The organism is Mycolicibacterium neworleansense (genome assembly GCF_001245615.1).
GTDB lineage: Bacteria > Actinomycetota > Actinomycetes > Mycobacteriales > Mycobacteriaceae > Mycobacterium > Mycobacterium neworleansense.
The window spans coordinates 514,239-571,388 of record NZ_CWKH01000001.1; the positions used below are offsets into that span (position 1 = coordinate 514,239).

The 57,150-nt window shown below is 67.1% G+C and carries 49 protein-coding genes, 1 tRNA gene and 1 pseudogene (2 of these 51 running past the window's edge); 24 read left to right on the plus strand and 27 right to left on the minus strand.

Annotation, left to right across the window (positions count from 1 at the left end):
* Both BN2156_RS02370 and BN2156_RS02375 read left to right on the plus strand, forming a co-directional pair.
* A protein-coding gene (locus BN2156_RS02370) for an ABC transporter ATP-binding protein (protein WP_090515365.1) crosses the window boundary here: on the plus strand, positions 1-1,113 show its 3' portion. Its footprint begins 933 nt before the window's first position; the window shows 1,113 of its 2,046 coding nt (coding positions 934-2,046); its start codon lies off the left edge, out of view; it ends in the stop codon at positions 1,111-1,113.
* Positions 1,110-1,946 carry an energy-coupling factor transporter transmembrane component T family protein gene (locus tag BN2156_RS02375; RefSeq protein ID WP_090509838.1) on the plus strand — a complete coding sequence of 279 codons (837 nt, stop codon included), beginning with the start codon at positions 1,110-1,112 and terminating at the stop codon, positions 1,944-1,946. Before BN2156_RS02370 ends, BN2156_RS02375 begins: the two co-directional genes overlap by 4 nt.
* Here BN2156_RS02375 and BN2156_RS02380 read toward each other — a convergent pair.
* From BN2156_RS02380 to BN2156_RS02395, 4 genes are all read right to left on the minus strand, one after another.
* A complete protein-coding gene (locus BN2156_RS02380; protein WP_090515367.1) occupies positions 1,836-2,822 on the minus strand; it encodes a DUF4349 domain-containing protein in 987 nt (328 codons plus the stop codon). The two genes, BN2156_RS02375 and BN2156_RS02380, sit on opposite strands and share 111 nt — an antisense overlap.
* Before the next feature lie 53 nt (positions 2,823-2,875).
* Entirely contained in the window at positions 2,876-4,207 is a 1,332-nt protein-coding gene (locus BN2156_RS02385) for an ABC transporter substrate-binding protein (RefSeq protein ID WP_090509839.1), read from the minus strand.
* A 79-nt stretch (positions 4,208-4,286) separates the two neighbouring features.
* The gene (locus BN2156_RS02390) at positions 4,287-5,099 is read right to left on the minus strand and encodes a carbohydrate ABC transporter permease (RefSeq protein WP_162490715.1); all 813 of its coding nucleotides are present in this window, start codon (positions 5,097-5,099) and stop codon (positions 4,287-4,289) included.
* Positions 5,086-5,958 carry a carbohydrate ABC transporter permease gene (locus BN2156_RS02395; RefSeq protein ID WP_090509841.1) on the minus strand — a complete coding sequence of 291 codons (873 nt, stop codon included), beginning with the start codon at positions 5,956-5,958 and terminating at the stop codon, positions 5,086-5,088. Before BN2156_RS02395 ends, BN2156_RS02390 begins: the two co-directional genes overlap by 14 nt.
* A 196-nt stretch (positions 5,959-6,154) precedes the next feature.
* Between BN2156_RS02395 and BN2156_RS02400 the strand changes: the two genes are divergently transcribed.
* A complete protein-coding gene (locus tag BN2156_RS02400) occupies positions 6,155-6,937 on the plus strand; it encodes a cutinase family protein (protein ID WP_090509843.1) in 783 nt (260 codons plus the stop codon).
* 48 nt (positions 6,938-6,985) lie between these two features.
* Here BN2156_RS02400 and BN2156_RS02405 read toward each other — a convergent pair whose 3' ends face one another.
* Positions 6,986-7,972, minus strand: a complete 987-nt coding sequence (locus BN2156_RS02405) for an NAD-dependent epimerase/dehydratase family protein (protein ID WP_090509844.1) — start codon at positions 7,970-7,972, stop codon at positions 6,986-6,988.
* An 89-nt stretch (positions 7,973-8,061) separates the two neighbouring features.
* A complete protein-coding gene (locus BN2156_RS02410) occupies positions 8,062-9,729 on the minus strand; it encodes a sulfatase-like hydrolase/transferase (protein WP_090509846.1) in 1,668 nt (555 codons plus the stop codon).
* 50 nt (positions 9,730-9,779) lie between these two features.
* Here BN2156_RS02410 and BN2156_RS02415 point away from each other — a divergent pair, with 50 nt between their 5' ends.
* Genes BN2156_RS02415 through BN2156_RS02425 form a run of 3 tightly spaced genes read left to right on the plus strand, consistent with a single transcriptional unit; the run spans position 9,780 to position 13,355 of the window.
* Complete coding sequence (locus tag BN2156_RS02415; protein WP_090509849.1) at positions 9,780-11,297, plus strand: TldD/PmbA family protein; 1,518 nt, start codon at positions 9,780-9,782, stop codon at positions 11,295-11,297.
* Positions 11,294-12,655 carry a metallopeptidase TldD-related protein gene (locus BN2156_RS02420; protein WP_090509852.1) on the plus strand — a complete coding sequence of 454 codons (1,362 nt, stop codon included), beginning with the start codon at positions 11,294-11,296 and terminating at the stop codon, positions 12,653-12,655. The genes BN2156_RS02415 and BN2156_RS02420 overlap by 4 nt, the downstream gene beginning before the upstream one ends.
* Positions 12,656-12,662: 7 nt before the next feature.
* On the plus strand, positions 12,663-13,355 hold the full coding sequence (locus BN2156_RS02425) for a YwaF family protein (protein ID WP_090509853.1): 693 nt from the start codon (positions 12,663-12,665) through the stop codon (positions 13,353-13,355).
* Here the strand turns inward: BN2156_RS02425 and BN2156_RS02430 are convergent.
* Genes BN2156_RS02430 through speB form a run of 3 tightly spaced genes read right to left on the minus strand, consistent with a single transcriptional unit; the run spans position 13,312 to position 17,354 of the window.
* On the minus strand, positions 13,312-14,793 hold the full coding sequence (locus tag BN2156_RS02430; protein ID WP_090509855.1) for a sodium:solute symporter family protein: 1,482 nt from the start codon (positions 14,791-14,793) through the stop codon (positions 13,312-13,314). The two genes, BN2156_RS02425 and BN2156_RS02430, sit on opposite strands and share 44 nt — an antisense overlap.
* Before the next feature lie 16 nt (positions 14,794-14,809).
* Positions 14,810-16,414 (minus strand): thiamine pyrophosphate-binding protein, encoded by a 1,605-nt coding sequence (locus BN2156_RS02435; RefSeq protein WP_090509858.1) that lies wholly within the window; start codon positions 16,412-16,414, stop codon positions 14,810-14,812.
* A complete protein-coding gene (gene speB, locus BN2156_RS02440; protein WP_090509865.1) occupies positions 16,407-17,354 on the minus strand; it encodes an agmatinase in 948 nt (315 codons plus the stop codon). The genes BN2156_RS02435 and speB overlap by 8 nt, the downstream gene beginning before the upstream one ends.
* A gap of 240 nt (positions 17,355-17,594) precedes the next feature.
* Here speB and BN2156_RS02445 point away from each other — a divergent pair, with 240 nt between their 5' ends.
* Both BN2156_RS02445 and BN2156_RS02450 read left to right on the plus strand, forming a co-directional pair.
* Positions 17,595-18,500 (plus strand): Lrp/AsnC family transcriptional regulator, encoded by a 906-nt coding sequence (locus tag BN2156_RS02445; protein WP_090509866.1) that lies wholly within the window; start codon positions 17,595-17,597, stop codon positions 18,498-18,500.
* A 37-nt stretch (positions 18,501-18,537) separates the two neighbouring features.
* Positions 18,538-19,350, plus strand: coding sequence for a carboxymuconolactone decarboxylase family protein (locus BN2156_RS02450; protein WP_235625187.1), 813 nt, complete (start codon positions 18,538-18,540; stop codon positions 19,348-19,350).
* Between the two features lie 43 nt (positions 19,351-19,393).
* On the opposite strand, the gene BN2156_RS02455 is transcribed toward BN2156_RS02450, so the two are convergent.
* The gene (locus tag BN2156_RS02455) at positions 19,394-20,425 is read right to left on the minus strand and encodes a threonine aldolase family protein (protein WP_210436563.1); all 1,032 of its coding nucleotides are present in this window, start codon (positions 20,423-20,425) and stop codon (positions 19,394-19,396) included.
* 155 nt (positions 20,426-20,580) lie between these two features.
* Here BN2156_RS02455 and BN2156_RS02460 point away from each other — a divergent pair.
* From BN2156_RS02460 to BN2156_RS02475, 3 genes are all read left to right on the plus strand, one after another.
* Positions 20,581-20,654, plus strand: a tRNA-Ile gene (locus BN2156_RS02460).
* Between the two features lie 434 nt (positions 20,655-21,088).
* Positions 21,089-21,919, plus strand: a complete 831-nt coding sequence (locus BN2156_RS31490) for a sensor domain-containing protein (protein WP_407661592.1) — start codon at positions 21,089-21,091, stop codon at positions 21,917-21,919.
* Positions 21,897-23,177 (plus strand): acyl-CoA dehydrogenase family protein, encoded by a 1,281-nt coding sequence (locus BN2156_RS02475; protein WP_090509867.1) that lies wholly within the window; start codon positions 21,897-21,899, stop codon positions 23,175-23,177. Before BN2156_RS31490 ends, BN2156_RS02475 begins: the two co-directional genes overlap by 23 nt.
* A gap of 87 nt (positions 23,178-23,264) precedes the next feature.
* Here the strand turns inward: BN2156_RS02475 and BN2156_RS30845 are convergent, their stop codons facing one another.
* The 3 genes from BN2156_RS30845 to BN2156_RS02490 form a co-directional block, all read right to left on the minus strand.
* The gene (locus BN2156_RS30845; protein WP_090509875.1) at positions 23,265-23,420 is read right to left on the minus strand and encodes a hypothetical protein; all 156 of its coding nucleotides are present in this window, start codon (positions 23,418-23,420) and stop codon (positions 23,265-23,267) included.
* A gap of 249 nt (positions 23,421-23,669) precedes the next feature.
* Entirely contained in the window at positions 23,670-26,138 is a 2,469-nt protein-coding gene (gene ponA2 / locus BN2156_RS02485) for a transglycosylase/D,D-transpeptidase PonA2 (protein WP_159402813.1), read from the minus strand.
* A gap of 174 nt (positions 26,139-26,312) precedes the next feature.
* Positions 26,313-26,792 (minus strand): hypothetical protein, encoded by a 480-nt coding sequence (locus tag BN2156_RS02490; RefSeq protein WP_090509877.1) that lies wholly within the window; start codon positions 26,790-26,792, stop codon positions 26,313-26,315.
* 267 nt (positions 26,793-27,059) lie between these two features.
* On the opposite strand from BN2156_RS02490, the gene BN2156_RS02495 reads away from it, so the two are divergent.
* On the plus strand, positions 27,060-27,383 hold the full coding sequence (locus BN2156_RS02495; RefSeq protein WP_090509879.1) for a hypothetical protein: 324 nt from the start codon (positions 27,060-27,062) through the stop codon (positions 27,381-27,383).
* Between the two features lie 220 nt (positions 27,384-27,603).
* Here BN2156_RS02495 and BN2156_RS02505 read toward each other — a convergent pair whose 3' ends face one another.
* Positions 27,604-30,459 (minus strand): MMPL/RND family transporter, encoded by a 2,856-nt coding sequence (locus BN2156_RS02505; RefSeq protein WP_090509883.1) that lies wholly within the window; start codon positions 30,457-30,459, stop codon positions 27,604-27,606.
* 141 nt (positions 30,460-30,600) lie between these two features.
* Entirely contained in the window at positions 30,601-32,535 is a 1,935-nt protein-coding gene (locus BN2156_RS02510; RefSeq protein ID WP_090509885.1) for an ABC transporter ATP-binding protein/permease, read from the minus strand.
* A 292-nt stretch (positions 32,536-32,827) separates the two neighbouring features.
* On the opposite strand from BN2156_RS02510, the gene BN2156_RS02515 reads away from it, so the two are divergent.
* From BN2156_RS02515 to BN2156_RS02525, 3 genes and pseudogenes are all read left to right on the plus strand, one after another.
* Positions 32,828-33,052, plus strand: coding sequence for a zinc ribbon domain-containing protein (locus BN2156_RS02515; protein ID WP_162490716.1), 225 nt, complete (start codon positions 32,828-32,830; stop codon positions 33,050-33,052).
* A gap of 18 nt (positions 33,053-33,070) precedes the next feature.
* The gene (fmdA, locus tag BN2156_RS02520; RefSeq protein WP_090509888.1) at positions 33,071-34,327 is read left to right on the plus strand and encodes a formamidase; all 1,257 of its coding nucleotides are present in this window, start codon (positions 33,071-33,073) and stop codon (positions 34,325-34,327) included.
* A gap of 126 nt (positions 34,328-34,453) precedes the next feature.
* Positions 34,454-35,777, plus strand: a pseudogene (locus BN2156_RS02525) (serine/threonine-protein kinase).
* Positions 35,778-35,814: 37 nt separating this feature from the next.
* Here BN2156_RS02525 and BN2156_RS02530 read toward each other — a convergent pair.
* Complete coding sequence (locus tag BN2156_RS02530; RefSeq protein WP_090509890.1) at positions 35,815-37,332, minus strand: adenylate/guanylate cyclase domain-containing protein; 1,518 nt, start codon at positions 37,330-37,332, stop codon at positions 35,815-35,817.
* A gap of 142 nt (positions 37,333-37,474) precedes the next feature.
* Between BN2156_RS02530 and BN2156_RS02535 the strand changes: the two genes are divergently transcribed.
* Both BN2156_RS02535 and BN2156_RS02540 read left to right on the plus strand, forming a co-directional pair.
* Positions 37,475-38,302: a universal stress protein gene (locus tag BN2156_RS02535; protein ID WP_090509891.1), complete on the plus strand. Its 828-nt coding sequence runs from the start codon at positions 37,475-37,477 to the stop codon at positions 38,300-38,302.
* A 275-nt stretch (positions 38,303-38,577) separates the two neighbouring features.
* Positions 38,578-39,762, plus strand: a complete 1,185-nt coding sequence (locus tag BN2156_RS02540; RefSeq protein WP_235625188.1) for a glycoside hydrolase family 183 protein — start codon at positions 38,578-38,580, stop codon at positions 39,760-39,762.
* On the opposite strand, the gene BN2156_RS02545 is transcribed toward BN2156_RS02540, so the two are convergent.
* The 6 genes from BN2156_RS02545 to BN2156_RS02570 all read right to left on the minus strand — a co-directional run bounded on the left by BN2156_RS02545 (position 39,759) and on the right by BN2156_RS02570 (position 45,755).
* Positions 39,759-39,998: a DUF1918 domain-containing protein gene (locus tag BN2156_RS02545; protein ID WP_090509894.1), complete on the minus strand. Its 240-nt coding sequence runs from the start codon at positions 39,996-39,998 to the stop codon at positions 39,759-39,761. The two genes, BN2156_RS02540 and BN2156_RS02545, sit on opposite strands and share 4 nt — an antisense overlap.
* Before the next feature lie 87 nt (positions 39,999-40,085).
* The gene (locus BN2156_RS02550) at positions 40,086-40,826 is read right to left on the minus strand and encodes an SDR family NAD(P)-dependent oxidoreductase (RefSeq protein WP_090509896.1); all 741 of its coding nucleotides are present in this window, start codon (positions 40,824-40,826) and stop codon (positions 40,086-40,088) included.
* Between the two features lie 3 nt (positions 40,827-40,829).
* Complete coding sequence (locus tag BN2156_RS02555; RefSeq protein WP_090509897.1) at positions 40,830-42,395, minus strand: ABC transporter ATP-binding protein; 1,566 nt, start codon at positions 42,393-42,395, stop codon at positions 40,830-40,832.
* Positions 42,392-43,273, minus strand: coding sequence for an ABC transporter permease (locus BN2156_RS02560; RefSeq protein WP_090509899.1), 882 nt, complete (start codon positions 43,271-43,273; stop codon positions 42,392-42,394). Before BN2156_RS02560 ends, BN2156_RS02555 begins: the two co-directional genes overlap by 4 nt.
* On the minus strand, positions 43,270-44,247 hold the full coding sequence (locus BN2156_RS02565; RefSeq protein WP_090509900.1) for an ABC transporter permease: 978 nt from the start codon (positions 44,245-44,247) through the stop codon (positions 43,270-43,272). Before BN2156_RS02565 ends, BN2156_RS02560 begins: the two co-directional genes overlap by 4 nt.
* Entirely contained in the window at positions 44,244-45,755 is a 1,512-nt protein-coding gene (locus tag BN2156_RS02570) for an ABC transporter substrate-binding protein (RefSeq protein WP_090509902.1), read from the minus strand. Before BN2156_RS02570 ends, BN2156_RS02565 begins: the two co-directional genes overlap by 4 nt.
* A 161-nt stretch (positions 45,756-45,916) precedes the next feature.
* Between BN2156_RS02570 and BN2156_RS02575 the strand changes: the two genes are divergently transcribed.
* Positions 45,917-46,441, plus strand: coding sequence for a hypothetical protein (locus BN2156_RS02575; RefSeq protein WP_162839203.1), 525 nt, complete (start codon positions 45,917-45,919; stop codon positions 46,439-46,441).
* Positions 46,442-46,448: 7 nt separating this feature from the next.
* Complete coding sequence (locus BN2156_RS02580) at positions 46,449-47,528, plus strand: glycoside hydrolase family 183 protein (protein WP_235625189.1); 1,080 nt, start codon at positions 46,449-46,451, stop codon at positions 47,526-47,528.
* Positions 47,529-47,532: 4 nt separating this feature from the next.
* On the opposite strand, the gene BN2156_RS02585 is transcribed toward BN2156_RS02580, so the two are convergent.
* Complete coding sequence (locus BN2156_RS02585) at positions 47,533-48,288, minus strand: SDR family NAD(P)-dependent oxidoreductase (RefSeq protein WP_090509907.1); 756 nt, start codon at positions 48,286-48,288, stop codon at positions 47,533-47,535.
* A 113-nt stretch (positions 48,289-48,401) separates the two neighbouring features.
* Here BN2156_RS02585 and BN2156_RS02590 point away from each other — a divergent pair, with 113 nt between their 5' ends.
* A complete protein-coding gene (locus tag BN2156_RS02590) occupies positions 48,402-48,950 on the plus strand; it encodes a TetR/AcrR family transcriptional regulator (RefSeq protein ID WP_090509910.1) in 549 nt (182 codons plus the stop codon).
* Here BN2156_RS02590 and BN2156_RS02595 read toward each other — a convergent pair.
* Positions 48,940-49,686 (minus strand): 3-oxoacyl-ACP reductase family protein, encoded by a 747-nt coding sequence (locus tag BN2156_RS02595; protein WP_090509912.1) that lies wholly within the window; start codon positions 49,684-49,686, stop codon positions 48,940-48,942. The two genes, BN2156_RS02590 and BN2156_RS02595, sit on opposite strands and share 11 nt — an antisense overlap.
* Before the next feature lie 68 nt (positions 49,687-49,754).
* Between BN2156_RS02595 and BN2156_RS02600 the strand changes: the two genes are divergently transcribed.
* Both BN2156_RS02600 and BN2156_RS02605 read left to right on the plus strand, forming a co-directional pair.
* On the plus strand, positions 49,755-50,867 hold the full coding sequence (locus tag BN2156_RS02600; protein ID WP_162490807.1) for an NAD(P)H-dependent amine dehydrogenase family protein: 1,113 nt from the start codon (positions 49,755-49,757) through the stop codon (positions 50,865-50,867).
* 63 nt (positions 50,868-50,930) lie between these two features.
* Positions 50,931-52,736 (plus strand): Hsp70 family protein, encoded by a 1,806-nt coding sequence (locus BN2156_RS02605; RefSeq protein ID WP_090515376.1) that lies wholly within the window; start codon positions 50,931-50,933, stop codon positions 52,734-52,736.
* On the opposite strand, the gene BN2156_RS02610 is transcribed toward BN2156_RS02605, so the two are convergent.
* Both BN2156_RS02610 and BN2156_RS02615 read right to left on the minus strand, forming a co-directional pair.
* The gene (locus tag BN2156_RS02610; RefSeq protein ID WP_090509916.1) at positions 52,721-53,041 is read right to left on the minus strand and encodes a hypothetical protein; all 321 of its coding nucleotides are present in this window, start codon (positions 53,039-53,041) and stop codon (positions 52,721-52,723) included. The genes BN2156_RS02605 and BN2156_RS02610 overlap by 16 nt on opposite strands.
* Positions 53,041-53,694 carry a DJ-1/PfpI family protein gene (locus BN2156_RS02615; protein ID WP_090509918.1) on the minus strand — a complete coding sequence of 218 codons (654 nt, stop codon included), beginning with the start codon at positions 53,692-53,694 and terminating at the stop codon, positions 53,041-53,043. The genes BN2156_RS02610 and BN2156_RS02615 overlap by 1 nt, the downstream gene beginning before the upstream one ends.
* Positions 53,695-53,797: 103 nt before the next feature.
* Here BN2156_RS02615 and BN2156_RS02620 point away from each other — a divergent pair, with 103 nt between their 5' ends.
* Together BN2156_RS02620 and BN2156_RS02625 are read left to right on the plus strand one after the other, a co-directional pair.
* Positions 53,798-55,378: an acetolactate synthase large subunit gene (locus BN2156_RS02620; protein ID WP_235625190.1), complete on the plus strand. Its 1,581-nt coding sequence runs from the start codon at positions 53,798-53,800 to the stop codon at positions 55,376-55,378.
* Positions 55,375-56,340, plus strand: coding sequence for a GlxA family transcriptional regulator (locus tag BN2156_RS02625; protein WP_090509923.1), 966 nt, complete (start codon positions 55,375-55,377; stop codon positions 56,338-56,340). The genes BN2156_RS02620 and BN2156_RS02625 overlap by 4 nt, the downstream gene beginning before the upstream one ends.
* A gap of 16 nt (positions 56,341-56,356) precedes the next feature.
* On the opposite strand, the gene BN2156_RS02630 is transcribed toward BN2156_RS02625, so the two are convergent.
* Positions 56,357-57,150 carry the 3' portion of a class I SAM-dependent methyltransferase gene (locus BN2156_RS02630; RefSeq protein WP_090509926.1) on the minus strand. It continues 205 nt past the right edge of the window, so 794 of the gene's 999 nt are visible here — the last part of the coding sequence; its start codon lies beyond the right edge, outside the window; its stop codon occupies positions 56,357-56,359.

The following is a 57,150-nucleotide window of genomic DNA, read 5'->3' on the forward strand; positions in this document are numbered from 1 at the left end:
CCGGAAAGCCAGGTGCTCGGGACCCGGGTGGCCGATGACGTGGTGTGGGGTCTGCCCGCCGGCGCGACGGTTGACGTCGAGCGGCTGCTGGCCGAAGTGGGGCTCGACGGCCTGGCCGAACGAGACACCGGGGGATTGTCCGGCGGGGAACTGCAGCGCCTCGCGGTGGCCGGGGCATTGGCCCGCGAACCCTCGCTGCTGATCGCCGACGAGGTCACCAGCATGGTCGATCAGCGGGGGCGCGACACCTTGATGAACGTGTTGTCCGGCCTGACCGATCATCACCAGATGTCACTGGTGCACATCACGCATTACAACGACGAGGCCGACTCCGCCGACCGGACCGTGACGCTCAGCGGCAACGGCGGCACCGCCGACAACACCGACATGGTGCAGACCTCCGCGGTGCCCGTGGCAGCCACGCATGCCGCTCCCAGTGCCGCGCCGGTGCTGGAGCTGACCGGCGTCGGGCACGAATACGCCAGCGGAACCCCTTGGGCGAAAACGGCTTTGCGTGACATTACGTTCACCGTCAACGAGGGCGACGGCGTCCTGGTGCACGGCCTGAACGGCTCCGGAAAATCGACCCTGGCCTGGATCATGGCCGGGTTGACGGTGCCCACCTACGGTGCCTGCCTGCTCGACGGGGTTCCGGTGGCGCAGCAGGTGGGCTCGGTGGCGATCTCGTTCCAGGCCGCCCGGCTGCAATTGATGCGTAGCACCGTCGGACGTGAAATCGCCTCGGCCGCAGGTTTTTCGCCGCGGGATGACGAGCGTGTGGCGGGCGCACTGGAGATGGTCGGTCTCGATGCGGCGCTGGCACAGCGCCGCATCGACCAACTCTCGGGCGGTCAGATGCGTCGTGTCGTACTGGCCGGGCTGCTGGCGCGCTCGCCGCGCGCGCTGATCCTCGACGAGCCGCTGGCCGGGCTGGACGCCGCCAGCCAACGCGGGCTGCTGCGGTTGCTGGAGGACCTGCGGCACAACAACGGTCTGACCGTCGTGGTCATCTCCCACGATTTCACCGGGCTGGAGGGCCTGTGTCCGCGCACGTTGCACTTGCATCAGGGTGAACTCGCCCTGGCCCCGACCCCGGCCGGAGGTGCCCGATGACCGCTCCGACCCAACGCAAGCCCGTCGTGCTGTTGCGTCCGGTGCCCGGCGACAGCGTCATCCACCGATTGTGGGCCGGCACAAAGCTGCTCGCCGTCGCGGGCATCGGCGTGCTGCTGACCTTCTATCCGGGCTGGGTGCCCATCGCGTTCGTCGCGGTGCTGGTCCTGGTGACCGCGCGGCTGGCGCACATTCCGCGGGGTGTGCTGCCGTCGATCCCGTTCTTCCTGTGGATCCTGCTGCTGATCGGCGGGGCGCTGGCCGCCCTCGCCGGTGGCTCCCCATTCGTGGACATCGGGTCGGTGCAACTCGGCTTGGGCGGGCTGCTCAACTTCCTGCGAGTGACCGCGCTGGCGATCGTGCTGCTGGGGCTCGGTGCGCTGGTGTCCTGGACGACGAACGTCGCCGACATCGCCCCCGCGGTGGCCACACTGGGTCGCCCGCTCCGGCTGCTACGCATCCCGGTGCACGACTGGGCGGTGACGATCGCGTTGGCGCTGAGGGCGTTCCCGATGCTGATCGACGAGTTCCGCACCCTTTACGCCGCGCACCGGCTGCGCCCCGTCGAACCCGCCGAGACATTCCGCGCGCGGCGCAAGCAACGGGTCGCCAACCTGGTCGACCTGCTGGCCGCCGCCGTCACCGTGGCACTGCGCCGAGGGGACGAGATGGGTGATGCCATCACCGCCCGCGGCGGGGCCGGTCAGATCTCGGCGGCTCCGTCACGGCCCCGGCGGCGGGACTGGATCACCTTCGCCATTCTCGTTCTGGTCTGCGGCAGCGCCCTGGCGCTGGAGCTGACCGTCCTGCCCACCAGCCTGCCGCGCCGCTGACGGCTGCCCGCGCCGCGGCCGGGTCAGCCGGATCACGGCCACGATGATCACTGCCGCGATGACGACGGCGGCCAACCACGGCAGGAGCAGGCCGAACAGCATCACGGCCCCCGATGCCACCGACACCAGACCGTGCCAACCGCGCTCGACCTGCCCCCAGAAACCCTGATACTGCGGGGCCGGGCCGCCGATCTGCTCGGCGGTGATGTCGAGATTGACCGTGCTGTAGTCGATTTGATCGCCGAGCTGCGTGCGCTGTGCGCGCAGGCTGTCGAGATCGGCCTGACGTTGCGACAACGCGTCCTCGGCCTTGACCAGCGCCTCGGGATCCTTGGCGTCACGCATGATCCCCAGCAGTCGGTCGACCGAGGTCTGCAGTGCCTTGATGCGGGCGTCGAGATCTACGCGCTGGGAGGTCACGTCCTCGGCGCGAACCTCGACGGTCTGGACGGTGCCGAGCTTCTTGAACTCGTCGAGCGTTCCTTCGAGTTTGGCGGCAGGCACCCGCAGCGCCAGGGCGATGTGGGCCCGGCCGGAACTGGAGCCCGCGTCCTCGGAGCGGCTGTCGACCCGGCCGCCGGCATCGGCCGCCAGCGATACGGCCTTGTCCGCGACTGCCGTCGGATTGCCCGTGGTGATCGACATCGACGCGGTCTTGACGATGTCGCGTTTGACCTCGGTGGGTACCGGCGCTTCCTTGAGCCCGGCGCCGCCCTCGGGTGCCGGGGCGAAACCGGAGTCACTCTGCGGCGCCGCCGGTGACGTGGAGTTGGGCGATTCCCCGGCCGCGCAGGCCGGCGCGGCGGCCAACATGGCCGCGGCGAACAGCGCCACGACCAGGCGGCGGTGGCGGGATGCACTGGTGTGCTGGGACATCAGCCCAATGTAGGCGATATTCAGGGAGGTCAGGGGTTGATCTCGGGGCACCGTCAGCGGGCGGCGGCGGAATTGGCCGCCCACTGCGCATCGGCCAGTGACTTCTCCACATCGCGGCGGCCGAGGAACATCTCGTCGAAATACGGCTTGAGGGCCTGGAATCCGGCCGGGAAACCCGCCGCGCCCGGAGCCGGGATGCGCGGCCCGTGCAGCACCCGGAAGAAGGGGCTGACATCGACTCCGCGGGCTTTCCAGTAGTCGCGGTAGACGGGTTGGGCCCGCAGCACGGCCGGGATGGCGGCGCCCTTGGAGCCGAGGTACTCGTTGCCACGCTTGCTGCCTATCCAGGCCAGCACATCGCGGACCGCATCGGGATGGCGGGTCGCCGAGTTCGCCGCCGCGGCAATGCCATTGGTGACGCTGACCCGGCCCTTGGGCCCGGCCGGCAGCATCGCCACGCCCCACCGGAACCGGACCTGGTTCGCGATGGCGGCCAGGTTGTAGGTGCCGGACTGGAACAGGCCCATCCTGCCCTGCAGGAACATGTTGCGGGAGAAGTCCCCGTTGTTGTTGGTGGCCGAGGCCGGCGGGGCGACGTGATCGTCGTTGATCAGCCGCACCAGATAGGTGAACGCCTCGACGGCCTGCGGGTTGTCGAAAGCGAAGCGGTCGCCGATGTTGAAGATGCCGCCCGCCGAGCCGATGTAGTTGAGGTAGATGCCCTGAAGATCGTTGGCGGCGTTGTAACCCCACTGCCGGATCCGGCCGGCGTCGAATCCCTCGGTCCCGGCGGCACGGCCCTGTTCGTCGACGGTGAGCCTGGCCGCCAGTGACCGAAGGGTGTCGTCGGGCCCGTTCGACCACCGCATCGTGGTCAGGTCGGCGAGGTCCACTCCGGCGGCGTCGAGCAGGTCGGCGTTGAAGTACACCGCGATACCGGCATCGGTCAGCTGCGGAACGGCCCACAGGGCGTCGTTGCGGGTGAACTGGTTGACCACCGAGGGTTCCCAGGCACGGGCGGCGTTGGCGCCCAATGTCTGTCCGATGTCGAGCAGCCGGCCGTTGTCGGCATACCCGGCGAGGTAAGCATTGGACAGCCAGAAGATGTCATCGGCGCTGCCGCCGGCCACATCGGTGCGCAAGCTGTCGAAGTAGGACGAATAGGCGACGGTGTTGACCCGCACCTCGATGTCGGGATGCTCCTTGCTGAACTCGGCGAAGGACTCCCGGTAGGCCGCCGCAACCTGCGGGTCCCACAGGCGCACGGTGACCACGGTGCGGCCCTCGGGTTCGGTCGTGCGGCCCAGCAGCATCGCGGCCACCAGCAGCACGGCCATGGTGAGCGCCAGACCCGCGGCCAGCAGGGTCGAGCGGCGGGGCCTCATGCCTGCCTCCGGTCGCGAGATCGACAATATGGTCGTTGCCGCCTCCTCGATTTCACGACCACTGCGTTGATCTCGGCGCTCATTTGATCCCCGTCACGACGATCGAGCGGACGATGTTGCGCGAGAACGCGATGAACAACACGATCAGCGGGACGATCGCCACCGTGGTCGCCGCCATCACCAGCGTCCACTGCGCGTTGTACTGCGTCTGCAGTCCGGCCGTCGCCACGGTGATCACCTGCCACTTGCTGCCGCTGGTGATCACCAACGGCCACAGGAAGTTGTTCCACTGGCTGACCACGGTGATCAACGCCAGGGTGACCAGGATCGGCCGGCTGGCCGGAATCACGACATGGGTGATCACGTCGAGGGTGTGGGCGCCGTCGAGGCGGGCCGCGTTGATCAGGTCGCGCGGAATCGACCGAAAGTACTCACGCAACAGGAAGATCGCGTACGGCGAGCCGAACATGAACGGCAACACCAGCGCCCAGAAGGTATTGCGTAGTCCGGCCTCGGCCATCATCAGATACAGCGGCACCACGGTCACCGTCGCGGGCACCATCAGCGTCGCGATATAGACCCAGAACAGCGCATCGCGGCCGGGAAACTGCAGCCGGGCAAAGGCATAGGCGGCCAGCACCGAGAACACCAGTTGGCCCAGCAGGATGACGGCGGTCATCAATGCGGTCACCACAACGGCGCGCCCGAATCCGGCGTCGGACAGCCCGACGTAGTTCGCAATCGTCGGCGGTGTGGGCAGCGACAGCGGGGGATCGGTGGCGAACTGCTCGGCGGAGGTGAAGGAGGTGAGCAATCCGAGTCCGAAGGGCAGCAGGGTGATCGCCGCGCCGAGGAGCAGCCCCACGTAGATCAGTGCGTTACGTGAGGTCATAGCTGATCCTGCGACGGAAGTAGATGTGCTGCAGCAACGTGATGCCGACGAGGATGACGAACAGCACGATGGCCATCACCGAGGCACGGCCCACGGCCGCGGCGCCGAACGCCTCGGCGTAGATGCGATGGGCGACCAGATCCGTGCGACCTTGCGGCCCGCCTGCGGTCAGCGCGTACACGGTGTCGAATACCTGAGCTGCGCTGACGATTCCGGTGACCAGGACGAAGAACATGGTCGGGCGCAGCATCGGCAGCGTGATGTGGCGGAACCGTTGCCAGTCGGTGGCACCGTCGGTGCGGGCGGCGTGGTGGACATCGGCCGGGATGTTGAGAATGCCGGCCAGGAAGAACAGCGTCACGTAACCGACGTTGGTCCACACCACCACGGCCGACACCACCGGCAGCGCCAGGCCCGGATCGGTGAGCCAGTCCACCTGCCGGCCCAGCACCGTGCTCAGCGCTCCGTCCGTGGGAGCCAGGATCCATTTCCACAACACCGCGATGGCCAGCGGTGCGCAGATCCACGGCAATACGTACACGGTCCGGAAGAACCCGGTGCCGGGGAGTCCGCGGGCCAGCAGCGACGCGGCGATCAACCCCAGCACGGTCTGCGCCGGCACCACGAGCAACACGAACAGCAGCGTCACCGCCAGCGATGTGGCGAACGCCGAATCGGTGAGCACCGACGCCCAATTGTCCAGTCCCACATACTCGATCGGGCCCAGCAGGTCCCACCGCTGCAGGCTCAGCCAGATCACCACGAGCATGGGAAGCAACAGGAACGTGACCACGCCGAACAGGCTGGGGGCGACGAGCGCATACCCCAGGGCGGTGGTGCGGACACGCGAGGTGGCCATCGGGCCATTAAAGCGGGTACTGGCATCCGGACGCCACGCCGGGCGCCGAAGCCCAACAACAACGCCGGAACACCGCTGAGCCATCCCGGCGCGGGAAATTTGCTCAGATGACGTACATCACTTGACGCCCCGGAATCGGAATCGCTGTTTGCCGCTTGTAGCAGGTAACAACGACAGACGGACTGGGGGCCAACTCATGAGCACACCGCAGCGAGCCCGAACGGGCACTTCGATCACCAGGATGGCGCAGTCGGTGCTCTTCGCCACGCTCGCCGTGGCCGCCATGGTCCTCGGTTCGCTGGCCGGCCCGATCGCCGCGGCCAATGCCGCCGACGGGTGTGCCGACGTCGAGGTCGTGTTCGCCCGCGGCACCAACGAGGCACCGGGTGTCGGCGCGACCGGGCAGGCGTTCGTCGACGCACTCACCGCCGACCTGCCCGGCAAATCGATCGACGTGTACGGGGTGAACTACCCCGCATCGCTGAACTTCGGCCAGGCCGCCGACGGCGTCGCCGACGCCAGCAACCGGATCCAGTCGATCGCCACCAACTGCCCGGCGACCAAGATCGTGCTCGGCGGCTACTCACAGGGCGCCGCGGTGGCCGGTTACACCACCGCAAGCAGCGTGCCCGCCGGATTCGTCCTGCCCGCCGGGATCAGCGGCCCGATGCCGGCATCCGTCGCCTCCCACGTCGCGGCCGTGGCCCTGTTCGGCACACCTGACGACTTCGTCCTGGGCCTGGCTGACCGCAGCGCACCGCCCATCGCCATCGGCCAGCCGTATGCGGCCAAGACCATCCAGCTGTGCGCGCCCGGCGATCCGATCTGCTTCCCCGGCGGCCTGAACCGCGCCGCGCACAGTTCCTACAAGGACAACGGGATGGCGATCCAGGCAGCTGATTTCGCGGCCCGCCAGCTCGGTGGTGCGGCTCCCTCGGCGCCGGTGGTGCAGACCGCGGGCGAGGTCGACGGGAACTGAACCGACTGAACAACACGCCGTCGGCCGGAAGCAGAACGCTTCCGGCCGTCAGCGCTCGAGCTGACGGAATCCCGCGACGGTGTCGGCCAACGTGATTCGCGGATCCCGGTAGGTGACGCCGAGATCGCGTTCGCTCGGTGAGTCGTCGGAGGCGGGCATCTGTGTGTAGTACTGCATCCCGGCCTCGGTGAACGGTGTCTGGAACGGCAGGAACGGGCCCATCCGGTCGAGCACCTGACCGGCCACGCGCAGGACGGTGTCGGGCACCGGGACGGCGAACATGGTCTTCTCGCCGACCTCGGTGAGCAGTTTGGCCAGCTGATCCACCGGAATGCGATGTCCGCCCGCCATATAGCGGCGGGGCCCACGCCCGGGGTCCAACAGCGCGACATGCAGGGCGGCCAGGTCACGACCATCGACGATGGTCCAGGCCGCGCTGCGCCCCGGGATCGCGCCGAGCTGCAGTGCGGCGGCCACACCCTCGCCGGCTTCACCGAACTGATTGCCGACCGGCGGGCCCATCACCATGCCGGGATAGGTGATGTTGACCGGCGCGCCGGCGTCCTGCATTCCGCGGGCATAGATTTCGACCTGGGCCTTGGACCGGCCGTAGCCGTCGGTACCGCCGAACACCGGCAGGTCGGCTTCCAGCGTCTCCACGTCGGGATTGAACAGCGCGGTGATGCTCGATACGTGGATGATCGGGTCGAGCCCGAGTTCCACGGCGCCGCCGAGCACGTTCCGCGCACCGTCCATGTTGGTGCTCATCATCTGCGCGGTCTGGCCGGGGTCGGTCGCCACCAGCGCGGCACTGTGCAGGACCGCATCACAGCCGTCAAGGGCACGCAGAACCGAGTCGCGGTCGGTGATGTCGCCGACGGCGTGGTCGGAGACGTCGACCCCCAGCTTGGCGACACTGGTGTGCAGACGGTCCGGGTTGCGCACCAGGAAACGGACGGAATGACCGGCGTCGGCAATCGCTTTCGCACTCCAGCCGCCCACAAATCCGGTACCGCCGGTGACCAACACACGCATGACGCGAACCTCCTGGCGAACGAACGACGTCGCACCGACGCTAGTACGTCGAGCGTCGTCAGGAAGCGGTTTTGTCGGCTCAGCCCGGCTCAGCCTCCGCGAAGCTCCGCAAGTTCCTTCATATTCGCCAAACCCTGCTCCTGCGCCTCGTTGAGAAACTCCGGTAGCGGGGCCCGCAGTTCGGGCAGCACCTCGTTGTCCAGAAGTGCCTGCAGATCAGCCTGTTTGGCGTTGCGGCCGGCCTGGTTGTCGAGCTCTTGGATACCTGAATCTGTTGTGTAGTCGTACAACTCGTGGTGGACAGGCCGCGAGGGGTCGATGTCCATGGTGCCGGGCTTCCAGTACGTGTACATGCCGAGCTTGGCCTGGGGTGTCCGCACGGCGACGATGTGGCTGGGTGCGGAGGTGGGGATCTCGGTGGGCGGGCCGTCGGCGCCGAAGAACTTCTTGGCCAGTGGGGATTTCATCAAGGCGGCCATCTCTTCCACCGACATGTCGTCAGTGGCGTGTGCGATCCAGGGCCGCCCGGGTGCGGCGGCATCGGCGGCGATGCCGGCGATGTCCGCGCGCCCGGCCAGGTAGGAGTACCGCGAGTCGGCGCGCCAACTGGTCCCGCCGTGGGCGACAGTCAACAGCAGCGCCGCCAGGTCAGCGCTCGAGGTGAGCTGCGTGCGGGTGGCGCCCGCGTCAGGTGTCAGATGACCTGACGGGTCCCGGATGTAGAGGGGCACCCGGATGCTCTCCTCATACACGGCGGCGCCCTTGCCGCGCAGGCCATGTGAGCCGGCGTACTCGCCGTGGTCGGAGGTGAACACGACGATCGTGTTGTCGTCGATCTCCGGGCGGGCCGCGAGAGTGTCGAGTACCCGCCCGATCTGGGTGTCCACCTGCTGATGCAGCCACAGGTACATGTCGAGGCAGCGCGCCCATTGCGCGGCAGCCTCGGGCCCGGTGTAGTCCATCGCGCCGGTCATCAGCGGCGACATGAAGTTCATGTAGTCGATCTGCAGCTGGGGCTTGCCGCGGCGGCGTAGATCGTCGGCGGTTTCGAAGTTCACCGGATGAGAGTTGAACCGGTGTGGAACATCTTCCGGCAGAGGGTTTTTCGGCCACCAGCAGATGTCGTGTGGGTTGACCAGCGACACGGTGGTGCACCAGGGACCCTCGCTCGCGTGGGCGTCGAACCAACCGGCGAACTGATCGACGATCGACGGGTCCTGCTGCAGGCCCTGGTTCGGTGCGCCGTTGGGGGACGGATAGGTGCCACCGGAGAAGCCGTGGACGTCCAGGCCGTCGGGCGTGTTGTCGGCCGCGCTGCCCAGGTGCCATTTGCCCCACCACCAGGTTCGGTAGCCGGCGTCGCGCAGCATCGTGCCCCAGGTGGGGAATCGGGCCGCCAGCGTCGACTCCGTGGGCCCCTCACCGGTGTACAGGCACCCGGTCTGGTGCGAGTACAGGCCGGTGGTCAGCACCCCGCGCGACGGTGTGCACATGTTCGACGCGCTGTAATGCGAAGCGAATGAGGTGCTGCGCGTCCGGAGCCGGTCGAGGTTCGGGAGCAGCGCGCCGAGTTGTTCGGTGTCGGGGAACCACTGGGGTGCCCGCATCTGGTCGACGATGACGACGAGGATGTTGGGCTGGGCGGTCGCGCCCGGCGTTCGCCTGCCCAGTAGTTCATAACCGCCGAATCCCACGGCGGCCGCACCGGCGGCCACCGCCGCACCGCCCAGGACCGTCCGCCTGCTGAGCTCTGCCATCCAGTCAGGTTAAGAGGTCATCCTGAGAACACCGTTTAGTGTGGGGAATCATGACAGCCCAGCGACGTGTGGACGCCGATTTCCTGGAGCTGCCCCGGTTCGAGTTGGCCGACGCGGCGTTGTCCGCGGCGGCCGCGGCCGGCGCCAGCTATGCCGACCTGCGGATTCACCGCATCACCACCGAGATCATCCAATTACGCGACGGCGAGTTGGAGATGTCCGTGGTCAACCGCGAGATCGGCCTGGCGGTACGGGTGATCGTGGACGGCGCGTGGGGATTCGCCTCCCATGCCGAGCTGGCGCCTCAGGTGGCCGCCGAGACGGCGCGGCGCGCGGTGCAGGTGGCGACGACGCTGGCGTCGCTGAACGCCGAGCGCATCGAATTGGCAGCCGAACCGGTCTACACCGACGTTTCGTGGGTGTCCGACTACGGCGTCGACCCGTTCGCCGTGCCCGCGGCGGACAAGATCGCCCTGCTCGGCGAGTACTCCGGCCGGCTGCTGGCGGCCGACGGCGTCGACCATGTGTCGGCGGGAGTGCATGCGGTCAAGGAGCAGACCTTCTACGCCGATACTTTCGGGTCATCGATCACCCAGCAGCGGGTGCGGGTGATGCCGACCATGGAGGCGGTGGCTGTCGACTCCGCCGCCGGAAGCTTCGAGACCATGCGTACGCTGGCCCCGCCGACGGCGCGTGGCTGGGAAGCCCTTGCCGGTGATGACGTGTGGGACTGGACCTCTGAGCTGGCCGAGCTGCCGACGCTGCTCGCCGAGAAGACCAAGGCCCCGTCGGTTGTCGCGGGTCCCACCGACCTGGTGATCGACCCGTCCAACCTGTGGCTGACGATCCATGAATCCATCGGGCACGCCACCGAATACGACCGGGCGATCGGCTACGAGGCGGCCTACGCCGGCACGTCGTTCGCCACTCCGGACAAGCTCGGCACCATGCGCTACGGCTCACCGGTGATGAACGTGACCGCTGACCGTACCGTCGAATTCGGTTTGGCCACTGTTGGTTTCGATGACGAGGGGGTGCGCTCGCAGAGCTGGGACCTGGTGCGCGACGGCGTCTTCGTCGGCTATCAGCTGGACCGGGTGTTCGCGCCGCGCCTCGGCCAGGCCCGCTCCAACGGTTGCTCGTATGCCGACTCGCCCCACCATGTCCCGATCCAGCGGATGGCCAATGTGTCGCTGCAGCCCGGCCTGGAGGATCTCAGTACGGCGGACCTGATCTCACGCGTGTCCGACGGCATCTATGTCGTGGGCGACAAGTCCTGGTCAATCGACATGCAGCGGTACAACTTCCAGTTCACCGGCCAGCGGTTCTACCGGATCCGCGACGGGCGGCTGGACGGGCAGCTGCGGGACGTGGCCTACCAGGCCACCACCACCGATTTCTGGGGCGCGATGGAAGCCGTTGGCGGGCCGTCCACCTGGCGCCTCGGCGGGGCGTTCAACTGCGGCAAGGCCCAGCCCGGGCAGGTGGCCCCGGTCAGCCACGGCTGCCCGAGCGCCCTGTTCCGCGGCATCAATGTACTGAACACCCGGACGGAGGGCGGCCGATGATCGGCGCACAGCAGGTCGTCGACATCGCCCTGGGTGCAGCGGATCCCGGCACGGAGACCATCGTTCTGGTCACCGACCGGGCCGATGCCTCGCTGCGGTGGGCCGGAAACTCGATGACCACCAACGGCGAGACGGTCAGCCGCACCGTCACGGTGATCTCGATCGTCCGCCGCGGTGACAAGGCGCATGTCGGATCCGTGCGGTCCACCGAAGTGGATCCGGCGGTGATCCCAGAACTGGTGGCCGCCGCGCAGCGGGCCGCGGCGTCCTCGCCGCAGGCTCGCGACGCCGCGGCGCCGTTACCGGGCACCGGAGTACCGGCGGATTGGGATGCCCCGGTGGTGGGCACCGGCGCACAGGTGTTCACCGGCATCGCCGGCGATCTCGCCAAGGGCTTCGCCGGCTCCGACCAGCTCTACGGATACGCCCGCCACGTCATGGAGACCACGTTCGTGGCCACCTCGACGGGCCTGCGCCGTCGTTACACCCAGCCGACCGGGTCGGTGGAGATCAATGCCAAGCGCGACGGCGCGAGTGTCTGGGCCGGAGTGAGCACCGCGGATTTCGTTGATGTGCAGGTGGATTCACTGCTCGATGAGCTGTCGTTGAAGCTGGGATGGGCGCAGCGGACGGTGGAACTGCCCGCCGGCCGGTACGAGACGCTGATGCCGCCGTCCACGGTGGCCGACATGATGATCTATCTCACCTGGGCGATGGATGGTCGCGGCGCGCAAGAAGGGCGCACCGCGCTATCGGCGCCCGGTGGGACGCGGGTCGGGGAGAAGCTCACCGATCTGGGACTGACGCTGTACTCCGACCCGTTTGCGGCAGAGTTGGCCTGCCAGCCGTTCGTCGCGGTACCGAGTTCCTCGGAGCGGGTGTCGATCTTCGACAACGGCATGGACATCGGCCGGGTGGACTGGATCCGCGACGGGGTGGTCAATGCGCTGGCGTACCCGCGGGCCGTGGCCGCCGAATACGGCACACCTGTCGCGGTACCGGCCGACAACCTGCTGATGACTGGTGGCACAACTGAATTGGCCGACATGATCGCCGGCACCGAGCGTGGTCTGCTGCTCACCACGCTGTGGTACATCCGCGAGGTCGACCCTACGGTGCTGCTGCTGACCGGGCTGACCCGGGACGGCGTCTACCTGATCGAGGACGGCGAGGTGACCGCGGCAGTGAACAACTTCCGGTTCAACGAGAGTCCGCTGGACCTGTTGCGGCGCGCCGGCGAGGCCGGGATCAGCGAGGTCACCCTGCCGCGCGAGTGGGGTGACTGGGCCACCCGCGCGGCCATGCCGACGCTGCGGATCCCGGACTTCCACATGTCCTCGGTGAGCCGAGCGCAATGAGGTAAGAGTGTTGTCCCAACGGCAATTCACGGTGTACGGCCCGTCGCACTGGGTCGCCATCGCCGTGTTTGCCGCCGGGGCGGTGCTGCTGGTCTGGCTCGGCCGCCGCCAAACCGAACATCAATCCCGGATGTGCGGCCGCATCCTGGGCACGGTGACGGCCGTGATCTACGTCGCGATGCTGATCTACACCCTGATCCCGCCGTCGATCGACCGGTCGGTGCCGCTGCGGTTGACCGACCTGGCCACCGTCGTCGGGGCGTACGCGCTGTGGTCGCAACGGCAGTGGGCGTATGTGCTGACCTACTACTGGGGTCTGGTGCTGAGCACCCAGGCACTGATCTCCCCGGTGCTCAAGAGCCCGGACTTCCCGCACTACGAGTTCCTGGCCTTCTGGTCGATCCATCTGCTGGTGGTCTGGGCGGCAATCTATTTGACCTGGGGTCGCGGGATGAGCCCCGACTGGCGCAGCTATCGGCTCGTGGTGTCGGTGACGGCGGTGTGGGCGCTGGGAACGATGACGTTCAACGCGATCGCCGGAACCAACTACGGGTTCCTCAACGCCAAACCCGCGACCGCGTCACTACTCGACCTGATGGGCCCCTGGCCGGTCTACGTACTGGTGGCCAGCGTCCTGGTGGCCGGGGTGTGGGCGCTCATGACGTGGCCATGGGTACCTCGGCGGTATCGCGCCCGCTGAGCCGGTCGTCCCACACCCGCAGCACTTCCGCGGAGGTACGTGGCGTCAGCAGACTGACCACGATGTAGGTGATCAGGCTGGACACCAGGCCGTAGTAGATGGGCTCGTTGGCCAGCACGTCGCCGACGACTGCCATGGTGCCCAAGGTGACCAGCGTGCCGACCGCCATCGCGGCCAGCGCACCGGCACCGGTGGCCCGCTTCCACAGGAAGCCGCCCAGGATCGGTACCAGCAGCCCACCGACGAGGATGTCGTAGGCGATGGTCAGCGCACCGACCACATCGTTCAGTAGTGCGGCGATGACGATCACGATGACTCCGAGCACCGCGACGTAGCGGCGGTCGGAATGCACGTCCACTTCCGGGTTCTCGCTGTCGTCGCCGGTGGCGGCGGGCTTGCCGAGCAGGCGTGCCAGCATCGGCTTGATGTCGGTGCGGGCCACCGTGGCGGTGGCGATCAGGGCGCCCGACGCGGTCGACATCATCGCGGCGACGGCGGCGGCCAGCACGAGGCCGCTGATGCCGACGGGCAGAATCGCCTCGGCGATCTGGGCGTACACGTCGTCCTTGGCTTCGATGTCGGGCATGAAAGTCGATGCGGCCATGCCGATCAGCGCCCCGGCGATGCCGTACAGCACGCAGTAGAGCGCGGCTGTCGTCCCACCCCAGCGGGCGACCTGCGGGGAGCGCGCGGTGAACACCCGCTGCCAGATGTCCTGTCCGATGAGCATTCCGAAGCTGTAGACGACGAAGAACGTGATGATGGTCTCGGTGCCGATCGCGGTGAGGTCGAACACTGCGTCGCCGGCGCGTTCCCGGATGCCGTCGAACCCGCCGGCCTTGTTCCAGGTGAACGGCAGCAGCAGGAAGAACACCCCGATGGTCTTGAGGATGAACTGGACCATGTCGGTCAGCGTGATGGACCACATGCCGCCGATCGCCGAGTACAACATGACGACCATGCCGCCGATGACCACGGAAAGCGTTCGGCCCGTGCCGAACAGCACGTTGAACACCGTCGCGTAGGCGATGGTCGAGGTGACCGACAGCATCAGGGTGTAGGCCGCTATGACGACCCCGGAGGCCGAGGTGGCGTCGACGCCGTAGCGCAGGCTGAGCATCTGCGCGACAGTGTAAACCCGCAGGCGCTGAATGGGTCCGGCGAAGAACAGGCTCAGCGCCAGCAGGCCGACGGCGATCGCCACCACCAGCCACATGCCGGAGATGCCCCACTTGTAGCCCAGGCCGACGCCGCCCACCGTCGAGGCACCGCCGAGCACGACGGCGGCCATGGTGCCGGTGTAGAGCGTGGGCCCGAGACGGCGGCCTGCGACCAGAAAGTCGGCGGAATCCTTGGTGCGGGTCTTGCCCCAGAATCCGAAGGCGAGCATCGCGAGCAGATAGATGACGACGATCGCGATATCGACTGGTTTACCCACGATGTCAATCCTTCGGTCAGAGGTGAGTGGGGGCGAACATGCTGAGCATTGCGGGCAGCACGACGACAGATGGGCCGTCGGTGCCGAACGTGGCGGCCACGATCTCGCCGACGGTGCCGGGTGTGGCGGTATGCGCGGGAATGCCGAAACTCTCTGCGAGCCGGGCGAAGTCGGGGCGGGCCAGTTCGGTCGCGGTCGCCGTGCCGAACTCGGCGGTCATGTACTCCCGCAAGATGCCGTAACCGCCGTCGTCGACGATCAGCCAGGTGACGTTGGCGTCGTGCTGGCGGGCAGTGGCCAGTTCGGCGATCGAGTACATGCCGCCACCGTCACCCGACACCGCGAAGGTGCGGTCGCCGGTGGCGATCGCCGCGGCCAGCGCGGCCGGGAAGGCGAAGCCCAGGCCGCCGGCGCCCTGCGCGGAATGGAAGGCGCCGTCCTGTGGGTCCCATGCCGACCAGGCCCAGTATCCGGCGATCGTCATGTCCCAGAAAGTGTGGGTCCCTGACGGCACGGCGGCCCGGAGATCGGCCATGAGTTGCAGTTCGGTGGCCAGATCCTGCCCGGCGAGCCTGTTCTGCACCGCTTTTCGAAGCTCGGTGGCCTGCGTCGCCCCCGCGGCAGTGTCACGGGTGTCAACGTTCTCGGTCAGCGCACGCATGGCGTGGGCGGCATCGGCATGGATGGCCAGGGCGGGGTGGTTGGCCTCCAGCACACGGGCCTCGGCGTCGATGTGGATCAGCCGGCCGCGCGGTGCAAAGGTGAAGTAGTTGCTGGTGACCTCACCCATCGCGGTACCGACGGCCACCAGCACGTCGGCGTTTTCCAGCATCTCGGTGGTGTAGCGGTCCTCGATCCACGACGCGGCCGACAGTGGGTGGTCGAAGGAGATGGCGCCCTTACCGCCGACCGTGGAAACCACCGGGGCACCCAGTTTTTCGGCCAAGGCCACCAACGCCTCCGGGCCGCCGCCCGAGCGGCGCACGCCGCCGCCGGCCAAGATGACCGGCCGCTGTGCGGTGTTCAGCAGCGCGGCGGCCTCCTGGATCAACTCGGGGCGCGGGGCACGTTGGGTCGGCGTCACCTCGAGCGCGGCCACCGGCGGCACCGTCGTCGGCTCCAACAGCACATCCTGCGGGATTTCCACCCACGTCGGCCCGGCCGGGGCGGTCTGTGCCAGCGTGTAGGCGTCGGCGATCAGGCTGGGAATCTCTGCGGCCTGCCGCACCGTGGCAACGCTTTTCGTGACGTTGACCGCGCTGGCCTTCTGATCGTCGAGCTGGTGCAGCATGCCTCGACGCAGGCCCACGCCGGAGCGCGGCACCTGGCTGGCGATCACGAGCAGCGGCACCCCGGTGGCGTAGGCCTCCTGGAGTGCGCCCAGCGCGGTCAGCGCGCCGGGCCCGGTGGACAAGAACAGCACACCGACTTCGCCGGTGACCCGGCTGTAGCCGTCGGCGCCGAACGCCGAGTTGTTCTCCACCCGCGAGCTGACAAACCTCAGTTCACTGCGCCGGATGGCATCGAACAGACCCAGCGCGTTCTGGCCGGGGATGCCGAACACATGCGAGACCTCCAGCGCGGTAAGGGTTTCGACGACGAGGTCGCCGCCGTTACGCATCGGGCCCCAAAGCCAGCAGGGACACCAGGTCGTAGGCGACATGCGACGCGGCCACACCGGTGATCTCGGCGTGGTCATAGGCGGGGGCCACCTCGACCACGTCGGCGCCGACCAGGTTGAGTCCTCGGAACCCGCGCAGGATCTCCAGCAGCTCGCGGCTGGTCATGCCGCCGGCCTCCGGGGTGCCGGTGCCGGGGGCGTGGGCCGGGTCGAGCACGTCGATGTCGATCGACACGTACACCGGACGGTTGCCCAGGCGCCGTCGCAGCTTGTCGACGACCTCGCGTACGCCTTGGTAGTACACGTCGGAGGAGGTGACGATGCCGAACCCGAACCGGCGGTCGTCCTCCAGGTCCTTCTTGCCGTACAGCGGGCCGCGGGTGCCCACGTGTGACAGCGCCTCGGTGTCGAGAATGCCCTCCTCGACGGCGCGCCGGAACGGGGTGCCGTGGGTGTATTCGGCACCGAAGTAGGTGTCCCAGGTGTCCAGGTGGGCATCGAAGTGGACCAAAGCGACCGGGCCGTGCTTGGCAGCGGCGGCGCGCAACAGCGGCAGCGCGATGGTGTGGTCACCGCCGATGGTCACCAGTTTGGTGCCGTCGGAGGTGAGGTCGCGAGCCGCGCCTTCGATGGTCTCGATGGCCTCGTGAATGTTGAAGGGGTTCACCGCGATATCGCCGGCGTCGGCGACCTGGATGAGTTCGAAGGGGGACACGTCCATGGCAGGGTTGTACGGACGCAGCAGCCGCGAGGACTCGCGGACGTGGGTGGGGCCGAACCGGGCGCCCGGCCGGTAGGAGACGCCCGAGTCGAAGGGGACCCCGGCCACGACGACGTCGGCCTTGGTCACTTGGTCCAGACGCGGCAGGCGGGCGAAGGTGGCCGGACCGGCGAAGCGGGGGATCTTCGATGCGTCGACGGGGCCGATCGGGGCGGTCATGCGGTCACTTCCTCTGCGGTTGCGGCGTTCAGAATCTGAGGCGAATGTGATGTGCGTTACGGTAAACCCGCAGCTCAGGACATGCAATCGATTCGATCGGAACTGTGCACTCTCTGGTGTCGATATGACGGTCGTAGACGTCACATCGGTCGGAAAACGATCTGGTGAGCGGATGTGGCCATCTTTATGCCGGTACATTTGTGTGGAAAATTTCTTGGCTCATTTTCAGGCGGTGCCGCGATGGACGAGGTTGACGAGGCGATCATCAGCCTGTTGGAGGGCGACGGGCGGCTGACTCACCGCGATATCGCACAGCGCGTGGGACTGTCGCGATCGGCGGCGGCTGCCCGGACACAGCGCCTCATCGATGGCGGGCAGGTCGTGATCCGCGGTGTCGTGCATCCCGCGGTGCTCGGCCGCGGCGCGCTGGCCCATGTGAGCGTGCTGGTCGATGGACCGGTGGCGCGGATCGCCACCACCCTGGCGCGGCGCGTCGACGTGGCCTTCCTGTCACTGACGAGCGGTGCCTACGGCTTGATCGCGGAGGTGCGGGTCGGGTCGATCCGCGATATCGACGGCGTGATCGCCGAGTTGCGCGCGATGGCGGGAGTGGTGGGTGTCGACACGCTCACCTACGTCGAGGTGCTGCGCGACGTCGTCGGACCCGTCGGTGATGTCAGCGTCGAGGTCGACGATCTGGATCTGGCCCTGCTGCGCGCCCTCCAGGATGACGGACGCGCCTCCTACGTCGATCTCGCCGAGACGGTGGGGCTTTCACCCGCCGGTGCGCGACGTCGGGTGGTGCGGCTGCTCGAATCGCAGGTGGTGCGCGTCGGGGCGGTCGTGCGGCATTCCGGGCAGGATCGGCAGAGTGCGCTCGGACTCGGTATCCGGCTGACCGGAGCCGGGGACGAGGTGGTGGCGGCCCTGCTGAGCATGCGGTCGGTGATCTTCGTGGCCCGCACGCTGGGCCGGTTCGATCTATTGGTCACGGTGCGGGCGTTCTCGGCCGCGCAATTGGTCGAGATCCTCGACGCCGTGCGTGCCCTGCCCGGCGTCGGTGTCGTCGACAGCTGGGTACATCTGGACGTGGTCAAGGAGAGCTATGCCTCGGGTCTGGACGTCTTGGAATCGGGGTCCGCGTAACCACACGGGGCCGGGCGCCTTGGTGGATACTGCCGGTGTGTCTGCCGATCTGCTCAGCGAGTTGACGCATCTGGTCGCGTTATCGCCACCTAAGTTGGCCGATATCAACGCCGACGTGCGTGAGGTGTGCGCGTCGACGCTCGGGTTGCCGCCCGTGCCGGCGGAAACCCGCGGCGGCTGCGTCGACCCGATGGTCACCGAGTTCGCCGAGCAGTTCAGCATCGACGTCACCGGTATCAACAACGCCCAGCGGGCCGCGTTTGCCGATCTGCTCGGGCCCGACGTGTTCACGGTGACGACGCTGATCTATGTGGCCGACTTCGTACCGCGGATGCGCGCCGGGTTTTCCGCGCTGGAGGTGGACTGGCCCGCCGATGACGTGGTGTGGGATCACGACACGAATCCGGCGGACTATGTGTTGGACACCTTCGTCCCCGCCATCGGGCGGATGCGGGCGCTGGACCCGGTGACCTCTGAGATCGTGCGGCTGCGCGGGGCCCGTCAGCACAACTGCCGGCTGTGCAAGTCGCTGCGGGAGGCCACCGCGCTCGAGGCCGGTGCCACCGAGTCCGACTACGACGGTATCGACGACTTCGAGAACTCCGACCTGTCCGACCGGCACAAAGCCGCGCTGCGATACGTCGACGCACTGATCTGGACTCCCGCTCAGGTATCGGGTGATGAACTGCGCCAGCACTTTTCGCAGGACGAGGCGGTCGAGCTGACCCTGGACGTGATGCGCAACGCCTGCAACAAGGTGGCTGTCGCGCTGGGCGCCGACGCCGCCCGCGTCGACGAGGGCACCGAAGAGTACCGGTTGGGCGCTGACGGCCAGCCGATCTACAGCTGACCGTCGGCGTCTCGGGAGCGACGCCTTCAGCGAATCGCAGACCTCACGTCGAAAACGGCGCAAGCAATTCCAGGACGCCGTCGACTTCGTCCTCGGTGGTCACCCACGAACAGACGAACCGCACGGCGGGCAGCAGCGGGTCGGGGCGGTGGACGGCGTAGCCGGCCGAGACCGCAGCGTAGGCAGCAGGTTCGAGGTCGACGAAGACTTCGTTGGCCTCGGTAGGAGAGGTCAGCGTCAGGCCGAGAGCCTGAAAGCCCGCGCTGAGCCGGGTGGCCATCCGGTTGGCGTGGGTGGCGGTCCGCAGCCACAGCCCGTCGTGCAACATCGCCTCGAACTGAGCCGCGATGAATCGTTGCTTGCTGGCAAGGTGGCCAATTTGCTTCTGCACGAAGTGGATTCCGTCGAACGACTTGGGGCGGCGCACCAGGATCGCGTCCCCCATCAGCATGCCGTTCTTCGTGCCGCCGACCGTCACGATGTCGGCGTCGGCAATGGCATCCGGCGCGGAGATGTCCAGCGCGGCAACCGCATTGCCGATGCGAGAGCCGTCGACGTGCACCAGCAGATCGAGATCGTGGGCGTGGTCGATGAAGTCCTTGATGGCCTGCGGAGTCCAGACGCGGCCGTTCTCGGTGGACTGGGTGATCGTGACGATGCGTGGCTGTGAGTGATGGACCGGCCCGCGGCGTGCCACCTCGATGTCGAGCACGGCCGGGTCGATCAGACCGTTGTCACTGCGCAGCTTTGTCACCGGCGCACCGGACAGCCGGACCGGGCCACCGGCCTCGTCGACCAGTGAGTGGGCAATGTCGCTGCACAGGATCTCCTGCCACGGCCGCACAGCGGAGGCCAGCGCGATGACGTTGGCCGCCGTCCCGGTGAGGGCGAACAGCACCTCGGCATCGGGGGAGTCGAACGTGGTCTTGACGGCCTCGGCCGCGCGCTGGGTGGCGGGATCGTTGCCGTAGGACGCGACGGAGCCGTTGTTGGCCGCGACGATCGCGTCGATCACCGCCGGGTGCGCGGGTGCGGCGTTGTCCGAGGCGAACGCGTGAGAAGGCACGTCCGCCATGATCCCACCGACCAGCCAGACGACCACGGCCGCCGCGATCCAGGAGCCGAGGCCAGGACCAGCGCGCTGAACGTAACCACCTCAGGCCGGTCTGCCGCCCTCATTGGCATCTGCGCCTGCGGCGTATGCGACCATATTGCCGCGCAGCTGCGTATGGGGCGGTAGCTCAGTTGGTTAGAGCCGGGGACTCATAATCCCTTGGTCGCGGGTTCGAGCCCCGCCCGCCCTACTCAAAGACGCCGCCTTCGATCAGGATCATGAGTCCGATTGCCACCAGCACCATCGGCAGCCGGCAACCCCTGCAGCGGCGAAGACCGGAACATATGCGCCGATATTGTCTCCACCAGTAGCGAACGTCACCGTCGCAACTTGCCAGATTCGCGGGCTCCCGAACGCACAGGCTTGCCCCCAGCGCACCGAGCACTGCCACCACAACCGCGAACATGCCTGCCGCCCTGCCGAGCAGTGCGAGTTCCACCCGGCGTGCGCGGAAATGTTCACCCTGGAATTTGATGGTGTTTCGGTAACGGTTTCGGAAAGTCTTCAACCGTTATGACCAATGTTCTGCGTGGAGCATTCCTGCGCTGTTTCCCTGGATTTATCCATTACGGGTCAACATCACCGTGAATCAGATGTGCTGGCGCAGAAATGGGGGGACGACGAATGCGCTTTGCGAACACCGTGATCACCATTGCCGCTGCTTGCGCCCTCGCCGCGGGCTGCGGTCAGTCAACGGAACAAGCGGTCGAGAAAACGTCGGCCAGGCCGATGATCACATCGTTTCCTCCGACGCCGCTGAGACAGAAAACCCTGCCCCGATTGCTGCTTTCGGCCGAACAGATCAATGCGGCAATGGCCGCCGGGGGAATGGCTGTCACGGGTACCGCGTCTCAAATGTCCGATGACAGCGCGACGATGGCGCCCCGTGAGTGCCTCGCAGTCGACGGCGCCGCGCAGGCGCCCGTGTATGCCGACAGTGGATTCACCCACGAGCAAGAGGTGTCGCTGAGCGAGCCGGACGTCCTCGCTCACTACGCCAAGCAGTCTGTGGTTCGCTTCGCCGACGCCGAACAGGCCAAGGCCTTCTACAACTCCTCGGTGCAGCAATGGCCCGCGTGCAAGCACTACACCCACACGCAGACCGGCACTCTGTGGGATGTGGGGCCCATCTCGGTCAAGGACGGCGTGCTGAGCACGGTGGCGACCCAGTCCAACGCCCGGGCGGGTCACCGCCAACAACAACATCGTGGTGGATGTCAATACCTGCAGTGCCAACCCGGCCGATTCCGCTGTCAAGATCGTCAAGCAGATCTCCGCACGGATCGATGCACCGCCTATCGTTTCGTAGGTGTCCGCCGTCGGTCCGCGCCTCGTCACCGGGCTCTCGGAGTCTTTTCCCTCGCGGACTGTGCGGCGGGTGCTAGACAGGAGCCCATGCCTGACGACCAGGGCATCACTCGAGGAGGCCTGTATGGCATGGGATTTCAGCACTGAACCGGAGTTCCAGAAGAAGCTCGATTGGGTCAAGCAGTTCTGTGAGGACAAGGTCGAGCCGCTCGACCACGTCTTCCCGTACGCGGTGCGCTCACCCGATCCGGTGGTGAAGTCCTATGTCCGCGAGTTGCAACAGGAGGTCAAGGATCAGGGTCTGTGGGCCATTTTCCTGGACCGGGACCTCGGCGGCCCCGGCTTCGGGCAGCTCAAGCTCGGCCTGCTGAACGAGATCATCGGACGATATGCCGGGGCGCCGCACATGTTCGGAGCGTCGGCTCCTGATACCGGCAACATGGAGATGCTCGCCGCCTACGGCACCGACGAACAAAAAGAACGCTGGCTGGTTCCACTGCTCAACCAGGACCTGTTCTCGGCGTACTCGATGACCGAACCGCAGGGCGGTAGCGACCCCAGTCTGTTCAAGACGCACGCCGTGCGGGACGGCGATGAGTGGGTGATCAACGGCGAGAAGTGGTTCACCTCAGCGGGACGGGTCGCCGACATTCTGTTCGTGATGTGTACCAACGGCATGTTCGTGGTGCCGCGCTCGACGCCGGGTGTGGAGATCATGCCCGAGCCGCGAAACCACAACCACATCGTCTACCGCGACGTTCGGGTGCCGCTCGACCACTTGCTCGGCCCGGAGGACGGGGCAAAGGTATTGGCGCAGAGACGCCTTGGCGGCGGACGGATCCACCACGCCATGCGCACCATCGCTCAGTGCAACCTGGCGTTCGACATGATGTGCGAGCGGGCTCTCAGCCGGCAATCCCACGGCAAGCTGATATCCGAACATCAGATGGTGCAGGAGAAGATCGCCGAGTCCTACGCGATGATCAAGATGCTGCGGCTGTTCGTGCTGGAGACGGCGTGGAAGATCGACCACACCTCGACCCAGGAAGCACGCACCGAGATCGCCGCCGTCAAGTTCACCATGGCGAAGGTGCTGCGTGACGTGTCGTTCAATGCCCTGCACATTCTGGGTTCGCTTGGCACCACCGATCTCACGCCCATTCAGGCGATGTACGCAGGTGCCCCGACCATGGGCATCGCCGACGGCGTCGACGAGGTGCACAAGGCCACCGTGGCGCGCCGGGTGCTCCGGGATTACCACCCGCACGAGGGAAATTTCCCAACCGAGTTCATCCCGTACAAGCGCGAAGAAGCCCGTAGGAAGATGGAGCCCGTGCTGGCTGCCAGACCCGATCTGGCCGCTTCCGCCGAGGCTTACCAGAAGTATTTCGAACGCCACCGTTGAGCCGATCGCTCCGGCTCCGGCGCACGCTCAGAAACCACCGGCCGTGATGGGCGGGAAGCTCATCACGGCCGGTGGTTTCCAGCTGCTCTAATACCAGACTTTTCGCCCGCCGACCGGACGGCCAACGGCTCCGAGAATCCACAAGATGACCCCGATCACCACCAGAATCCCACCGATGGTGTACAGGATCGATATGCCGGCGAAATAGCCGATCAACAAGAGGATGATGCCGAGCACGATCATGGTCAATCCGTTCGACGTAGGAAACCTCGCGGTCTGTCGCAGTAGGTAATTGCCAGATCCGTCGATATCCAAACGTGCGGACTTATCGTCCCCGCTAGCATCCTCGATCATGGCGGATCTGCACCGGCGGACGGTGTTGCTCGGAGCTGGAGCATTGGTCGGACTGCCCGGAGCAAACAGCCGTCGGTAGCGGCACTCAGTGACGGTGACCCGACCCAGCACGCCGAGTTGGCTAGTGCCGGACCGGCCTCACGCAGGCGGTGGCGGTGGCGGTGGCGGCGGCGGAGCGGGTGGCGGAAGCGTGATCGGTGGCAGCCCGGGGATCTCGATGACATTCGGCGGCGGGGGCGGCCCCAGCTCGTTGACCGTGGGCGGCGGGGGAATGTTGGGCGGCGGAATGTAGACCGGCGGTGGCACGTATCCCGTGCTGGTGTTGATGGTGACGATCGAGCCGGGAATGGTTCTGCCACTAGGGGTCGTGCCGACCACCGAGCCCCTGGTCGCGTTGTTGTTGACAGGTGTGGTCTTGTCGGCAACCTGGAAACCGGCCTCCTGCAGACGCTTACGTGCCTCGTCGACTTTCAGCCCCGTCACGCTCGGCACGTAGCTGCCCGGGCCACCGTCGACATAGCGCGAGTCGGTGGGCGGCAGTGCCACGGGGCCGAAACTGTCGGCGACGGGACTCATTGCGGCATACCAGGTCAGGGCCGGCTCGGTACCGCCGAACAGCGTGCCGTCGCCACATTTGCGCAATGGGTAGGAGCACAGGCCCGACGGAGACGAGGAGTCGTCGAAGATGTAGTTCGCGGCGGCGTACCGATTGGTGAAGCCGAGAAATCCCGAGGACCGGTGGGCCTCGGTCGTGCCGGTCTTGCCGGACATCGGAAGTTTCCAGCCGACCGAACTCGCTGCGCCGGTGGCGGTTCCACCCGAGTGGTCCTTGCCCAGCGCGTTGGCCAGTGTGTTGGCCAGGCCCTCGGGCACCGCCTGGTCACAGGGGACGGTCTCCACACCCACTTCACGGCCGTGCCGGTCGAAGATCTTGTCGATCGGGCTCGGCGGGCACCACGTGCCGCCCGAGGCCAGCGTCGCGCCCACATTCGCCAACTCGAGGGCGTTGAGTTCGAGCGGCCCGAGGGTGAAGGATCCGATGTTCTGCCGCTTGACGTAGTCGGCGATGCTCTCGTCTGCGTTCTCCCCGGACGGGTTGTAGGCGCGGGCGGAGCCAGGCTCGGCGTAGGACCGCAATCCCAGCCGGACCGCCATGTCCACCGCCCTCGGCACACCGATCTGTGAGATGAGTTTGGCAAAAGCGGTATTGGGGGATTGCGCGAGGGCGTCGGTGACGTTCAGCGGACTCTTGAAGGCCCGGGCATTGCGCACACACCAGGTTTCCCTTGGACATCCGGGAGTGTCGCTGCTGCCGAGCCCCTTACCCAGAAATGTTCCGGGAACGTCGAGCTGAGCGTTGATGCCCATGCCCATGTCCAGCGCGGCGGCGGTGGTGAATATCTTGAAGATCGACCCGGCGCCGTCGCCGACCAACGAGAACGGCTGCGGCTGCACGGTCTGGTTGGCATCGAGGTCGAGTCCGTAGGTGCGGCTGTCGCCCATCGCGATCACCCGGTGGGCATCCTTGCCCGGCGTGATCACGTTCATCACGCTCGCCACCCCGGTGGCGTTCGGGTCGGCGTATTTCTCCAGCGCCGCTTTGACGCTGTCCTGGACCTTGGGGTCCAGCGTGGTGCGAATCAGATATCCGTTGCGTGCGACGTCCTCCATGGTCAGGCCGGAGCGGGCCAGGTATTGCAGGACGTATTCGCAGAAGAAGGCGCGGTCGCCGGCGGCGATGCAGCCCTGTGGAAGGGGATCGGCCTGGGGGAGTACGCCCAGCGGCGCAGCCTTCGCAGCGCGCAGTTCCTCGGCCCGGTCCGGCAGATAGTCGATCAGGGTGTCGAGCACGAGGTTGCGACGTGCGAGGGCGCCGTCCGGATTGGTGTAGGGATTCAGTGCGCTCGTGGACCGCACCACGCCGGCCAGCAGGGCGGCTTGCGGCCAGGTGAGGTCTGCGGCGTCGACACCGAAGTAGGTGCGCGCCGCGTCCTGAACTCCGAAGGCGCCGTTGCCGAACGATACGAGGTTCAGATACCGGGCCAGGATCTCTCCCTTGGGGAGCGCCTTGTCCATTGCGAGCGCGATCCGGATCTCCCGCAGCTTGCGTGCGGGGCTGATCTCCACGGCCGCGCGGCGCTCGGCATCGGTTTTCGCGTTGACCAGAAGGTTGTAGTTCTTGACGTACTGCTGTTCGAGGGTTGACCCGCCGCGAACGTCCTCGATGCCGCGCATATAGCCGAGCAGGCCGTTCAGCGTGCCCTGAACATCCACCCCGTTGTGTTCGGCGAAGCGCTTGTCCTCCACCGACACGATCGCCAGCTTCATGGTGTCGGCGATCCGGTCGATGGGCACCACCCATCGACGTTGCTCGTACAGCCAGGCGATCGGTTGGCCCGAGGCATCCACCATGGTGGTGACGATCGGCGCATCACCTTCGAGGACTTGCGCCGAATCCTGTGCCACCGTGTCGGACAGTCGTGCCGTCATGATTCCGATACCGCCGACGACGGGGAACATCAAGGCCGCCGCGAGCAATCCGGCCAGCACACAGTGCATGGCCAGCTTGGCAACCGTAGACCGCGAACCCGCGGGCGGGCCGGACATGCCCTCTAGCCTAAAACGGTCGCCGGTCGGCGATATATGCATCGCACGCAACACGTTGGCTACGTTGTGATTTCAGATCTCCGAAATATCGAATTCGACGGGCAGCGGGCGGATGAGTCCCGCGGCCGCCCGTACTTCGCCATGCCGGTGCGCAACCGGCGCGACTACGCGTCGCTAACGATCGCTGCGGCTGCAGTTGGGATTGGCCGGCTTGGCGGGCCAGCTGCACACGTCGATGTATGTGGTGTTGTCGTACCCACCGCCGTCGAACACGCCATAGGCGTCGCCGTGGGTTCCGGTGTAGGTGGCACCGCCGCCTCCGCCGCCACCCGAGGTGATGATCGTGGTGACCGTCCACCCCTTGTTCTGCAGCGCGTTCTTGTACGCGGTCATCACGTCCGTCGGCGACCCGTTGACCTGATAGTGCAGGTGGATGCCGCCGTCGGCGATGTCGTCGGGCCCTCGGGTCTGCTGTACGTCGGCCGGCGTCGGCAACAGCGCCACCACCGATTCGCCGCCCGCGGCCGCGGTGGTGGTCGCCGGCGGGGGTGTCGTGGTCGTGGCAGCGGCCTTCTCGTTCACCGGACCGCATGCCGTGGCGGCCAGACCGATCGCGATCGCTCCGATGAGGCAGGTTGCGATGTGCTTCGTCATGGGCCCCCGTTCTTCTCGCCGCACCGTATCAACGCGGGCAGAGACGCTCGGACAATATTGACGCGATAAATGCCAGGTAGTTGCCGTCGCAACTACGCGCCGTGAGCGCGAGACCCTTTCACAGGTGGTGTCTGGCGAAGGCAAAGCCACGCCATAGGGAGCGATTCGTGACGGTGTCGTGCCCTAAATGTGACTGTTGCCGACCAATGTGTCCCAAGTGACTCCAGTGCAAACAGATGCACTGCACGTCGGACAGGGGAGGCCACCATGTCTGCGTACACAACGCTCGGCCGGCGACTCGGGTATGCGGCGTTGATCCTCGCGGGTCCGCTGGCGGTCCTGGCGGTGAGCAACGCGTCCGCGACAGCCGCGCCGCGGACCCCGCTGCCGACCGATGATCAGGCACCCTCGGTACCGTTCGATCCCGGCGCTTTGGTCAGCGCCATCGACGACTACGCATCCCTGCTGTCATTTCTGACCGGCGGGCGCAACGCCGCGCCGGCTGTCGGCGGGCCGGCCGGCACCGTCCAGCAGCCGGCCGGCAGCTATCCGATGATTCCCGGGGTGCCGATGCTTCCCGGGGAGCCGTGAACCCGATGCCCCCACCAACCGTGTATCCGACACAGCCCGATCCGGGCACGACCGATCAGGGAATGGAGTGAACCGCCGTGGACATCAGCCGCACAGTCGACACGCGCACCGCGCGGATCGCCCTCTCGCTGATCCGTTGCCCCATCAAGAGCCGGCGTTATCCGGCCAGTGAGGAGCGTCTGGTCACCCCACAGGAAGCGGCGCGACTAGCGGTCGAAGGCTACGTGCCCGACCGTTCCATCGCTCGAGCCACCACACCGCGTGCCGGGCGCTGACGCACCAGCTGTGGCCACCAGAACCAGCGGCCCATCAACGCCGCGATGGACGGCGTCATGAACGAGCGGATCACCAGGGTGTCGAACAGCAGGCCCAATCCGATCGTCGAACCGACCTGGGCCACCACGATCATCTCGCTGACCACCATCGACATCATGGTGAACGCGAACACCAGACCGGCCGCGGTCACCACCGACCCACTGCCACCCATGGCCCGGATGATGCCGGTGTTGATGCCGGCGGGCAGTTCCTCCTTGAGTCGCGCCACCAGCAGCAGGTTGTAATCCGCGCCGACGGCCAACAGCACGATCACCGCCATCGCCATCACCATGAAGTGCAGTTCGATCCCGAGCAGGTGCTGCCACACCAGGATCGACAACCCGAACGACGTGCCCAGTGAGACCAGCACCGTGCCGACGATCACCGCGGCGGCCACCAGGCTGCGCGTGATGATCAACATGATGATGAAGATCAGGCACAGGGCCGAGATGCCGGCGATGATCAGGTCGTAGTTGTTGCCTTCCTGCATGTCCTTGAAGGCCGAGGCGGTGCCGCCCATGTAGATCTTGGAGCCCTCCCACGGGGTGTTCTTCATGGCCTCCTTGGCGGCCAGCTTGATCCCGTCGATGAGCCCGATGCCTTCCGGCGTCAGCGGGTCACCTTGGTGAGAGATGATGAAGCGCACCGCTTTTCCGTCGGGGGAGATGAAGCTCTTCATGCCGCGCTTGAAGTCGGCGTTGTTGAAGATCTCCGGCGGCAGATAGAAGGTGTCGTCGTTCTTGGAGTCGTTGAATGCCGTACCCATGGCGGTCTGGTTCTCCTGCATCTCCGCCATCTGATCCTGCAGACCCTTCTGGGTCTGATACATGGTCAGCATCATCGTCTTCATGTTCCGCATGGTCTCGATCTGCGGCTGCATCATCGTCGCCATCTGCGGCATCAGCTCGTCGAGCCGGTGCATGTCGGGCATCAGTTGCTGGATGCTCTCGGTCATCGTGTCGACACCGTCGAGTCCGTCGAACACCGAGCGCATCGACCAGCACACCGGGATGTTGTAGCAGTGCGGTTCCCAGTACAGGTAGTTGCGCAGGGGGCGCAGGAAATCGTCGAAATCGGAGATGTGGTCTCGCAATTCGGCGATGTCGACGACCATCTGATCCATCTTGCCCACCATGCTGTGGGTGATGCCGCTCATCTCCTGCATCAGCACGATCATCTGATCCATCGTGTTGATCGTCTTCTGCATCTCGTCGGCCTGCAGCAGCATGTCGTCGGCGCGGTCGGTGAGGTACTTGCGGTTCATGGTCTGCATGACCCCGCCCATGCTCATCTGGGCCGGGATGGTGCTGAACTCCAGCGGTTCGCCCTGGGGGCGGGTGATGGCCTGAACGCTGCCGACGCCGGGCACCTCGAAGACCCGCTTGGCGATCCGGTCGATCACCAGGAAGTCCGCCGAATTGCGGACGTCGTGGTCCGTTTCGATCAGCAGCAACTCGGGATTCATCTTCGCTGCCGAGAAGTGCCGGTCGGCCGCGGCGTATCCCTCCTGCGCCGGTAGATCGGTGGGCAGGTAATTGCGGTCGTTGTAGTTGGTCCGATAGCCGGGCAGCGTGAGCAGTCCGACCAGCGACAGCAGGATGGTGCCGAGCAGCACCGGACCGGGCCAGCGGACCACGAATGCGCCCAGCCGCCGCCAGAATCGGATGCGCATGGCGCGTTTGGGTTCGAGGACCTTGCCGAACCGGCTGGCGACGGTGATGATCGCCGGTCCCAGCGTCAGCGCCGCAAGAACCGTGACCGTCATGCCGACGGCCATCGGAATGCCGAGGGTCTGGAAGTACGGCAGCCGGGTGAAATGCAGACACAGCGTGGCGCCGGCGATCGTCATGCCGGAACCGAGCACCACGTGCGCGGTTCCGTGGAACATCGTGTAATACGCCTGTTCTCGGTCCTCACCGACACTGCGGGCTTCCTGATATCGCCCGATAAGGAAGATCGCGTAGTCGGTGGCCGCGGCGATCGCGAGCGTAACCAACAGCTGTGTCGCGAAGGTCGAGAGACCGATCAGGTTGTGATAGCCCAGGAACGCGACGAAGCCGCGGGCGGCCGACAGCTCGACCACCACCATCGCCAGCACCAGGATCACCGTGATGATCGACCGGTACACCAGCAGCAGCATCGTGATGATGACGGCGAAGGTGACACCTTCGATGATCTTGACGCTGCGGTCGCCGGAGATCTGCTGATCGGCGGCCAGGGCGGTGGGCCCGGTGACATAGACCTTGAGGCCGGGCGGCGGGGACAGGTCCCTGATCAGGTTCTGGACCGCTTCCACCGATTCGTTGGCGAGCGCCTCACCCATGTTGCCGGCCAGGTACACCTGCACATAGGCGGCCTTGCCGTCATTGCTCTGGGCGCCGGCCTCGGTCAGCGGATCGCCCCAGAAATCCTGGACGTGTTCGACGTGCTTCTTGTCGGCTTCCAGCCGGTCGACCATGTCGTTGTAGAACCGGTGGGCGTCGTCATCGAGCTTGGCGCCGTCCCCCTGGGCCTCCAGCACGATCATCGCCGAGCTGTCGGAGTGGAACTCGTCGAACACCTTGCCGACGCGCTTCATCGCGATCACCGACGGCGCCTCTTCTGGGCTCATCGACACCGAGCGCATCTGACCCACCACCTCGAGTGGGGGAACGGTTGCGCTCAGAAACGCGAGGAGAGCGATCCAGCCGACAATCACCGGAACGGCGAATCGACGGATCCATCGAGCGATCCCCTTGTGGGGAGCTCTGGAATCGGCCATCAGGAACCCTTGGTGGTCGGTGGAGTGAGCACGATGCAGCGGTCGGGCATTGTGCGAAGGCTTACCTTACTACGTGGTGTCGTTTCACCCGTCTTACCAGACCGGGCACGGCGATGGGCTGCCAGCGGTCTCGAGCAGGCACTACACCCCGGCCGGCTCGGTCTCGTCGACACGGCCCAACCGCCACCCGCCCTCGCCGAGCAGTTCGAGGTGGGTGTTGTGGTGCCGGTGGACGGTGGTGCGGTGTGTGACGCTGACCAGCACGGTGTCGGGCAGCTCGCGTCGGACGAGGCTGTAGATCATGAACTCCAGCGGCTCGTCGAGCGCCGAGGTGGCCTCGTCGAGAAACACCACCTTGGGTTTGGTCAGAAGCAGCCTCGCGAATGCGACGCGTTGCTGTTCGCCGGGGGAGAGCACCTTGGCCCAGTCGCCGTCCTCGTCGAGCCGGTCGACATAGCGCGGCAGCGCGACCGCGAGCAGGGCGTCCTGCAGCACCGTGTCGGACAGCTCCCCGGGCTGGTGCGGATAGGACACCACGGTCCGCAGATCGCCCAGCGGGACATAGGGCACCTGCGACAGGTACAGCGTCTCGTTCTCGCCTTGCGGGCATCGCACCGTGCCCGAGGCATACGGCCACAGTTGGGCGATGCTGCGCAGCAGTGTGGTCTTGCCGGTGCCCGACTTCCCGGTGATGATCATCGCCTCGCCCGCGGTCAGCGACAGGCTGAGGTCGTCGATCAACTGCTCGCCGGCCGGGTTGCGTACCTCGACGTCGCCGAGTTCGACCAGGCTGGCGGAATCGGTGCCGAGGTCTGCCACGTCCAAGCTCGGTAGTGCGCGGCTCTGCTCATCGGCGGTGACCAGTCCGTGCAGCCGGATGATCGAGGCGCGGTAGCCCGCGAACGTGTCATAGGAATTGCGGAAGAACGACAACGCATCCTGGATGGCCCCGAACGCGGCCACCGACTGATTGACCGTGCCGAGCTGGATCTGGCCGGTGAACAATCGCGGCGCCTGCAGCACCCACGGCAGCGGAATGATGATGTGGTTCATCGACAGGTTCCAGCCGGTGAAGGCCATGGTCCGGTTGACGAAGTGTTTGTAGTTGGCGACGACGGCGGCGAAGCGTTCCCGCAATTGGGACCGCTCGACCTTCTCGCCGCGGTACAGCGCCACCGACTCGGCCGCGTCACGCAGGCGCACCAACGCGTAACGGAATGCGGCGTTGAACTTTTCGTTGTTGAACGACAGCCGGATCAAGGGCCGGCCCAGCGCGAACGCGATCACGGTGGCGAACGCGACGTAGACGAACACGGACCAGAACATCGCGCGCGGGATCTCGATGCCGAAGAGGCTGAGATCCCCAGAGAGGTTCCACAGGATCGAGGTGAACGAGATGACCGAGACGATCGAGGAGATGGCGCCGAAAGGCAGTGTGCCGTTGCTGGTCTGGTGCGGGGTATTGGGCTGCGGGCCTGACAGCGCGGTGAACACGTCGATGTCGGACTGGATGCGCTGATCGGGATTGTCGATGGTCTGGTCGATGAAGCGGGACCGGTAGTAGGCGCGGCCGTCGAGCCAGTCGCCGGTGAGCCGGTCGGTCAGCCAGGCGCGCCAGGCCAGCATGAACCGCTGCGTCATGAACAGGTCGACCAGAACCCGGGTGACCAGGATCGCGGCCAGCACCGAGAACGTGAGCAGCGAGATCCAAAAGCCCCGGATACCCGAGTCCTTCACCGCTTGGTTGCCGGTGGCCAAACCCTCGACGGCGACCTGGGCGGAGGTGAACAGGTCGTTGCCCTGATAACTGAACAGCACCGACAGCCGCACGCCGATGATCACCGACAACAACATCGCGGCCAGGGTCAGCCAGGGCTTGAGGCTGTGGCGCCCGGTGAAATAGCCGCCGGTGACGGTCCAGAACTGCCGGCCCCATGTGGTGAAGCGAGCGAGCAGGGTCAGCACCGCCAGGGTGCACAGCGCCGTGATGGTCCAGGCCTGGGCCAGCCACCACAGTGAGTGGAGTAGCTCGGAACTCCAGTCGATCGAGGGCGAGAACGGTTTGAGGTCATTCACGGGACATCCTCAGGATCTGCCGACTGGATTGCCAGACGTGTTTGCGTGAAGCTACCGCAGCCCTCGGGCCCGGTCTCAACGCAACACCGTGCGGCCGGCGAGTTCACCTCGGCGATAAATGGTCCAAACTTTGGTGTTATTGCCGAAGTGGCGCGCCAAGACCGGTGTTCGTCGGTAGTGTGGCTTTCGTCGGCAGTTGCCCTCACGATCGTCCGAATGGCAAGGAAATCTGTTGGTTCTCTACGAATTTCGTTGTGCGTCCGGTTGCGGCGTCACGAAGCAGATGTACTCGATGAGCGCGCGTCCCGACGTGATCGACTGCCCGAACTGCCTGGGGCCGGCGCGCCGGACCATCGCGGCGCCGAACCTGGGCCGCGGTGGCTCGACCGCCATGGCGCTTCAGGACGCAACCCGCGCCAGCGCCGATCATCCGGCGGTCACCACCGGTCCGCTGCCGGCCGGCAGGCGGCAGAAGGTCACCACCAATCCGCTCCACCAGAAGTTGCCCCGCCCCTGAAAGTCCTGAAGGAGGACCATGCCTGAAGTTGTGTTCCCACTCGACTCGACCAAGAAGTTCACCGATCAGGAGAAGCTGGGCCACAACCGGTGGCACCCCGACATCCCGGCCGCGGTGACGGTCAAGCAGGGGGACTCATTCCGGGTGCACTGTCGCGAGTGGTTCGACGGGGCGATCGTCAACGATGATTCGGCCGACGACATCCTCAACGCACCACTGACCACGGTGCACGTGCTCTCCGGCCCGATCGCCGTCGAGGGCGCCAAACCGGGCGACCTGCTGATCGTCGACATCCTCGACGTCGGCCCCATCCCGCAAGAGGATTCCGGGCCGCTGGCCGGCCAGGGCTGGGGCTACACCGGCATCTTCCCCAAGCTCAACGGCGGCGGATTCCTCACCGATCAGTTCCCCGACGCCTACAAGGCCATCTGGGACTTCTCCGGGCAGAAGGCCACCTCACGCCACGTGCCGCACGTCGAGTTCACCGGCATCGTCCACCCCGGGCTGATGGGCACCGCACCCTCGACCGGCCTGCTGGCGAAGTGGAACACCCGCGAGGCCGCGCTGATCGCCACCGACCCCGACCGGGTGCCGCCGCTGGCCCTGCCGCCCGAGCCACGCGATGCGATCCTCGGTGGGCTGACCGGCGACGCGTTCACCAAGGCTGCCGGCGAGGCCGCCCGCACCGCGCCTCCGCGGGAGAACGGCGGCAACCAGGACATCAAGAACCTGACCAAGGGCAGCCGGGTGTTCTATCCGGTGTACGTCGACGGGGCCAACCTCTCGGTCGGCGACCTGCACTTCTCCCAGGGCGACGGTGAGATCACCTTCTGCGGTGCCATCGAGATGGGCGGATTCATCGACCTGCGCGTCGATGTGATCCCCGGCGGCATGGAGACCTACGGTGTGAGCGAGAACGCAATTTTCATGCCCGGCAACACCGATCCGCAGTACTCCGAATGGCTGGCCTTCTCCGGCACTTCGGTCACCCTCGACGGTGAGCAGCGCTACCTCGACTCGCACTTGTCCTACCAGCGGGCCTGCCTGCATGCGATCGACTACCTGACCAAGTTCGGTTACAGCCCCGAGCAGGCTTATCTGCTGTTGGGTGCCGCGCCCATCGAAGGCCGCCTGTCCGGTGTCGTCGATATCCCGAATGCCTGTGCGACGGTGTACATCCCGACGGCGATCTTCGATTTCCCGGTCGCGCCGTCGACCACCGGACCGGTGAAGATCGACCCGGGTATGGGGGCCCCGCACTCGTCGTTCAACTGACGACGCCGGACACCGCTGGCGGCGGGCCGGGCCGCGGTCGAACTATCCTCGTCACCGAGGATCAGTTCAGACTCCAGATGTGCCCGCCCCCGTCCGGGGCGTGGTGCAACCGGAAAGGATCGCGCAATGACCCCGCCCCCTGGTGCCTCGCGCCTAGGCACCCGGTTCGGACCCTACGACCTGAAATCGCTGATCGGTGTCGGTGGCATGGGGGAGGTGTACCGCGCCTACGACACGGTCAAGGAACGCACGGTGGCGGTCAAGCTGCTGCGCACCGAGATCGCCGCGGACGCGAGCTTTCAGGAGCGATTCCGGCGGGAGTCCCGGGTGGCGGCGCGGTTACAGGAACCCCACGTCATCCCGGTGCACGATTTCGGCGAGATCGACGGCGTGCTGTACATCGACATGCGCCTCGTCGAGGGTGCCAGCGTCAAGGAGCTGTTGCGGACCAACGGCCCGCTCACCCCGGAGCGGGCCACCGGGATCGTCGCGCAGGTGGCCTCCGCGTTGGACGCCGCGCACGCCGACGGGCTGGTCCACCGCGACATCAAGCCGGAGAACGTGCTGCTGACACCCGATGACTTCGCCTACCTGGTGGACTTCGGCATCGCGCACGTCGGGGGCGAGGCCAGCGTCACGATGACCGGCGTGCTGATCGGGTCGAGCGCCTACATGGCCCCCGAGCGGTTCTCCGGTGGCCCGGTCGGTGGTGAACCGCAGGCGTCCGTCAGACAGTTTTTCTTTCAACACCTTGCGCAGGCCTGTCTCTGTCTCATAGACACAACTAGTTGTGTATAAGAGACCCCCGCCACAACCGCCGGGCACCCGCGAGTTCTCGTCGATCTACCCGAACCCGGACCACACCGGTTACACCCCGTATCTGCCGCCGGCACCGCCTCCGGCGCCGGCATCGCCCACCCCGGCGCGCAAGCCGCGGTTCACCCGGGCCCAGTTGACCCTGACCCTGGTGACGGTGGGACTGTTCGGGATCGCCGCCGTGCTGGCCGCGATGCTGGCCAGCGGCGGCGACAGTGCCTCCACCCGCGAGACGCTGACCACGCCGACTGCGCCCGGCGCGAGTTCCGAAGCGCCGACGACGACCACGACGGCCGGGTCGGCGACCGCGAACGTCAGCGGCACCGACGAGCAGGGCTTCATCGACCACACCGCCCGCTGTCCCGTGGGCAGCACCCCGGCCGCGGTGATCCGGACCGCGTCGTCACTGGCGGTGATCTGCCAGACCGGCCCCGACAGCTTCTCCTACCGCGGTGAGCGGCTCAGCGACGGTGCCAATCTCCAGATCCCCACCGCCGAGCGGTCCGGCAACGGCTTCGTTGCCGTCAACCCCGCCGATGGCGCGCGCTACGAGGTCGGGCCCGACGGCCTCACCATCATGAGCTACGGCAAGGTCGATTCATCCGAGCCGCCACTGGAATACGGCGAGCGCTGACTCCGTCTCGACGAAAGACCCTGTCGGGAAGCTGTTTTCACGCGTGGGCACTCGCCGGGGCGTAGACCGCCACCGGGATGGTCTTGCCCTTGAGGGTCAGTCCCGGCCGGGGCACGAAACCGCCCCGGTCTCCGGTGAGTTGACTCAGGGTGGCGCCGGTGAGCAGCACGGTGTCGCCGGTCTGGCGGGTCGCGGTTTCGACCCGGGCCGCGATGTTGACCGCATCGCCGATCACCGAGAACTCCAAACGACCTGCGCCACCGACATTTCCAGCCACCACCGGTCCAGAATTGAGGCCGACGCCCACCGTCAGGCTGCCGCTGAACTCCTCGTGCACCGCCTCGGCGATCTTCAGCGCGGCACCCAGTGCGTCGTCGGCATGACGGTCCTGGCGCCGGGGTGCCCCGAAGACCGCCATCAGCCCGTCGCCGGCGTATTTGTCGACGTGGCCGCCGTGGTCGTGCACGATCGGGACGATCCGCTCGAACAGCCGGTTCAGGGTCGTGACCACCTCGGTCGGCTCCAGGCGCTCGGCGAGGGTGGTGAATCCGCGGATGTCGACGAACATCAGCGTGACATCCAGCTCCTGTGCTTCCAGCGACCCGGCGGCGCACAGAATATGTTCGGCCACATCGCGATCCACATACGTGCCGAAGGTGTCGCGGATGCGCTCACGTTCGGCCAGGCCCGCGGTCATCGTGTTGAATCCGGCCTGCAGCCGCCCGATCTCGCTGGCGTCGTCGACCTCGACCCGCGCGCTGAAATCGCCCGCCTGCACCTGGGCCAGGGCGCGGCGCAGCGCGGTGACCCGTTCGGTGACCGACCGGATGGCGATCAGGATCGCGAACAGCCCCACCACGATCGCCACGGCCACCAGGATCAGAATGGCCGCGAAGGTGCGCTGTGCCCGGAAGCCGACGTCGGCCAGGTAACCGACCGCCAGCACCGCGATGCCGAACAGCGGAACGCCCGTGGCCAGCAGCCATGCCATCACCAGCCTGCGCCCGATCGTCGGCCCGAATCGCCGGTCGGGGGTCGCGCCGTCGAGGGCGCGCGCCGACACCGGCCGCATGACCCGCTCGACGATCAGGTACCAGACCGCGCTCGTCGAGATCCCGCCGAGTGCCACGACACTGAAGATGTACACCGCGGTGGACACCTGCTGAGTGAGCGCCAGCGACCCGAAGATCACCGCGCCGACGCCCCACACGGCGGCCGACAACCGCACCGCCTCACCCGAGGCACCCAGCGTCATCCGCTGTTCGTCCGGTGTGGGCGGGCGGTCCTCGCTGAGCCAGGCCGTGCTGGCGGCGAACCGCAGCCGCCGCACCCGCAGCATCACCGGGACCGTGACCGCCAGGAACAGGATGAGCACGGTGCCGCCGCGCATCAGCAGCCGTTGTGTGTCTGCCGGTCCCAACACGATCGGGGCGGCGAAGGCCAGGAAGGTGCCGACGATCACGCCACCACCCGCGCTGACCACGGCAGCGCCCCACACCCAGCGCTTGAACGTCAGGTCTCGAAGCTCGGCCCCGGCATTGGCGGTGGCGTCCATGGTCAAAGCGTGCGGGCGCAGGGTGAGTGCTCGATAGGGTAGTCGGCTACCTGTTTCCGCCTGCACGCGCGAAGCCGATGGGTACCCCAACCGGCCCACTAGGCTGGAACCGGACGCACGAACGGAAAACAAGGGGACGCTGATGTTGGTAGTGCACGGTTATGACGGGTCGCTCGCCGCCAACGCGGCGATCAGCAGCGGCGCCAAGCTGTTCCCGGCCGCCGATGCGGTGATCGTCTATCTGTGCACGCCGCCGTTCGGCAGCAAGGGATTGCGGGCCCGGTTGCGGCATTCGGCGCGCAACGTCGACGAGTTGATCGACCTCGTCGACAGCGAGAGCGAGGGCGAGGCCGCCCGGTTGGTCGACACCGGGGTGGTGCTGGCACGGGCCGCGGGCTGGAACCCGCAGCCGCTGGTCAAACGCACCTGGGCCGGCGAGGGGCTGGGTCTGGCGCAGGTCGCCGAGCAGCTCCAGCCCGACGTGTTGATCGTCGGTGCGCGCGGTATCGGCGCGACCGACTCGAAGCTGGGCAGCGTGTCGGATCTGGTGGTGCACCACTCACCCCGCGCCGTGCTGGTGGTGTCGCAGACCATGATCTCGGCCGAGTACGAGGCGGTGGCGCACGGCCCGGTCGTGGTCGGAGTCGACGGCTCCGCGGGTTCGGACCGGGCGTTGGCAGCGGCCCGCGAACTGTTCAAGGACCGGGAGGTGATCTCGGTCGCGGTGGATGACGGCAACCCGGCCGAGGATGGCGAGGTGGAGGCGGCCCAGCGCGTACGCCGATTCCGCGGGTCCGGCGCGGGGGCCACGGCGGACGCGCTGGTGGCTTTTGCTGAAGATCAGCGGGCCGGTGTCGTGGTGGTGGGCTCGCGCGGCCGGTCGGCGCTGAAGAAGGTGCTGCTGGGCAGCGTTGCCGCGGCGACGCTGCAGCGCACGTTCCGGCCGGTCCTGGTGGTGCCGGGCGGGTAGCGCCGAGCGCTCGTGACTTTCCGCGCCGGTGGGCGTGGTCCGGGCATATCGAGGCGGTAACAGATCGATCGCGATCGTTGCTGGCAAATCCCATGAGCCTCTCTGGCAACTATTGTCACAGTGAATGCGCTCCGGGGGTACAGCGCCGATCCGTTACCGCGTAAGCCCGAAAGGTGCGTCATGCCGGCTTTTCGTCGACTGGTGACCTCGGTGTCCGTCTCGGCCCTCGTTCTGGCGGGCTGCCAGATAGGTGCTCCCAGGGCGCTCGCCGACCCGTGTTCGGTCCCGACGGGGGCGGCGGCGCGCTCGGTCACGCCGTCCCTGCCGATCCTGCATCTGCCCATCGGTCGCAAGCCGGTCAGCACCGCGAGCACTCCCGAGGCGGCCAAGGACACCGCCGTCGCCCCCAACACCGCGGCCCGCGCCCGGCGGCGAGCCAGGTCGGCTGGATCACCGGGCCCAACACCGACAGCTATTCACGTTTCGGTATCTCCGGGGCCGATCTCGGCATCGTCTGGGACAACGGCCAGGCCGGTGCCAACAACCAGGTGCTCGTCGCATTCGGCGACACCTTCGGCAATTGCGGTGTCCCCGACCAGGAATGGCGTAAGAACACGCTGTTCCGCAGCTCTGACCGCAACCTGGCCGACGGTATGACGGTGCCGAACCCGGTGCCGGGCAACGTCTACGCCGGCTCGCCCGTGGACGCCGCGCGGCCGAACTTCTCCCGGCAGGTGATCAGGAGCCTGGGCCTGGCGGCCACCGAGGTCACCATCATCCCCACCGCCGGAATATCGGTCGGCACAACCCAATACGTCAACTTCATGTCGGTCAGTCAGTGGGGATCGGCTGGACAGTGGTCGACGAACTTCTCGGCAGTCGCAGTGTCGGCGGACAACGGCGAAACCTGGACGGTGCCCGTCACCAGCATCCGGCCCAGTTGGTTCAACACCGTGCCCGGTGTGGCATTCACCTGGGGCGACCAGAACTTCCAGATGGGTGCCTACGTCCGCTCGGGCGGCTACGTGTACGCCTACGGCACCGGCGCGGGCCGCGGCGGCATGCCGTTCCTGTCCCGGGTGGTCGAGAGCGCGGTGGCCGACAAATCGGCCTACGAGTACTACACGCCGTTCGGCTGGCTCAAAGGCTTTCCGTTCCTGGCCGTGCAGGTGGTGTGGGCACCGGGCAGTGAGATGTCGGTGTCCTGGAACGACTACCTGAAGAAGTTCGTGATGCTCTACACCAACACCACCTCGGCGGTGGTGATGCGCACCGCCGACAAACCCGAAGGGCCGTGGAGCCAGGCCAAGACCATCGTGAGCACGACGGCGATACCTGGTGGCATCTACGCGCCCTACATCCACCCATGGTCCAGTGGCAGCGACCTGTATTTCACGCTGTCACGCTGGTCGGACTACAGCGTCATGCTGATGCGCACGACGCTGAGCACCGGAACCTAGCTCGGCCGTCCCGTCCGCGCCGCCGCGCGTTCGGCCGCACGGGAATGCTCGGCAGCCGAGACCACCACCGCGTCGGGGCCGGGATACACCGTCGCCTTGTGGCCGGTGACCAACCACCGCACCACATAGGGCGGTGACCCGTCCTCGGTGCGCACTTCGAGTATCTCGGCGTGCTGTTCGTGTTGATCGGTGGTGGTGCCCTTGACCACCAGGAAATCGCCGACGTGCGCCTTCATCGTCCGCTCCCTTCGCCGTACCCGGCGGACACTTCTATCGTGCGCGCGCCGGGCCGTCGAAGGAACCCGTGGAGGGCGTGGAAGTGCTTATCCCGCTGTCTTGCCCGCGTCGACGATGTACACCGCGCCGTGCACCGCGGCGGCGTCGTCGCTGGCCAAAAACGCGATGGTCTTGGCGACATCGGCCACGTCCATCATTCCGCGGGGCGCGGCGATCCGCAGGATCAGATTCCAGTCGGCGTCCTCGGGTGCGGCGAACTCGGTGGTCTGCGGGGTGAGCATGCCGCCCGGGCACACCGCGTTGACACGGAGGCGCTCCGAGGTGAACTCGATGGCCAGCGCGCGGGTGAGTCCGACGAGTCCGTGCTTGGCCGCACAGTAGCCCGCCGAGTAGACCTCACCCTCGATACCGGCGATGGAGGCGACGTTGACGATGTTGCCGCCGGCCTCCAGCAGATGGGGCAGGGCTGCGCGGCACAGGAAGAACGGCCCGTTGAGGTTGACGGCGAGATCCTTGTCCCACTCTTCGTCGGTCACCGACACGGTGTGGCGCATCTGGTGGAATCCCGCCACGTTGATCAGCGCGTCGAGGCGGCCGAATTTCTCGACACACTGCGCCACCGCGTCGCGGCACGCCTCCGAGGAGGAGATGTCCACCGAGGCGTAGGCGCCGCCGGGGACGTCCTCGAACACCGTCGCCATTCGTTCGGCGTCGCGGGCCACACCGAACACCGAGGCCCCGCGGGCGGCGAACAATTGGGCGACCGCCGCGCCGAGACCCGATGAGGCACCGGTGACCAACGCGACCTTTCCATCCAGAGCAGTCATGGCTCACACCTTCTCACGCGGCCGAGCGGGCGGAACCGCGGCCAGCAGGGTTCGGGTGTAGGCGTGCTGTGGCGAGCTGAAGAGCTCGCCGGCCGGGCCGTACTCGACCACTTCGCCGGCCCGCATCACCAGGACGTCGTGACACATCCGGTGCACCACGGCCAGGTCGTGTGCGATGAACAGATAGGTCAGTCCCAGCTCACGCTGCAGCTCGGTCAGCAGGTCGAGCACCCGGGACTGCACCGAGACATCCAGCGACGCCGTCGACTCGTCCAGGATCAGGACCTCGGGTTCGGTGGCCAGCGCGCGGGCGATACTGACCCGCTGACGCTGCCCGCCGGACAGTTCGTGCGGATAGCGTGACGCGAAATCCGTTGGCAAACCGACCAGTTCGAGCAACTCGGCCACCCGTTCGGCGCGGGCGCGGCGCCCCTTCGCGAGCCCGTGTACCCGCAACGGCTCACCGATCGCGGCACTGACCCGGGCCCGCGGATCGAGTGAGGCGAACGGGTCCTGGAACACCAGGCTGATCCGCCGGCGCAGGTCGCGACCGCCGGCGGCGACGTCGTCGCCATCCAGCGTCGCAGTACCCGCCGACGGCTCGGCAAGCCCGGTGAGTGCGGCGGCCACGGTCGACTTGCCCGAGCCCGATTCGCCCACGATTCCCAGCGTCGTCGCTCGCCGCAGCTGAAAAGACACATCTTTGACGGCATGCACCGCGCCGTAGCGCACGTCAAGGCCCTTGGCCTGCAACAGAACCGACGCATCAGCCGGGGCAGGGTCCGGCCCGGCACCGTCGAGCAGCGGGCGCGCCGCCAACAGCTCGCGGGTATAGGAGTGCTGTGGGTGGTCGAACACCCGCAGGATCGGCGCCTGTTCGACGGCCTCGCCCGCGCGCAGCACGGTCACCTCGTCAGCCACTTGGCCGATGACCCCGAGGTCGTGACTGATCCATACCACCGCGGTCCCGAAATCCCGTTGCAGGCCCGCCACCAACTCGATGATCTGGGCCTGGGTGGTCACGTCGAGCGCGGTCGTCGGCTCGTCGGCGATGAGCAGTTCCGGATCGCAGGCCAGCGCGATCGCGATCATCACCCGCTGGCGTTGCCCGCCGGACAGCTGATGCGGGTAGGCATCGAGCCGGTCGGGGGAGAGGCCGACGGCGTCGAGCAGCTCGCCGGCGCGGCCGCGCGATTGACGTCGGGTCAGCTTGCGATGCGTCTCAAGGGTTTCGGTGATCTGCCGTTCCAGCGTCAGTAACGGGTTCAGCGATGTCCCGGGGTCTTGGAAGACGAACCCGATCCGGCTGCCGTGCACCGCACGCAGCGCCCGCGCCGACGCCCCGATCAACTGTGATCCGCCGGCCAGAGTGCTGCTGCCGGTGACGACCGCACCCGGTGCGTCCAACAGGCCGGTGGCGGCCAGCACCGTCATCGACTTGCCCGACCCGGACTCGCCGACGATGCCGACCGTCTGTTCGCGGTGTACGTCGAACGACACGCCCCGCACGATCTCGCGGCGGCCGATCGCCACCCGAACATCGTCGACTTTCAACACCGGCTGATTCATCTGCGACCTGCCCTTCTCGCCTCGATCGAGGTGCGTTGCCTGGGATCGAGCACGTCACGCAGTCCGTCGCCGAACAGGTTGAACGCCAACACCATCACGAAGATCGCCGCACCCGGGAACACCGCCATCCACCAGGCCAGCGTGACGAATCCCTGCGCGTCGAAGATCATCCGGCCCAGCGAGGGTTGCGGCGGCTGGATACCCAGCCCCAGAAACGACAGCGCGGCCTCGGCCAGGATCGCGAACGCCAGCGACAGCGACAACTGAACGATCAACGGCCCGGCGATGTTCGGCAGGATGTGGCGGACCAGGATGTAACCGTCGCCGGTACCCATGCTCCGCGAGACCGCGACGAACGGCTCCACCCGAACACCCAGCGCCGACGCCCGGGCCACCCGCGCGAAGATCGGGATGTAGACGATCCCGATGGCCAGCATGGTGGTGGTGATACCCGGCCCGAGCACCGCCACGATCGCCAGCGCCAGCAACAACACCGGGAACGCGAACATGACATCGACGACACGCATCACGACGGTGTCGATCCAGCCGCCCCGGTAACCGGCGAGCACCCCGACGAGCACGCCGATCACCGCGGCCAGCGCGACCGAGACCACCGCGACCCGCAACGAGGCGGCGATCGCCACCAGCACCCGCGAGAACACGTCGCGGCCAAGCTCATCCGTGCCGAACCAGTGCGCGGCGCCCGGACCCTGCAGCGCGCTGGGCACGTCGATGTCGTTGATGCCGTACGGGGCGATCCAGGATGCGGACACCGCGACGACGAGTACCGTGATCAGCACCGCGGCGCTGATCGCGGTCACCGGATTCGACAGCAACAGCCGCCAGGACGCGACCCGGGAATCCTGCGTAGTGGTCATGACAGCCGGATCCTCGGGTCGACGACCGCATACAGCACATCCACCAGGAGGTTGATCAGCAGGAACAACACCGCGATCAACAACACCGCGCCCTGGATCACCGGATAATCGCGGGCGGCAACGGAATTGAAGACCAACCGGCCCAAACCGGGCCAGGCGAACACCACCTCGACCACGATCACCCCACCGAGGATTGTGGCCAGCTGGATCCCGGTGATGGTCAACACCGGCAGCAGCGCGTTGCGCACGATGTGGCGGAAGGTGACCACCGGCGGGGCCAGTCCCTTGGAGCGGGCGGTTCGGACGTAACCCATGGCGGCGACTTCCAGCACCGCCGAGCGCACATAGCGCGTCATGATGGCGCCGGCGACCAGACCGACCGTGAGGCCGGGCAGGATGATGTGGCGCAGCCAGCCACCCGGATCACTCAGCAGGGGGCGGTATCCGGAGGTGGGCAGCCAGCCCAGCGTCGAGGCGAATACGCCGATCAGCAGGATGCCCAACCAGAAATCCGGCACCGATATGCCGAACTGGCTGGCGACCCGGACGATCGCATCGGCGGCCCGGCCCTCGCGCAGCGCCGCGAAGATCCCGGCGGGCAGCGCGATCACCAGGGCGATGAGAATGCCGACCACCCCGAGCGACAACGTGGCAGGCAACCGGTCGAGCAGGGTCACTGTGACCGGGTCGCCGTTGCGGAAGCTGACCCCGAGATCGCCGGTCAGCGCCGAGCCGAGATAGGAGAAGAACTGCTCGACGATGGGCCGGTCCATGCCGCTGGCCGCACGCAGCGCGTTGTAGGCCTGTGGGGTATAGCGGGTGCCGAGCGCGATGCGGACCGGGTCGCCCGGTACCAGATGCACCAAGGTGAACACCACGATCAAAACCCCGATGAGCACCACCGCCGAGTAGAGCAGCCGTCGGGCCAGGAACTCGACGATCGGATGATTCGCACGAATCGTACTCAGGTTCATCGGGTTTCACCTCGATCAAGGTCGGCGGAGCGGAACCGGACGGCACCGTCACGGCGCACCTGGTAGCCCGCCAGGTTCTTGGCCCAGGCCTGGATCACCGACGGGTTGTACAGGTAGATGTAGCTCGCCTGATCCGCGATCCGGGTTGCGGCCTTGGCGTAGATGTCTTTTCGCTTGGCGACATCGGTCTCGGTACGGCCGGCATCCAGCAGCCGGTCGACCTCGGGGTCGGAGAACTTCTGCGCGTTGCTGGTGCCGCGCGAGTGGTGTTGGGCGTAGTAGAAGTCGTCGGGGTCGATGTTTCCCAGCCAGCCCATCATCAGCATGTCGAAGTGGCCGGTGTTCTGTTCGTCGAGCCAGGTGGCGAAATCCACGGTGCGGATGTTCACCGTGATACCAAGGGGCGCAAGGTTGTCGGCGATGATCTGGGCCGCCGTCACGGTCTCGGGATACTCGCTGGTGACCAGCATGTCCAGGTTGTGCGGTGCCGCACCGGCCTGGTCCAGGAGCGTCTTGGCTTCCTGGATGTCGTAGCGGTAGCGGTGGTAATCGGTGAACCATGGGCTGCCCTGCGGGATCGCGAGCTGATTGACCTCCGCGGTGCGATAGCTGGTGGCCGCTGCGATCGCGTCCCGGTCGATGCCGTACGCGATGGCTGCACGTACCCGTGGGTCGTTCCACGGTGGCCTGGCCTCGTTGAGCGCCAGATACCAATAGTCGTTGCCGGGTGTGACCGCCAGCGTCAGCGAGTCGTCGTCGCGCAACTGTGCCACCCGTTGGGGTGGCACCGAATCCGTCCAGTCGATCTCGCCGGCCTGCAGCGCCGAGAGCGCCGTCGTCGGCTCGGAGATGAACCGGAACGTCACCCCGGATACCGGGGGAGCGCCTCCCCAGTAGTGCGGGTTGGCTTTGAGGGTGATGGAGTCGCCACTGCGACGGCCGGCGAAGGCGAACGGGCCGGTGCCGATCGGACTGGCGGCGATCTGCCCGCTCTCGACATTGCCGCGTTGCACGATCGCCATGCCCTTGAACCCGCCGAGGTTGGTCAGCAGATTCGGGGTCGGCTGGCGGACCGTGATCCGCACGGTCGCCGGGTCCGGCGCGGTGACACTGCTGACCGCACTGAACTTGTCGACGTTGGTGAGTTGCTCGTCGATGATCCGCCGGTACGAATAGACCACGTCCTCGGCGGTCAGCGGGCTGCCGTCATGCCAGCGCACACCGTCGCGCAGATGAAAGGTCCAGGTGAGTTGGTCGCCGCTGACCTCCCATGACCGCGCCAGCGCCGGGCGCATCTGCAGGTTCTCGTCGGGCTCGACCAGTGTGTCGAACACATTCTCCAACACTTCGAACGAGAAGTAGGCGCTCGTCCGGTGCGGATCGAGCTGATCGGGTTCCCCCGCGATGGCGGCGATGAGATTGCCCGACGACTCGTCCCCGAGGTCTACTCGGCTGCCGGTGGAACAGGCAGCCAGCACGAACACCAGGACTGCCGCCAACGTTTTCATCGCTGGTCGTGTGGTCACGATTACTCCAGGATCACCGCGGGTGATCCGCCGTACGCTCACCCGCTGGGGCCGTCACGCGGGCCGGCCTGAGGGATCCGGACCCATACCGGTGACGACGCTGATGAAGACTGCGATACTCACCCATTGTGACGTTCAAGCGCATGGCCTCTGCAGCCGCCCTGTTCTCGTCGGTCGGAATCGGACTCAGCCTGGGCATTGCCGCCCCGGCACAGGCCGAACCCGTCATGCAGGGCGTGTACACCTACACCCAGGAGGGTGGCAAGACCGACACCTGGGGTGTCTGGCCGTCTTGTGTCCCGACGGTCGGAGATTTGCGTGAGCCGCTGGAGCTGGCGGTGGCCTGCCGGCTGCATGTGGAGACCCAGCGCGTCAGCGTGGGTGGCGACGCCAGGCTGGTCGGTGGGCAGTGGACATATTCGACGACGGTCATGGAGGGCTTCCAGTGTTCCGACGGCAGTTGGGCGTCCATCACCGAGACCTACAAGTTCGACGACATCGCGCTCAGAGGCACCCGCAGCGTGGCCAACAACGAGGCGTGCAACGGCACCATCGCTCCCGCGATCCACACCTTCCCCTTCACGCTGTCCTACAAGGAGCCGCTGCGCACGCGGATCGAGGTCTATCCGCTGGACTGCGAGCCGGGCGGCCTGCGGTGGTGCACCTAGGCGCGAGGTGCCAGGGGGAGTGCTACCGCTGATCGACGGCAAGGTCGTCGATATCACCGGACCGGGACGTACCGATCAGTTCGGGGTGACCGCCACCGACCTCGGGGCGTCGGTGGTCGCGCCCAACGGCAAGCTGGTGTCGGTCTTCGGTGACACGTTCTCGGGAAGCCGGGTCGGGCAGGGGGACTGGCGGTCGCCGGTGGTGCTGATCGGTGAGGGCGACGCCGATCACGAGATCGTCTACGAATACGCCGGGGGAGCCGACCCCGAATACGCGCGGCAGCTGTGGCACTACACCCACGACGATGCGGCGTCCGGGTGGCGGCGCGGCGGTGTCAGCACCGTGATCCCGTCGGACCTGCTGCGGGTCGGGGATTCGCTGTACTTGCACGCGATCATCAATCGCGGCTTCGGGACGGTGGTCTGGACCGAGATCTGGCGCTCGGATGACAGCGGCGTGTCCTGGACCCATCTGGGGGAAGAGGCGAGGTTCCCGGCTGGTCTGCACGATGGCCATGCGCAGTGCTGGTCGTGGGACTTCGACCCCGACGACGGCTGGGTGTACGTGGTAGCCACGGGATTTCAGCGCGACAAGGGCATCATCCTGATGCGCGTCCGGCCCGATCAGATCGGCCGAAGGTCGCAGTACTCGAGTTGGGGGTTCACCAACCGGCGCTGGCAGTGGGGCCGGCGGGCCACGCCGATCACGCCGCCCGACGAGACCTGGGGCGAGTTGACCTTCCGCCGTACCGCCCGGGGACGATGGGTCCTGGGCGGATTTCTGGCGTCCTCATACGCATTGGGATACCGGGTGGTGTCCTCCCCGCTGGCCAACATGCACACCACGCCGGTGCAGACGCCGATCGTCGGATCGTCGTGGGAGTCCGAGGACCACGCCGGCGGCAAGGTCGCCCAGCTCTACGGCGGCTACCTGCTGCCGGGTTCGCGCTTCGGTATCACCGGCGGCGTCGGGCTGGTGGTCTCGCAATGGCGAACCGACACCGGATGGCCTTACCGGGCAATGCAATTCAAGGCGGACTTGAAGGACACCGCCAAGACGTCGCGCCGGACGGACCTCAACCTGTGACTCCTCAGACCGTGTAGCCGCCGTCGACGTTCCAGTTGGCGCCCGTGACATACGCCGACTCCGGACCGGCGAGGAAGCTCACGATTGCGGCGACATCGCGGGTGTGCCCGTAGCGGCCGAGGGCGCCCACTTGTTTTCGCTGGTCTGCGGATTCGCCCTCGGCGGGGTTCATATCGGTGTCGATCGGACCCGGCTGCACATTGTTGACGGTGATCCCGCGTGGCCCGAGTTCGCGGGCCAGCCCGCGCGTCAGGGAGGCCACCGCGCCCTTGGTCATGGCGTAGATGGAGAGACCGGCCTCGGGGACGCGGTCGGCGTTGATACTGCCGATGTTGATGATCCGTGAGCCGTCGCCGAGATGGCCGACCGCGTTACGGATCGCTGCGTATACCCCGCCGATGTTGACCGCCACCAGGCGATCGAATTGCTCCTGGGGAAACTCGCCGATCGGTGCGACGTAGGCCGTCCCGGCATTGTTGACCAGAATGTCGAGACCACCGAGGGCTGCTACGGCTTGCTCGACGGCGGAGGCCACCTGCCGTGGATCGGCCGCGTCGGCCAGGATGGCGACGGCGTTCGTGTCCGCTGCGCTCACCTCGGCGACCAGTTTCTCTGCCTCGGCGGCCGACGCCGAGTAGGTGAACGCCACCTTGGCGCCGTCGGCGGTGAGCCGTCGCACGATGTCAGCGCCGATCCCGCGAGACCCTCCGGTTACCAGTGCGCGGCGCCCGGTCAGGGGTGCCTCGACAGCTTCAGCCACGGTCAATGTCCTCCAGCTTCAATAACGAACTGATCGGTTACAAAGTATGCTGAGTTCAAGCCGGTTGTCGAGTGGGAGGATCCCGGTGTGACCGGGAACACGAGAGGGAGGCCATGGCGGTAGGGCGACCCAGGGAGTTCGACGCCGATCAGGTCGAGGACATCGCGATGAGGCTGTTCTGGGACCGTGGCTTCGATGGGGTGTCGATCAGTGACCTGACCGCCGCCACGGGCGTGAACCGGCGCGGTATCTACGCCGAGTTCGGATCCAAGGAAGGGCTCTTCGAACGCGCCAAGCGGCGCTACGTCGCCGGGCCGGGTGGCTATGTGGCCGAGGCGCTGACCCGGCCGACCGCTCGCGCGGTCGCAGAGGCGATGGTGCACGGTGCGGCAGATGCCACCTCAGGTGACCCTCATGGTTGTCTACTGGTCGGAAATGCGGTCGGACTGGCGGAGTTTCGTGAGGCGTCCGTGAGCGAGCTGGCCCACCGATTCGATGCGGCGGTGGCGGCGGGCGAGCTCCCCGAGGTGGACACCACAGCGCTCGCCCGCTGGATTGCCGCGATATGCCAAGGCATTTCGATACAGGCCAGGAGCGGAGCGACCCGACCGGACCTGCATGCGGTCGCCGACCTGGCGTTGGCGGGTTGGCCTACGCGGTGAACCCGCCGTCGACGTTCCAATTCGCACCGGTCACGTACCCGGACTCCGGGCCGGCCAGGAAGCTCACCACGGCAGCGATGTCGCTGGTGTGTCCGTAGCGGCCAAGTGCAGTGGTTTGCCTTACGAGATCGGCGAATTCACCTTCATCAGGGTTCAGATCGGTGGCGATCGGACCCGGCTGCACGTTGTTGACGGTGATCCCGCGGGGCCCGAGATCGCGGGCCAGGGCCCGCGTCAGGGACGAGACCGCGCCCTTGGTCATGGCGTAAACCGCAGTCCCGCCGGTGGGCACCCGGTCGGCGTTGATGCTGCCGATGTTGATGATCCGTGATCCTTCACCGAGATGTGCCACCGCACTGCGGATCGCGGAGTAGACGCCACCGATGTTGATCGCCACCAGCCGGTCGAACTGATCCTGGGGGAAGTCGTCGATCGGTGCGATGAAGGCGGTCCCGGCGTTGTTCACCAGGACGTCCAGACCGCCGAGATCGGCGACCGACTGCTCGACAGCTGCGGCGACCTGTGCCGGATCGGCGCTGTCGGCCTGGATCGCCACGACCTTCGCACCGTCTGCCGTCAGCTCGGCGACCAGCTTGTCGGCCTCGACGGCGGATGCCCCGTAGGTGAATGCCACCGCGGCGCCGTCGGCGGCCAGTCGTCGCACGATGCCCGCGCCGATCCCGCGGGATCCTCCCGTCACCAGTGCGCGGCGTCCGGTCAAAGTGGTTGTGGTCATGATGTCGGCCCTCCGCGGGTTGTACGGCGAAAGCGAATGATGTTGAGGTCAAAGCTGATCGCGGCATGATGATTCCCGATGTGACCGGTATCACCTATGGTGTGGACGTGAGCAAACGCGTAGTGGTGTGGGGCACCGGGTTCGTCGGACAGATGGTGATCGCCGAGATCCTCAAACACCCGTTGTTCGAACTCGTCGGGGTGGGCGTCAGCAATCCGGAGAAGGTGGGCCGCGACGCCGGCGAGATCTGCGGCCTCGGTGCCGGCACCGGGATCCGGGCCACCGATGACATAGACGCCCTCATCGCGCTCAAGCCCGACGCCGTGGTGCACTACGGCCCCACGGCCGCCCACGCCGACGTCAACATCGACGTGATCACCCGGTTCCTGCGAGCCGGTATCGACGTGTGCTCCACCGCGATGACCCCGTGGGTCTGGCCGCAGATGCACCTCAATCCACCGGCCTGGATCGAGCCGATCACCGAGGCGTGCGAGGCCGGCCAGTCATCGTGTTTCACCACCGGCATCGATCCGGGCTTCGCCAACGACCTGTTCCCGATGACACTGATGGGGCTGTGTTCGGAGGTGCGCCGGGTCCGGGCCTCGGAACTGCTGGACTACACGAATTACACCGGCGACTACGAATTCGAGATGGGGATCGGCAAACCGCCCGAGCACCGCGCCCTCCTCGAAACCCCCGACATTCTCATCTTCGCCTGGGGTGCAACGGTTCCCATGATCGCGCACGCGGCGGGCATCGAGCTCGACGCGATCACCACCACCTGGGACAAGTGGGTCACCCCCGATGAACGCAAATCGGCCAAGGGCATCATCGGAGCCGGCAACGTCGCGGCCGTGCGCTTCACGATCAACGGCGTGTACCGCGGCGAGACCCGGATCCAGCTCGAGCACGTCAACCGCATCGGCCTGGACGCCGCACCGGACTGGCCATCCGGAAACGACAACGACGTCTACCGCGTCGACATCGAGGGCACCCCGAGCATCTCGCAGGAGACTGCGTTCCGCTTCACCGACGGTTCCGGTCGCGATGCGGCTGCGGCGGGCTGTCTGGCCACCGGACTGCGCGCGCTCAACGCCGTCCCCGCGGTCAATGAACATTTGCCAGGATGGGTGACGCCACTGGATCTGCCACTGATTCCAGGACTGGGAACCATTCGCTAAGTAACGCCAGCCCCGTCAAACGAGATGGACTACCGGATAGGGTTCTTCTCGAAACGGGGTGACATGGCTGACGGGATCGGGTTGTCGATCGGATCGACGAACCTCACAGCGGTGGTGGTGGGCCGCGCCGCGGTGACGCGGTCACCGGTGCTGACGCTCTACCCGCACCGCGCCGCCGAAGTGGGTGTACCCAGCGAGAACGCCAACCTGAACGAACGTGGCCTGATCCTCACCGACTTCGTCGAACGGGTGGGCGACCCGGTCGGAATGCTGGCGCCCGACGGTTCGACGCACCGGGGCGAGACCGTGCTGGCCGAGGCGCTGGGGGCACTGCTGCGCACGCTGACCGGGGGACGCCCCCCGGTCGATCCGATCGCCGTCACCCACCCCGCGCACTGGCGGCCCAATCAGGTCGAGGCGCTGCGTGCCGCGCTGTCGACGATCGGCGACTTCGGCGATCCGGTTCTGGTGTCCGACGCGGTGGCGGCCCTGGTCGCGCTGCAGGACAACCCCGGGGTGCCGACCCGAGGCGTGATCGCGGTGTGCGACTTCGGGGGCAGCGGCACCAGCATCACGCTGGCCGACGCCGACCGCGGCTTTCAGCCGATCGCGCCGACGATCCGGCACCCCGACCTGTCCGGTGACCTGATGGACCAGGGACTGCTCACCCATGTGGTGAACGACCTGTCCGCCGCCGGAACCATCGACCTGGCCAGCACCTCTGCCATCGGCTCACTGGGCCGCCTGCGTGCCGAGTGCCGGCGCGCCAAGGAGCGCCTGTCCACTGAATCCGTCACGTCCCTGGTCGCCGAACTGCCCGGACATCGCAGCGATGTGCGGTTGAACCGCAACGAACTCGACGACGTGATCGCCGAACCGCTACGTGAATTCATGTCGGTCCTGCACGGGGCGATCGAACGCGCCGGGTTGCGGCCCGGCGAGCTGGTGGCGGTGGCTTCCACCGGTGGTGGGGCCAGGATCCCGGCCATCACGACGACACTGTCCGAACATCTGCGGGTGCCGGTGATCACCGCGCCCCAGCCGGAACTGACCCCGGCCATCGGCGGCGGCCTGACCGCGGTGCGCGGCACAGCCGAAGATGGCATGACCGCGATGGCCCCGGCATCTGCGGCCGCCCCGCCCACCACCGCCGCAGCTCTGGTGGCGCCCGAGCCTCCGGCCGCATCCCAGGCGCTGGCCTGGTCCGATGCCCACGACGTCCCCGACGTCGCACCGGTCGACGACTATCGGACCGAGGGATACGGCGACGACTACGGGGCGGATTTCGACACCGGATTCGAACCCGCGGGCGGGCGCACCGCCGCACGCCCGCAACTAGAGTTCGGCGAGCGTGAGCTGACCGAACGTGACGAGATCGCGGCGCGGCCCTGGTACCGCCGGCCGCCGGTGCTCCTGGGTGCCGGTGCCGCAGTGGTGCTGGTCGCCGTCGTGGCGGCGTTGGTGAACGTCACCGGCAGCGATGAGCCCACCCGCCCGGCGTCCACCTCGAAAGCGGTCACTTCGACGAGCGCCGCACCGGAGACCGCCCCTGCCGTGCCGGTGAACGAACCCGCGCCCGCCGACGCACCGCAGACGGTGACGCATCAGGCACCGGCCCCGCGCACCGTGACGCAGACGGTGGAACAGCCCGCCCCGGAGGCTCCACCGGTAACGGAGAACCCGCCGCCGGCCGAAACGCCGACGCCGACGACGACGGAAGCGCCGCCTCCCACGACCACGGAAGCGCCACCGACGACGACTCAGGCGCCGGCCACCACGCAGGCGCCGTGGAGTCCCACCGCCCCGTACCCGACGATTCCCGGTCTGCCTTGGGTGCCGGCACCGGGCGGCGGTCACACGGGAGGCTGACGCCGGACGCCGCTCACGGCGGACCGCGGTAATCGGCCGGCTCTGGAATACCCGGCCATGGTGTCGCCGTCGACCGTGACATCGAACTGCAGGTTGAGGCGCATGGGTTTGGTCACCGACTGGCGCCAGGTAACCCGTTGTGCGCCAGAGGTATCGGTAACAGTGATGTCGTGCAGCGGCACGGTCTCGCCCTTGCCCTCGGCGGTGCCGGTGAGCGTCCCGGCGCTCTCGTCGAAGCGGTAGCGCACGTCCAGCGAGCCGATGGGCGTCTTGATCCTGACCTGCCATTCCCCGGGCAATCCCATCAGAACGCCTCCGGGTTCCGGCCGTTGTCGGTCCACACCGTGCCGCGGCGTTCGTAGCCGAACATCGACTCCACGGCCAGCGCGATCTTCGGTCCGTAGCTGCGCTGCAACAGATGAAGGGCCAGATCCAGGCCAGAGGTCACCGCCCCCGAGGTGACCAGGTCTCCGTCGTCGACGACCCGGGCGTCGACGACGGACACCCCGGTCGCCTCGAGCACGTCCATGCCGAGGTGATGGGTCGCGGCGTGGCGGCCTTCCAACAGGCCCGCCATGGCCAGGGCCAGGGAACCACCGCACACACAGGCGACGGTGACGTCGGGATTGGCCAGGGCCCGGCGCATCAGGGCGACGGCCGGCGTCTCGCCGAACCGGGCCAGGAGCACGGGGATGGTGTCCACCTCGTCGGGGTCCGCGTCGATCGGGCCGACTGCGCCGGGCACCACGATGAATCCGGGCTTCTCCGGGTCGAGCGGGGCGGTCGCCGCCAAGGTCAGGCCGCGGTTACCGCTCACGACGGTCCGCGGACCTTCGGCGGCAACAAGTTCCACGATCAGCTCACCGCCGACAGCGTCGCTGCCGGCGCACAGCACCTCGAACGGGGCGATGACATCGAGCGGGTCGAACCCGTCGAACAACACGATTTGCGCGTACACGAGGGCTATCGTCGTGGCCCCGGGCAGCGGCCGGAAAGTGGCCAGATGGCCACATTGCGACGGGATCTTGCCAGCGGCCTCGGCGGCGACCACTATAGGGCGGGTGGCAGAGCGCAGTGAGCAACCCGACCTGAGCACCGGTGCCGAAGTAGTGGTGAACCGTCTGCTCGCCGAAGGCGTCGACGTGTGCTTCGCCAATCCGGGCACCTCCGAGATGCACTTCGTCGCGGCGCTGGACGCGGCCCCGGCGATGCGCCCGGTGCTGTGCCTGTTCGAAGGCGTCGCGACCGGAGCCGCCGACGGGTACGCCCGCATCGCCGGAAGTCCCGCGGCGACACTGCTGCATCTCGGGCCCGGTATGGCCAACGGCCTGGCCAACCTGCACAATGCCCGACGGGCGTTCAGCCCCGTGGTCAATGTTGTCGGCGACCACGCCACTTATCACCAACCCCTCGATGCGCCACTAGAATCCGACATCGACGCACTCGGACACTGGGCGCACGGCTCGGTACACCGGCCCGAATCGGCCGCCGGCCTCGACGCCGCCGTGCATGCCGCCGTGCAGAGCGCGACCGGGACGCCCGGATCCGTCGCCACCGTGATCCTGCCCGCCGACTACTCCTGGGGCAGTGCACCGCAGAACCCATTGTCGGACAAGGCATCTGAGCAACCGTCACCCCGAACCGAGGAGGAACTCGATATTGCCGCCGCCGCGGACCTGCTACGCGGCCAGGGGCAGCGCGCGGTCATGTTGCTCGGCGGTGCGGCGACCGATACCGACGGGCTGCGGGCGGCAGCGCGGATCAACGCCGCCACCGGGGCCCGCGTCCTGGTCGAGACCTTCCCGGCCCGGTTGGCCCGCGGGCAGGGAGTGCCTCCGATCGAACGCCTCGGCTATCTGGCCGAGCAGGCCACACAACAACTTTCCGGGGCAACGCATCTGGTGCTGGTCGGCGCGAAGTCACCGGTGTCGTTCTTCGCGTACCCGGGCAAGCCGAGTGTGCTGGTACCCGACGGCGCCGACGTGCAGACCCTGAACATCGACGATCTGGTGGGCCTCGCCGAAAAACTGGGTGGGGCTGAGCCCGTCGCACCGGAACCCGAACCGGCTGAGCTGCCGACCGGACCGCTCAACCCGCAAACTCTGGCCCAGGTGATCGCCGCACTCCTGCCCGAGGACGCCATCATCTCCGACGAGGCCAACACCAGCGGGGTCTTCCTGCCTGCCGCCACCGCGTCGGCACCGCGGCACGACGTCCTCACCCTGACCGGGGGCGCGATCGGGCAGGGCCTGCCCGTCGCGGTGGGCGCCGCCATCGCCGCGCCGCACCGCCCGGTCATCGCCCTGCAGTCCGACGGCAGTGCCGCATACACCATTTCGGCACTGTGGACGATGGCCCGCGAACAACTCGACATCACCGTGGTGATCCTGAACAACCACGCCTACGCGATCCTGCAGCTTGAGTTGCTGCGGGTGGGCAGCCAGGCCGATGGGGAGCGGTCGCGCTCCCTGCTCGACCTGAGCCGGCCCGACATCGACTTCGCCTCGATCGCACAGGGATTCGGTGTGCCGGCCACCCGCGCCACCACCGCCGAAGAACTGGCCGACCAATTCCGCGCGGCACTGGACGAGCCAGGCCCACACCTGATCGACGCGGCGCTGCCCACCTGGTCGCCAGGATGACGCACACCGTCGCGGTACTGGCGCTGCCCGGCGTCAACGCGTTCGACATGGCCACCGCCATGGAGGTGTTCGGCCGTGCCACGCTGCCCGGCGGGAGCCCGGCGTACCGAATCCTGGTGTGCAGCCCCGCCGAGATCACCGATGCAGGCCCCGTACGCATCCTCACCGACCACGGGATCGAGCGGCTGGCCGAGGCCGACACCATCGTGGTCCCGGGCTGCCAGGACATCGGTGCACCGGTTTCCGAGGACGTGCTCGCGGCCCTGCGTGCGGGGTTCGACGCGGGTGCCCGCATCGCCTCGATCTGTACCGGAGCGTTCATCCTGGCGGCGGCCGGGTTGCTGGACGGCCGCCGGGCCACCACGCACTGGTTGGCCGCAGACGTGTTCCGCGCCGCCTTCCCCGCGGTGCAACTGGATCCTGACGTGCTCTACGTCGACGAGGGGCAGGTGCTCACCTCCGCGGGGGCCTCGGCGGGAATCGACCTGTGCCTGTACCTGGTCGGACGTGACCACGGGGCGGCCGCGGCCGCCGACACTGCGCGGCTGGCGGTGGCGCCCCTGCACCGCGACGGTGGGCAGGCGCAGTTCATCCCACGAAACACGGTGGCGGCCAGGCATATCGGGCAGCGCACCGAACTCGACGACGTGCTGGCCTGGATCGACCGCGAAGCCCATCGCGAGCTGAGCCTGGCAGACATCGCCGCACGGGCCGCCATCAGCGTGCGTACCCTCAACCGGCGGTTCCAGGCCGAGACCGGGCAGACGCCGATGCAGTGGCTGACCGGGGTACGGATCCGCCATGCCCAGCAGTTGCTCGAAAGCACCAACGACGGTGTCGAACACATCGGCCGTCAGGTCGGGTTCGGTTCGCCGGCCAACTTCCGTGATCAGTTCCGCCGGCTCACCGGGGTCACCCCGCAGAACTACCGAAACACGTTCCGCCGCCTCAAGGTGAGTTGATCGTCCGGCGTGCCGGTCACGAGTTTCGGCGGCGCTTCTCCAACACCACGGCCGCGATCGGAATCCGCATCTCCTCGGGATCCGAGGCCAGCCGCGCCGCGATACCCGCATGCAGCCGGTCGTAGAACACCGGGACCCGATCGGGGGAGCCGCCGAGTGCCGCGCCCAGATCGGCGAACGAGGTGAACCGACAGAAATCGGCCCAGCGAGTACCGAAAGCGCTCGTGTTCCTGTCACCGCGGTAGGCGTTGAAGATGCGGTCCTCGGCGTCGAACAGCTCTACGTGCTGAACTTCCATCCGCTCGAACCGCCCCGACGGGGCGAACGGCGCGGCGAAATCCGCGGCACATCGACCGGCGATCGGCAGCGACATCCGGGCGACCTCGTCGGCGCTCACCACACCGTCGGAGACCAACTCGGCCAGCGTGCTGACCACCGACCGGAACAGCGGCCGATAACCGAAGTCACCTTCGTCATCCAGCGCGGTCGTCAACACCACCAGGCGACCGCCGGGGGCCAGCTCGCGGCCACGAAACGCGACGAACTCGTGCCAATCGTGCGCCGCCTGCCTGGCATAGGCCGTGCGCACCCGCTCATCCCGGCTGTACACCGCGACGACGTGATCTGCGACCGGCATCGGTACCCGGCCCAACCGCACGATCGCCCAGGCAGACCAACCCAGGTGCACGCTGTTCGACGGCAGGATCTGGCTGTAGAACGACCGGCCGATCGCCGAGCTGAAGGTGGCCGGATCCTTGTGCAGATAGGACTCCGGATCGTCCTCCAGGATCCGAAACATCGTGGAGAAGT

Excerpts from the sequence above, each read along its gene's own strand:
- BN2156_RS02375 (WP_090509838.1), top strand. The coding sequence starts at position 1,110 with ATGACCGCTCCGACCCAACGCAAGCCCGTCGTGCTGTTGCGTCCGGTG.
- BN2156_RS02380 (WP_090515367.1), bottom strand. The coding sequence starts at position 2,822 with ATGTCCCAGCACACCAGTGCATCCCGCCACCGCCGCCTGGTCGTGGCG.
- BN2156_RS02385 (WP_090509839.1), bottom strand. The coding sequence starts at position 4,207 with ATGAGGCCCCGCCGCTCGACCCTGCTGGCCGCGGGTCTGGCGCTCACC.
- BN2156_RS02390 (WP_162490715.1), bottom strand. The coding sequence starts at position 5,099 with ATGACCTCACGTAACGCACTGATCTACGTGGGGCTGCTCCTCGGCGCG.
- BN2156_RS02395 (WP_090509841.1), bottom strand. The coding sequence starts at position 5,958 with ATGGCCACCTCGCGTGTCCGCACCACCGCCCTGGGGTATGCGCTCGTC.
- BN2156_RS02400 (WP_090509843.1), top strand. The coding sequence starts at position 6,155 with ATGAGCACACCGCAGCGAGCCCGAACGGGCACTTCGATCACCAGGATG.
- BN2156_RS02405 (WP_090509844.1), bottom strand. The coding sequence starts at position 7,972 with ATGCGTGTGTTGGTCACCGGCGGTACCGGATTTGTGGGCGGCTGGAGT.
- BN2156_RS02410 (WP_090509846.1), bottom strand. The coding sequence starts at position 9,729 with ATGGCAGAGCTCAGCAGGCGGACGGTCCTGGGCGGTGCGGCGGTGGCC.
- BN2156_RS02415 (WP_090509849.1), top strand. The coding sequence starts at position 9,780 with ATGACAGCCCAGCGACGTGTGGACGCCGATTTCCTGGAGCTGCCCCGG.
- BN2156_RS02420 (WP_090509852.1), top strand. The coding sequence starts at position 11,294 with ATGATCGGCGCACAGCAGGTCGTCGACATCGCCCTGGGTGCAGCGGAT.
- BN2156_RS02435 (WP_090509858.1), bottom strand. The coding sequence starts at position 16,414 with ATGCGTAACGGCGGCGACCTCGTCGTCGAAACCCTTACCGCGCTGGAG.
- speB (WP_090509865.1), bottom strand. The coding sequence starts at position 17,354 with ATGACCGCCCCGATCGGCCCCGTCGACGCATCGAAGATCCCCCGCTTC.
- BN2156_RS02445 (WP_090509866.1), top strand. The coding sequence starts at position 17,595 with ATGGACGAGGTTGACGAGGCGATCATCAGCCTGTTGGAGGGCGACGGG.
- BN2156_RS02455 (WP_210436563.1), bottom strand. The coding sequence starts at position 20,425 with ATGGCGGACGTGCCTTCTCACGCGTTCGCCTCGGACAACGCCGCACCC.
- BN2156_RS31490 (WP_407661592.1), top strand. The coding sequence starts at position 21,089 with ATGCGCTTTGCGAACACCGTGATCACCATTGCCGCTGCTTGCGCCCTC.
- BN2156_RS02475 (WP_090509867.1), top strand. The coding sequence starts at position 21,897 with ATGGCATGGGATTTCAGCACTGAACCGGAGTTCCAGAAGAAGCTCGAT.
- BN2156_RS30845 (WP_090509875.1), bottom strand. The coding sequence starts at position 23,420 with ATGATCGTGCTCGGCATCATCCTCTTGTTGATCGGCTATTTCGCCGGC.
- ponA2 (WP_159402813.1), bottom strand. The coding sequence starts at position 26,138 with ATGTCCGGCCCGCCCGCGGGTTCGCGGTCTACGGTTGCCAAGCTGGCC.
- BN2156_RS02490 (WP_090509877.1), bottom strand. The coding sequence starts at position 26,792 with ATGACGAAGCACATCGCAACCTGCCTCATCGGAGCGATCGCGATCGGT.
- BN2156_RS02495 (WP_090509879.1), top strand. The coding sequence starts at position 27,060 with ATGTCTGCGTACACAACGCTCGGCCGGCGACTCGGGTATGCGGCGTTG.
- BN2156_RS02505 (WP_090509883.1), bottom strand. The coding sequence starts at position 30,459 with ATGGCCGATTCCAGAGCTCCCCACAAGGGGATCGCTCGATGGATCCGT.
- BN2156_RS02515 (WP_162490716.1), top strand. The coding sequence starts at position 32,828 with ATGAGCGCGCGTCCCGACGTGATCGACTGCCCGAACTGCCTGGGGCCG.
- fmdA (WP_090509888.1), top strand. The coding sequence starts at position 33,071 with ATGCCTGAAGTTGTGTTCCCACTCGACTCGACCAAGAAGTTCACCGAT.
- BN2156_RS02530 (WP_090509890.1), bottom strand. The coding sequence starts at position 37,332 with ATGGACGCCACCGCCAATGCCGGGGCCGAGCTTCGAGACCTGACGTTC.
- BN2156_RS02535 (WP_090509891.1), top strand. The coding sequence starts at position 37,475 with ATGTTGGTAGTGCACGGTTATGACGGGTCGCTCGCCGCCAACGCGGCG.
- BN2156_RS02545 (WP_090509894.1), bottom strand. The coding sequence starts at position 39,998 with ATGAAGGCGCACGTCGGCGATTTCCTGGTGGTCAAGGGCACCACCACC.
- BN2156_RS02550 (WP_090509896.1), bottom strand. The coding sequence starts at position 40,826 with ATGACTGCTCTGGATGGAAAGGTCGCGTTGGTCACCGGTGCCTCATCG.
- BN2156_RS02555 (WP_090509897.1), bottom strand. The coding sequence starts at position 42,395 with ATGAATCAGCCGGTGTTGAAAGTCGACGATGTTCGGGTGGCGATCGGC.
- BN2156_RS02560 (WP_090509899.1), bottom strand. The coding sequence starts at position 43,273 with ATGACCACTACGCAGGATTCCCGGGTCGCGTCCTGGCGGCTGTTGCTG.
- BN2156_RS02565 (WP_090509900.1), bottom strand. The coding sequence starts at position 44,247 with ATGAACCTGAGTACGATTCGTGCGAATCATCCGATCGTCGAGTTCCTG.
- BN2156_RS02570 (WP_090509902.1), bottom strand. The coding sequence starts at position 45,755 with ATGAAAACGTTGGCGGCAGTCCTGGTGTTCGTGCTGGCTGCCTGTTCC.
- BN2156_RS02575 (WP_162839203.1), top strand. The coding sequence starts at position 45,917 with ATGGCCTCTGCAGCCGCCCTGTTCTCGTCGGTCGGAATCGGACTCAGC.
- BN2156_RS02590 (WP_090509910.1), top strand. The coding sequence starts at position 48,402 with ATGGCGGTAGGGCGACCCAGGGAGTTCGACGCCGATCAGGTCGAGGAC.
- BN2156_RS02595 (WP_090509912.1), bottom strand. The coding sequence starts at position 49,686 with ATGACCACAACCACTTTGACCGGACGCCGCGCACTGGTGACGGGAGGA.
- BN2156_RS02600 (WP_162490807.1), top strand. The coding sequence starts at position 49,755 with ATGATTCCCGATGTGACCGGTATCACCTATGGTGTGGACGTGAGCAAA.
- BN2156_RS02605 (WP_090515376.1), top strand. The coding sequence starts at position 50,931 with ATGGCTGACGGGATCGGGTTGTCGATCGGATCGACGAACCTCACAGCG.
- BN2156_RS02610 (WP_090509916.1), bottom strand. The coding sequence starts at position 53,041 with ATGGGATTGCCCGGGGAATGGCAGGTCAGGATCAAGACGCCCATCGGC.
- BN2156_RS02625 (WP_090509923.1), top strand. The coding sequence starts at position 55,375 with ATGACGCACACCGTCGCGGTACTGGCGCTGCCCGGCGTCAACGCGTTC.